Genomic DNA, 57,671 nt, shown 5'->3' on the forward strand with positions numbered 1-57,671 from the left:
CATTTCAGTTCCTTCGTCAAGAATCTTTATCTTAAGGCTGAATCGAATAAGGAAGTGGAGACCTTCGACGTTCTGGAAACGAACCTGAATTTCAATACTGTCCCTGCAGACACCCTTGAAAGTCCATCCCCGAATGATTAGATCCTATCTTGTCCTCCTACTTTTCGCGGTCTTTCTGACACTCCCGCCCGCCCTGCTCGCACAGTCCGGCTCCACATCCGCCACCATGGATCAGATTGTGGCCGTGGTCAACGACCACATCATCCTCAAGTCAGACGTGGACGCCCAGGTCCAGAACATGATGCTCCGTCAGCAACAGCAGAGCGGCCAGCTCCCGCAGTTTGGAGAGGAGCTCTGGTACAGCACGCTGCAGGACATGGTCACACGCTTCGTAATGCTTGACCAGGCGCGCATCGACTCGGTTACCGTTCCCGAATCGAACGTTCAGCAGGCCGTTGACTCCCAGATCCAGTCCTATGTAGAACAGCTTGGCAGCGAGCAGGCCCTGGAGCAGGAGCTCGGTCAAAGCATCATCCAGTTCCGGGCCGAAATGCGGGATAACTATCGCCAGCAGATGATCGTCAACCAGTTCCTTGACGGGCGCATGTCGGATGTTCAGATCACCCGCCCCGAAGTGCGCCAGTTCTTCGAACGCATTCCCGCCGATTCCCTCCCCACCATTCCGGAGCAGGTCTCCATCTCCCAGATCGTCAACCTGCCGCCGGCCCGAACCGACGCCGAGGATGAAGCCCGGCGCCTGGCCGAACAGCTCCGCGATTCGGTGATCAATCACAACCGGCCCCTCGAGGAAATGGCTCGCAGATACAGCGACGGACCCAATGCCTCCAACGGAGGCAAAATCCCCCTCATCAACATCGACGACCTGGTACCGGAGTACTCAGCCGCCGCATCCGCCCTGGAGCCCGGCAGCATCTCCGAGGTGGTCCGCACGTCTTTCGGCTATCACGTCATACGCCTGAATCGCAAGGTGGGCGACCAGATCGATACCAACCAGATTCTCATTACCGTCCCCGAAGAGAGCTACGACACCCAGAGTGCCATTGACCGGCTCACCGCCATCCGCGACAGTATTCTGAACAACGAGGAGATCACCTTTGCCGAGATGGCCCGAAAACATTCCGAAGACCCCAACACCGCCTCGCGGGGGGGGCAGCTGCTCTACAACGAGAATACCCAGGAGCGACTTTTTCCCGTGGAGGAGCTTGACCAGAATCTCTACCGCACGGTGGTCCAGCTGGAAGAGGGCGACATCTCAGAGCCCCGCCCTTTCACCACAGGTTCGGAAAACAACACCCGCCAGGCCTACCGCATCATTAAACTCAACCTCCATATCCCAGAACACACCGCCAGCCTGGAGCAGGACTACGAGCGTGTGCGCAGCTACGCCCTGCAGGAAAAGCGGTTCCGCGTGCGACAGCAGTGGCTGGATGAACTGAAGCAGGACACCTATATCAGCTACAAGATTTCGGTCCCCGAACAGTACCGTTAACTCGTACGATTCCCTCCCACATGAACTCCATTCCCCAGCAGGAAGAAGATGCGGTGGCCTTCTTCCAGGATTCCGTCAGCCGCATCAAGCAGCAGATCGCCAAACGGATCGTCGGGCAGCGCGACATCATCAATCAGCTTCTCATCTGCCTCTTCGCACGGGGACACTGCGTGCTTATCGGTGTGCCTGGCCTGGCCAAGACGCTGCTCATCCGCACCGTGGCCCGGACACTGAATCTGAGTTTCAGCCGCATCCAGTTCACCCCCGACCTTATGCCCGGCGACATCACAGGTACGGAGGTGATCGAGGACGACCGGGAGACCGGCCACAAGTCCTTCAAGTTCGTCAAGGGGCCCATTTTTGCCAACATCGTCCTGGCCGATGAGATCAACCGCACGCCCCCCAAGACACAGGCCGCCCTGCTGGAGGGCATGCAGGAGTTCCACGTGACCACGGCAGGCACCACCTACAACCTCGACCAGCCATTTTTTGTGCTGGCCACCCAGAACCCCATCGAGCAGGAGGGGACCTACCCCCTGCCGGAGGCGCAGCTCGACCGCTTTATGTTTAACCTCTGGCTGGATTACCCCAGCCTGGACGAGGAGATGGACATTGTCAGCCAGACCACCTCGGTGCGGGAGGAGGAAATCGAGCCTGTGCTTGACGCCCGCCAGATCCTGGATCTGCAACAGCTGGTGCGGGAGGTACCCGTGCCGGAAAGCGTACTAAGCTTCGCCGTCACCCTGGTCAACAAAACGAGACCGGGCTCAGACGTGGCGCCTGACTTTGTGGACAAGTACATGAGCTGGGGAGCGGGTCCGCGCGCATCGCAGTACCTTATCCTGGGCGGCAAAACGCGTGCGCTGACCGAGGGCCGCTATAACGTGACCGAAGAGGACATCACCGCCCTGGCCAAGCCGGTGCTGCGCCACCGCATCGTCAACAACTACGCGGCCGAAGCCGAGGGTCTCACCCCCGACAAGTTGATCGAACGCCTCCTGGCCGAAATGTAAGCCCGCTGCCGTGGAATTTATCTTTCAAGGTTTTCAGACGGGCCTGCCCCCCTGGCTTTTCCTATTGCTGGCCGCCGTCTCCGTGGGTCTGGCCTGGTGGTCCTACCGCCACCTTGCGTCTCTTCCCTTTTCCGCCCGCCTGGGCATGGCTTCCCTGAGGGCCGCGGTTTTACTTTTGCTTCTGGTGCTGCTTCTGAATCCCTTCTTCCGCGCGCGTGAAGAGCTGCCGCGAGACCCCGAAATCTTGGTCTTCCTGGACGCCTCGGCCAGCGCCGGCATCACCAAAGGCGACTACCGCGGTATGGAGAGCTACAGGGAGACGGCTGCGGAGCTGGGACTGGAGGGACGTGAAGGGGTGCGATTCAGCTATGTCGCCTTCGACCGCCAGGTGCAAAGCCTCGCCTCCCTCGACAGCCTGCGGACTGAGGGGGGCGAAACCAATCTCTACAACCTGTTTGAGGTGTTGGAGGACCGCCGCTCGGAGGCCACCGCCGCCCTCCTGCTGAGCGACGGAATCTTCACGCAGGGGCGCAGCCCCGCCTTCGAAGCCGCCTCCTCGCCCCTCCCACTTTTTACTGTGGCCCTGGGCGACACCTCGCGGCAACGGGACATAACCGTACAGAATGTAGTCACCAATACCACCGGCTACCTGGACACTCCCCAGCCTGTGGAGGTAACCGTGGGCGCCCACGGTTACGAGGGACGTCCCCTGCAGGTGGAGCTTCGCCGCGGGGAGGAGCTCGTGGAGAGCCGGCAGGTGACCCCCTCCTCTTCCCGGGAAAGTCTCAGCCTGCGTTTTGAGCTGCAGCCCGAAGCTACGGGCCTTCAGCAGTACCAGGTAAGGGTGCCGGCCCTGGAGGACGAGTGGACCGCTGAAAACAATACGCGGCCCTTCGCAGTAGACGTGCTGGACGACCGTCAGCGCATTCTCTCCGTAGCCTTTGAGATCCATCCCGACGTACGCATGATGCGCGGCCTGCTCCAGGGCGAGGAGAACACCCGCCTATCGCGACGCACCTGGCTGGGCTCCTCGCGTTTCCTGGAGGGGCCCTTCCGCTTCGATCCCGACACCCTCGACCTGCTGGTCATGCACGGCTATCCCGCCGGGGGCCTGCCCTCGGAAACGGCCGGGCAGCTGCAGGAAATTATGACCTCCGTTCCGGCCCTCTACCTGCATGCCCCCTCGGCCAGCCTGGTGCGCATGCAGAAGCAGCTTGGAACCTCCCTGCCCGTTCGCGCCGCGGGGGAATCGCCGGCCCGGGAAGTCTCGCCGGTGCCTGCCGTTGAGACTGACGACCACCCGGTGATGGAGCTTCCCGCCGCAACCTACGCCAGCCTGCCCTCCCTGCAGGCCCCCGTGGAGAACCTGGAGGCCGGTGCAGCCTCCATCACCCTCTTCGAGAGTTCCCACCTTGGCAGCCCCACGGGCCAGCCCCTGGTGGCCGTGTCGGAGACCGGCAACCTGCGCCGCTCCGTCCTGACGGGTTACGGCTGGTACCGCATTTCGCAGAGCATCTCGGATGACGACCGCCTTTTCGTGCGCACACTTATGGACAACCTGGTGAGCTGGACCGCCTCGCGGCCCGACAACCGACTGTTGACGGTAGACCCGGCCAGCCAGAGCTTCGGGGGAGGCGAGCCCGTGGTGCTCAACGCCTACCTGCGCAACGAAAGCGGGGATACCGAATCGGAGGCCTCCATACAGGTCACCCTCGAAGGAGATGCCATCGACGAGCGCTTCTACTCCATGCAGAACACCGGGCCCGGCCAGTATGCGCTGAGCGTCCCTGCCCTGCCTGAGGGCCTCTATCGCTTCGAAGCGGAGGCCACCAGGGGCGACCGCACCATCGACACGCGCAGTGGAGAGTTTGGGGTGAGCGGAAGCAACGCCGAGCTGGTGGACACGCGACGCAATGACCAGCTGCTTAGACGCATGGCAGTGGAGTCGGGCGGCGCCTTTCGGGCCTGGGACAGCCTGGATGGTTTCTGGAACAGCCTGGAGCAGCGTGGCCTGCTAGACGCGGAGACGCGGGTACAGGAGACGCTCTTCTACCCCTACCGCTGGTGGCCCTGGTTTGCCCTGGTGATTGTGCTGCTGGCCGGCGAGTGGCTGCTGCGCAAATACTACGCCCTGCCCTGACGCGCCGGTCGCGCTCCTACCCCTCTTCCTCGTGCGCCACGGGACTTTCCAGCAGTTCCAGCGTGCCCGTGCCGGCGTCCAGGCGAGCGCGCACGCCTACGGGGATGGTCAGGCTGTGGTCCACATGACCGAACGGGAGTCCCATGACTGCCGGTATTCCCAGGGGCAGAAGATGCTGCTCCAGCACCTCGCGAAGCCCGTGTGCCCGCGGCGTGCCCCTTTCGCAGGAGGCGCAGCGTCCGAAGGCGAATCCGGCCAGCCCCTTCAGCAGTCCGGTTTGTCCCAGCTGGGTGAGCATGCGGTCGATGCGGTAGTAGTCCTCCCCAACCTCTTCCAGAAAGAGTACGGCGCCTTCAAAATCGGGCAGCCAGCCGGTGCCCGCCATGGCGGTGAGCACACTCAGATTGCCGCCGAGCAGCACGCCCTCGGCCCGGCCTTCCCGAAGGGTACGCACCTCACCTTTGTCCCCTGCGTCCGCCCCGGCAAGAGCGCCCGTTCCCCCCTGCCTCAGCACGCGGTGAAAACAGCCGGTGGTGAAGGGCGTCCACTCCGATCTGCCCACCGGGCCATGGAAGGTGACCATGCCCGTGCGTGCGTATACCGCCATGAGAAGGGAGGTAATGTCGCTGAATCCGATGAGCGCCTTGGGATGGGACACGATAAGGCTGAAGTCCAGCAGGGGCAGGATGCGGGCGGATCCCCACCCCCCGCGGAACGCCATGACGGCGTCTACCTTCGGGTCGCGGAACATCGCGTGCAGGTCGTTCGCGCGTTCGCGGTCGGTGCCCCCGAAGTTACCCCAGGTGTTGCGCGCGTGCGCGCCCTCCCGGACCCGGTAGCCCAGATCGCGCACGCGCTGCAGCACGCGGTCGTATTCCGCCTGTTCGGGCAGGGCGCTGGCAGGGCTTACCAGTCCAATGGTGTCGCCGGGACGCAAGGCGGGGGGGCTGAGAGGCACGGCACCGTCCGCGGCCCGTGTCCTGGAGACCGGGACGGCGAGGGCGCCGCCCAGCAGGGAAAGGTTTCGGAGGAACTGCCTACGGCTGTACATGGTCGTCGGTCTGGTAAAGCTTACGGCTGCGGATGATGGCGAGCACCGGTTCCGGAAGCCAGGGGGAGACGTCCCCGCCTTCGGCCAGGGTCCGGCGTATGTCGGTGGAGGAGACCTCCACGGGCTTATGGGGTACGAAATGTACACGCGTCTTCAGCTCCTCCGGCACCTCGCGTGCCGGCGCGTCGGGCCTTTCGGCCACCAGAATGGCATGATGGCGGACGATCCTGCGCCACTTCTTCCAATGCGTAAAATGGCGGTAGGAGTCTTCGCCGATGCACAGGAGGAACGGACGCTCCGGGTGTTCGTCACGCAGGTGCGCCAGGGTGCGCCAGGTCCACGAGGGACGGGGAAGACGGGTTTCAAGATCGGAAATCCTTACGCGCTCCATGCCGGAAAAGGCGGCCTTCAGCATCTCCAGACGGTCTTCATAGCCGCTGAGGGCCTGCCGCTCCTTGTGCGGGGGATGGGGCGTGAGCAGCACCCAGAGTTCGGTTAAGCGCCCGCTCTCCAGGAAAGAGCGTGCAATCGAGAGGTGTCCCCGGTGGACGGGGTCGAAGGTGCCTCCCATGATCCCGGTGGAACGAGGGGAAGGCACGCTTACGGGGTGGGCCTGTTGTCCGCGCCGACGCTGTCCGCCGCCGGGGCGCCGGGCAGCGAGGAGAGGGCCGACCGGGCGTTATCCACGTACTGTTCGGCCAGGCTGCGGTTCTCCCCGTTGGGAAAAAGCTGAACGTAGGTTTCATAGGCTTCCACAGCTGACTCGTAGCGGGGGCGCTGCATCTCCTCCACGCTGCGCGATGCGTAGATGTTGTAGGCGTTGATCTCATCCACCAGCGCCTGCTCTGCCCAGGGCGTGTCGGGGTAGTTCTCGATGGTCAGGTCGAAGTAGATGATGGCCGCCTCGTACTCGCGCATGCGCATGTAGAGGTCGCCCGCATTGTACTGCTTGCGGGCCAGTTTCGCACGCAGATCGGAGATGTACTGCGCGGCCTCCTGGGTGCGGTCCGAATCCGAAAAGTTGGAGTTGAAAATGCGCAGCTTTTCAATTGCGGTATACGTGTACTCCTGGTCGAGGCGGTAACGCGGACTGAGCTGGTAATAGCAGTAGGCTTCCTTGAACTGAACCTCCTCCCGGCGTTCGGAACGCGGGAACTGCGAGATGAAACGTTCATACTCGGTGGCGGCCAGCAGGTAGCGGCGGTCGTTGTAGTACGACTCCGCCAGGTAATACTGGGCATGGCGCCCGTAATCGGTGCCCAGACCGATCTGGATGACGGTCTCGAAGGCGCGGGCCGCGTCGGCATAGTGCTCGTCTTCATACAGGGCCAGGGCCTTCTCATAGGCGACCTCGAGGGAGTCGCCCTGGCGGATCAGCTCGCGTTTTGTGCAGGAGGCCAGCAGCATGGTCGCCAGAAGACTCAGAAGCAAAGATTTGGTGTAGATGGATTGCATGGGGTGTTGGGGTGAATTAGAATTCCCTTTGGTTCAGGTTGCGAATGAGCAGGGAGATGTCCTCCCGATATTTGGAATCCTCGAAGTGGTCGAGGATATCGAGTGCCCGCGTGTAGCGGCGCTTCACTTCGGCCCTGGTGTCATCGATGACGTCCAGCTCGTGGTAGAGATCGATGACCATATCGATCTCGCCGCTGCTGACCGCTTCCCGGGTGAATACGCGGTCCAGGCGGTGTTTCTGGTCGTCCGTGCTCCTCTGTAACGAGAGGATGGAAAGATATGTTTTCTTCGATTCGGCGATGTCGCCACCCTGTTTCTTGCCGAACTTTTCGGGATCGGCCACGCTGTCAAGCAGGTCGTCCTGAATCTGGAAGGCAAGCCCGATCTCCTCCCCCAGGTCGGCCAGCACCTCCACGTCGCGCCGGCCGGCTCCTGCCACCACGCCGCCCATCTGTAGGGAGGCGCAGATAAGGGCGGCCGTCTTGCCCCCGATCATCGTCATATACTCCTCCATACTCACCTGTTCGCGGCGTTCGAATTCCAGGTCGAAGGCCTGTCCCTCGCAGACGCGGACCACGCACTCCATGAAGATGTCCATGATCCGCGCGTAACATGCGCGGCTGACACCGGGGTCGTCGGCAAAGCGCTGCAGCTGGCGGAAGGCCCAGGCGTACATAGCGTCGCCGGAGAGAATGGCGGTCGAGTCATCCCACTTCACATGAACGCTCTCCTGTCCCCTTCGCGTCTCCGCGCGGTCCATGATGTCGTCGTGCAGCAGGGTAAAGTTGTGCAGCAGTTCGATGGCCAGGGCCGCCGGGAGAGCTTTTTCCATTTCGCCCCCGCAGAGTCCGCAACCCGCCAGGGTGAAATAGGGACGGATGCGCTTGCCCCCCCGAGAGAGGGTGTAGCGGACCGGATCGTATAGGGAGGCGGGCTGGCCGGGCAGATCGAGCCCTTCAAGCTGCCGGTCGATATAGCGGGAGATCTGCTGCTGCAGTTCGGTGGTCTTCACGTAGCTATTCTTACACAATTCGGAAAAGTAAAATATAAGGAAATTAGCCGAAGATGTTATGGGGTCATCCCACGGCGCGCAGGTGGTTGGGTCCCCATTCGGCGGGGGTGCGGCAGCCCGTCAGAAGCAGGATGGTCCGCAAATCCTCCCTCCACCCGAGATAGTGTTTGCGGAGCCCGTCGGCTCCGTCCTCATGGATGGCCCGAATCAGGGGCTGGGCGGCGGCCGCAAAGTCCGCCCCCAGGCAGAAGGCCTTGGCGATGTCGAAGGCGCTGCGCACCCCGCCCGAGGCGATCATCTCGAAGTTGTAGTCCGCGCGCAGCTCCTGAAGCCCGAGGACGCAGGTCACGGTGGGGATGCCCCAGTTGTCGAAATCATGGCGTGCGGAACCGGACTCCTGCCGCAGGTTCTCGATTCGGGCCCAGCTGGTGCCGCCAGCGCCGGAGGTGTCGAGCACCTGCACGCCCAATTCCAGCAGGCTCCTACCGGTGCGGGCAGAGATGCCTGCGCCGGTCTCCTTGACGATCACCGGACAGCCGGCCTGCTCCACCAGGCGGGCGATGCCCTCCTCCACGCCCCGGAAGTTGCGATCGCCCTCGGGCTGCATGAGTTCCTGAAGGGGATTCAGATGTACGATCACCGCATCGGCGGCGATAGATTCGGTCAGCAGTCGCACCTGTTCGTCGGGGAGCCCCCCGACGAGCTGGGCGCCGCCGATGTTGGCGGCGATAAAAGCGCCGGGGGCCCGTTCGCGCACCACCGAAAAAGAGGAGGCGGTCTCCGGTTCCTCGAGCATGATGCGCTGGGACCCCACGCCCATGGGCAGGTTGTATTCTTCGCAAAATTCAGCCAGGATGGCGTTGACGGCCCCAGCCTCGGTGTATCCGCCCGTCATGGAGGAGACGAAGAGAGGAAAGTCGAAGGTGCGTCCCAGCAGCGTGCAGGAGGTATCCACCTCCTCCAGGTCCAGTTCCGGCAGGGCCTCGTGCAGCAGCCGGTAGTCGCCGAAGCCGGTGGCCCGGGTATAGTCCACCTCTCCCGAGACGGAAAGCTCCACGTGATCCCTCTTTCGCCTTCCGATGCTCATGGACTCCCCTCCCCTTTTTCGAAGGCGTCGGAGAGGCGCTGCAGGGGCTCGCCGGTCAGCCGGTAGACCGTCCAGTCGTCCATGGGACGGGCATCAAGGGATTCGTAGAAGCCGATGGCCGGCTCGTTCCAGTTGAGCACCGCCCACTCCAGGCGCCCGCAGCCGCGCTCCACGGCAAGCCTCGCCAGGCATCCCAGCAACGCCCTGCCGTAGCCTCGGCCGCGGCATTCCGGCCGCACATAGAGATCCTCCAGGTAGAGGCCCGGGCGTCCCAGGAAGGTGGAGAAGGTGTGGAAGAAGAGGGCGAAGCCGGCGGGCTCCCCGCCCTCCTCCCCGATCAGCACCTCCGCGCGCGGCTGCTCCCCGAAAAGGTGTGCGTGCAGCATCTGCTCGTCGGCCACCACCTCGTCGAGCAGCTTCTCGTAGGCGGCCAGCTCGCGAATGAAGCGCATCACCAGGGGGGTGTCTCCTTCATCGGCGAAGCGGATGGAGAAATCTTCTATACCGGTGGAAATGGGAGGCTGCATAGTCAGTTCATGTAGGATCCGCCGTTGATGTGGAAGGTGGCACCGGTCATGTGCGGCACCCGGCCGGAGGCCAGGAAGGCCACCAGCTCGCCCACCTCCTCCGGGGAGGTAATCCGGTCAAAGGCCATGCCGCGGGTCAGGTAGTCGCGCCCGTAGGTCTCCACGGCCTCCTCGGCCATGTCGGTGTCGATAAAACCGGGGGCGATGCTGTAGGCGGAGATACCGTGCCGTCCGAAGTCGCGCGCCACACTTTTGGTGAAGGCCACAAGACCTCCCTTGGAGGCGGCGTAGGAGGCGTATTCCTGGGTATCCCCCCGGTAGGCCGCGCGGGAGGAGATGTTAACCAGCAGTCCGCGTACCGGCTGGGCGTCTTCGGAGGAAGCGCTGCGCAGGCTGCCCTCACCGTCTTTCCAGCACGCCAGGGCCCACTTGGAGAGCAGCGCCGGGGACTCCAGGTTGACGTGCATGGTGTGACGCCAGTTATCCAGCCACGAACCGTCGTCCTGGTCCATCGGCGCGGCCTCATTGATGCCGGCGTTGTTGACCAGCACGCGCGGGGGCTCCTTACGCCCGAAAAGCGGCCGAAGACGTTCCTCCATCTGAGCGCGGTCGGCAAGATCTACGTACAGGCCCTCAAAACGCTCATGGGAAACCAGCCCGTCAGGAAAGGCGGAGCTACGGGCGGTGCCGATGACCCGCGCACCGGAGCGAAGGAGAGCCTGAGAGACGCTGAGTCCTATGCCGCGCGAGGCGCCGGTGACCAGCGCGTACACGTGTGCGTTGTCCATGGGAAAAGGCTGTGGTGAGGATTGCGGTCAGCCCCGGTAGACCGGTACGTTGGAGCAGGCCTCCCCGTACATCAGCTTCTTGACAAGGGGTACCAGCCTGGTGGAGGCGTACAGGTAGACGCTTTCGGGCACCGGCTTCTCTTTGGAGCTGCAGCCCTTCAGGATGACAAACTTATCGCGGAAGCGCTCCCAGTCCACCTCCTCCAGCTGCCGGCGGTAAAGTTCGGTGCGGACGTCCCGGGGGCGGCCGGTTAGCACATCCCTGGCGCTGCCGGCCGCGCGGGCGGCCACCAGCATCCACGCCCACTTGGAGATGATGGCGTCGGTGGAGCAGTGTACGGCCAGGTAGGCGCCGCGGTGTTGCTTCCAGTCGTAGTTGTCGATGCACTCGCGGAATACCTCCTCCTTGAGCATCAGACCCTCCACGAGGAAATCCTTCAGATCCAGCCCGTGCACCGGGGTGTCGTCCCAGTACTGCTGCAAGTCAAGCGTGACGAGCTTGTCGGACTGCTTGACCTTGTTTTCGATGGTTCCGTCGGCCGCGGTGCTCATGGCGATGGCGGGTGATTCAGATGGAAAAGGATTCGCCGCAGGAGCAGGTGCGGCTGGCGTTGGGGTTGTGGAAGTGGAAGCCCTCGCCCTCCAGCCCCTCGGTGTAGTCCAGAGAGGTGCCCGACAGGTAGAGGAAGGAGCGCATGTCGACGACCAAACGTATGCCCTTGTCTTCGAATAGCTTCTCCTCGCTCCCGGGATCTGCATCTCCCGTGTCAAAGTCCAGTTCGTAGGTGAGTCCGCTGCAGCCTCCGCTTACCACGCCGACCCTCAGCAGGGCCTCATCAGGTATCTCCTTTTCGCGGCGGATCTCGTTGATGCGCCGCGCAGCTCGTTCGGTAACGGTGATGGACATGGTAATCGCGGTGCTCTTCTGTTCGAAATGGTACGGCTTCAGACGGAAACTACCTGCAGCTCGGGATCGATGCGTTTGACCATGCTTTCGATGGCATAGAGGGTGCCCGAGGTGGCCGTGGGACAGGTACCGCAGGCGCCCTGGTAGTGCACTTTCAGGCGGTTGCCGTCCAGCCCCAGGATTTTGAGTCCCCCTCCGTCGGCCAGCAGGTAGGGGCGCACCTGTTCGTCGAGCATCTTGTTGATCTCGAAAAGGCGCGGATCGTCTGACTCCTGCACCTCCTTGCTGGCGTGCACCTCCTCGTCCTCTACAGCGTCGGTCTGGGGCGTGGCCTCCCGAATGGGCGGGGCCAGTCTGCGGAGCAGCTCCGACCATACGGCCTCGCCGTCCTGTGTGACCGTCACGTACTTGTCCACGTAGTAGACGTTGATCACGTGGTCGATGGCAAAAAGGGCCGAGGCCAGGTCGTCGTTCTCCGCATCAGAGGGCTTTTCGTAGGATTTGGTTACGCCGTTGGTCAGCGGCTCCCCCAGCACGAAGCGCATGGCGTCGGGGTTCGGTGTTCGTTCAATTTCCTTGATCTTGGGCATGGCTGCTGTGCTTTATTTGACACCTTTTGTTGCTTATTTAGAACGAATATACGGTGTTTAAAGTTCACTTTTCAAAAGAATTCCTTGGCCTTGCGCACCCCATCCGCCAGCCGGTCGATGTCTTCGAAGGAGTTGTAGAAAGAGAGGGAGGCACGGACAGTGGCCGGCACGCCGAATCGCCGCATGGTGGGCTGTGCGCAGTGGTGCCCGGTGCGGACGGCCACGCCCTGCTGGTTCAGAATGGTACCCACGTCGGTGGCGTGAATATCCTCCAGCACGAAGGAGATGACGGAGGCTTTCTCGGCGGCGGTACCTACGATGCGCAGTCCAGCAATCTCCTGCAGCTTACCGGTGACATAAGCAAGCAGCTCCTGTTCGCGCTGTTCAATGCGCTCCATGCCTATACTGGAGAGGTAGTCGACAGCGGCACCCAGGCCGATGCCGGCTGCGATGGGCGGGGTGCCCGCCTCAAACTTGTGTGGGATATGGTTCCAGGTGCTCTCCTCGAAGGTGACCTTCTCGATCATATCCCCTCCTCCTCTATAAGGCGGCATCCTTTCCAGGTGCTCCTTCTTTGCGTAGAGGATGCCGAAGCCGGTCGGCCCGCACATCTTGTGGGAGGAGAAGGCGTAGAAGTCGGCGTCCAGCTCCTTCAGGTCCACCGGACTGTGAGGCACGGCCTGCGCCCCGTCCACCAGCACGGGGACGCCGCAGGCGTGGGCCTCGGCGATGAGCTCGCCCACCGGATGTACCGTACCCAGGGCGTTGGAAACGTGTCCCAGCGCCACAAGTGCGGTGCGTTCGCCCAGGCGGTCGGAAAAGGCATCGCGGTCCAGCTCCCCGCGGTCATTGACCGGGGCCACGGTGATGCTTGCCCCGGTTTTGCGGGCGGCCATCTGCCAGGGCACAATGTTGGCGTGATGCTCGATTTCGGTGAGCAGGATCTCGTCGCCCTCTTCCAGGAAATGCTCCGCCCAGGAGGAGGCGACCAGGTTGATGGAGTCGGTGGTGCCTGTGGTGTAGACGATCTCCCCGTCGTCAGGTGCGTTGAGAAAGGTGCGCACCTTCCGCCTGGTGGACTCGTAGGCGTCGGTGGCCTGCTGGCTCAGGGTGTGAATGCCCCGGTGCACGTTGGCGTGCTCGGCCGTGTGGTAGCGGTGTAGGCGTTCGGCCACCTGGCGGGGCATCTGGCTGGAGGCGGCATTGTCGAGATAGACCAGGGAGCGTCCGTTCACCTGCCGGGCGAGTACGGGAAAGTCTTCACGCAGACGGTCGAAGTCGACTGCCCCGTCCTTTTGCTGCCGTGTGATCGTATCCGCCATATCGCTGTGTCAGGCCACCAGTTCGGAATCGAGCTGCCGGTCGGTGTAGGCGTGCACCTCTTCCACCAGCAGTTTCTGCACGGATTCCACCGAAATATTTTCGATGGTTTCCAGGGCGAATGCGTAGGTAAGCAGTTCGCGGGCCTGCTTATCGGTGAGCCCGCGGCTCTTCAGGTAGAATACCTCATCGTCCTCCAGCTGTCCCACGGTGGCGCCGTGCGTACAGACCACGTCGTCGGCGAAAATCTCCAGCTGGGGCTTGGTGTTGACCAGCCCCTTGCGGGAGAGCAGCAGGTTCCGGTTTTCCTGGAAGGAGTCGATCTTCTGGGCGTGCTGACGCACAAAGATCTTGCCGTTGAAGACCGAGTGGGCCTTGTCGTTGATCACGCACTTGTGGAGTTGGTGGCTTTGGGCCGTGGGAAAGCGGTGGTCCATCACCGAATGGGTGTCGGACACCTGCTCCCCGTCGATGAGCACCAGCCCGTCCACGGTAAATTTCACATCCTCCTCAAGCTGCGTGATGCGCGGCTCGTTGCGGGAGAGCCTCGCCCCCAAGGTAACGGTATAGGATTCGTAGTTGGAATGGCTTCGCACGTGCGCAGCGGTGCGGGCGACATGGATGGCCTCGCGGCTTTCGCGCTGCAGCTTGGTATGCCGCACCATGGCGCGGCGCTCCAGGTTGATCTCTACCACCGGGAGGCTGAAGTACTTGTTGCCGGCCAGGCCGATGTGATCTTCCACCAGCGTCAGGTCCGCGTCCTCCTCGGCCACCACCAGGATGCGCGGGGTGGTGAAGTAGGGGCGGTCGGCGTCGGTCTGCACAAAAAGAAGCTGCACGGGCGGACCCGCCTCCACGCCCTCGGCCACATGGATAAAGGCCCCGTCGTCGGCATAGGCGCTGTTGAAGGAGCTGAAGGCGTCGCTCTCGAAGTTGCCGTAGCGGTTCAGGTGCTCCTCCACAGCGGGATGACTGCCGGCCAGTTCGGCCAGGCTCCCCGCAGTCACGTCCCCGGGGAGTGCCTCCACGGACGAGCGTTCCGGTGCATAGCGGCCGTTGACGAAGACCAGACGGGAACCCTCGCACTCGGGCAAGTAGTGCCCGGAGAAGTCGCCGGGTTCCGCCTCCACCTGCGAGGCGTGCACGTACTCATCTCTATAGAGGTCGCGGAGGCTTATAAAACGCCAGTCCTCGTCCTTGGGTTGGGGAAAAGGCGTACTGCGCACGTCTTCGGCCCCCTTGCGGCGCAGGCCGTCCAGCAGGGCTGATCGCCCGTCCAGATCCTGTCGGCCGAGGTGGTTGATCAGGAAGTTGTCTCGTAGGTCTTGCAGGGTCTTGCTCATCTCAGGTTCTCAGTTCGGTTCTCCGTTGACGGATACGGACGCCAGGTCGTCCAGCCAGTCGTAGCCCTTCTCCTCGAGTTTGAGGGCCAGATCCTTGTCGCCCGACTTGACGATCTTGCCGTCCAGCATGACGTGGACGTGATCGGGGACCACGTAATCCAGGATGCGCTGGTAGTGGGTGATCATCACCACAGCATTGTCGTCGCCGGAGAGCTGATTGACGCCGTCGGCTACGATTTTGAGCGCGTCGATGTCCAGGCCCGAGTCGGTCTCGTCCAGGAAGGATAGGCGAGGGCGAAGCACCGCCATCTGGAAAATTTCGTTTCGTTTTTTCTCGCCTCCGCTGAAGCCTGCGTTCACGCTGCGCTCCAGGAATTCCTCCTTCATGTCGACCAGCTCCAGGCGCTCCCTTACGTAGTCGTCGAACTGGATGGGGTCCAGCTCCTCTCGGCCCTGCTTGGGGGCGATGGTGTTGTAGGCCTGCCGCATGAGGGTGGCGTTGGTCACGCCCGGCACCTCCACGGGATACTGGAAGGCGAGGAAAATACCCAGGTGGGCCCGCTCCTCGGGATCCAACTCCAGGACGCTCTCCCCTTCGAAGAGGATGTCGCCCCTGGTCACCTCGTAGGTGGGATGGCCGGAGACCGCCTTGGCGAGCGTACTCTTGCCGCTGCCGTTGGGTCCCATAATGGCGTGAATTTCACCGGGGTTGACGGTCAGGTTGACCCCTTTCAGGATCTCGGTCCCCTCTTCTTCGACTATCACATGTAAATCCTTGATCTCTAACACGTTACACTTGTCTTTTAAGGTTTGCTGTAGGTTGGTTTCTTGGCGATGAAGGACAGGGGTCTCTAGCCCACACTGCCTTCAAGCTTGATGCCGAGCAGCTTGTTGGCCTCCACGGCGAATTCCATGGGAAGCTCCTTGAGGACTTCCTTGCAGAAGCCGTTTACGATGAGGCTGATGGCATCGTCCTCATCCATGCCGCGTTGCTGCAGGTAGAAAATCTGATCCTCGCCCACACGGCTGGTGGTCGCCTCGTGCTCCACCTTGGCGGTAGGGTTTCCGGACTCGATGTAGGGAAAGGTGTGGGCGCCGCAGGTCTGCCCGATAAGCATGGAGTCGCACTGCGAGTAGTTGCGGGCGTTGTCAGCCCGCGGGGATATCTTGACCAGGCCCCGGTAGCTGTTGTTCGACTCGCCGGCGGAGATGCCCTTCGAAATGATGGTGCTTTTGGTGTTTTTGCCGATATGGATCATTTTGGTGCCGGTGTCAGCCTGCTGCCGATTGTCGGTCACGGCCACCGAGAAAAACTCGCCTACCGAGTCGTCGCCCTGCAGAATCACGCTGGGGTACTTCCAGGTAATCGCAGCGCCGGTTTCCACCTGGGTCCATGAAATCTTGGAGCGGTCGCCGCGGCAGTGGCCGCGCTTGGTCACAAAATTGAAGATGCCACCCCGCCCCTTTTCGTCGCCTGAGTACCAGTTCTGAATGGTGGAGTACTTGATTTCGGCGTCCTCGAGGGCCACCAGCTCGACCACGGCGGCGTGAAGCTGGGTTTCCTGAAACATGGGGGCGGTGCATCCCTCCAGATAGCTCACATGACTATTTTCCTCGCAGATGATGAGCGTGCGCTCGAACTGCCCGGACTGCATGTTGTTGATGCGGAAATAGGTGGAGAGCTCCATGGGACAGACCGTGTCTTTCGGCACGTAGCAGAAGGAGCCGTCGGAAAATACGGCGGAGTTGAGGGCAGCAAAGTAATTGTCGCCTTTTGGCACCACCGATCCGAGATACTTCTTGACCAGTTCGGGATGGTCCTGGATCGCCTCGGAGATGGAGCAGAAAATCACGCCCGCTTCAGCCAGTTTCTCCTTGAAGGTGGTGAAGATGGAGACGCTGTCGAAGACCGCGTCCACGGCAACCCCCTGCAGCATCTTCTGTTCTTCGAGCGGGATGCCCAGCTTGTCGTAGGTTTCCTTGATTTCAGGGTCGATGTCGTCCAGACTCTCCGGACGGTCCTTGCCGCTCTTGTTTTTGGGCGCCGAATAGTACTGAATATTATCGAAGTCGGGCTTCTCGTACTCCACGTTGGGCCAGTCGGGCTCCTCCATCTCCTGCCACTTGCGGTAAGCCTCCAGGCGGAACTCGGTCATCCACTCGGGCTCGTCCTTGCGGCGGGATATTTCACGGATGACCTCCTCGCTGATGCCTGAGGGAAAATCCTCGTATTCCACATCCGTAGTAAAGCCGTACTTGTACTCACCGCCAACGTAGGATTCCAGGGCTTCGGTTTCACTCATAAATTCGCTTCAGGTCAACTGGTTATTATTTGCGATCTGGCTTCCTTCCAAAAACAGCACGCAGCCGCGCACCGTTCGGGGCATCATCCCCGATCAGCCCCTCTCAGGGGCCGATTTACCTGTTTCTGCATAGAACAGTAAATATAGTCATTTAGCGTCCCAAGTTAAACTCGAATGCCCCCCTGTCCGCCCTCTTCCCCCTCCCCCATGACGGAGGCCACGCAGGCCGCATTGACAATATCATCGGCCGAACAGCCGCGCGACAGATCCATCATGGAACGCGCAAGACCCTGAAGAATGGGTCCCGTAGCGCGGGCGTCCGCAAGCCGTTCGGTGATTTTATAGGCGATATTGCCGGCATCAAGGTTGGGAAAGACGAATACCGTGGCACGTCCCCCGACCGGCGAACCGGGACACTTCTTTTCGGCCACTTCCGGCAGCAGTGCCGCATCGAACTGCATCTCTCCGTCCACGGCCAGCTCCGGGGCGTCTCGCCGCACCCTTTCGGTAGCGCGTCGCACCAGGTCGGCGCGCTCGTGGCTGGAACTCCCCAGGGTGGAAAAGGAGAGCATGGCCACCCGCGGCTCTCCTCCCGTTAGCATGCGGTGGCTGCGGGCCGATTCCCGCGCGATGCCGGCCAGCTGTTCCTCGTCGGGGTAGGGCACCACCCCGCAGTCGCCGTAGGTTACGGTGCGCCCGTCAGCCAGCTCCATGAGAAAGATGCTGGAGACCAGCGAAATTCCATCTCGCATACCGATGTAGCGCAGCGCTGCGCGTATCACCTGCGACGTGGGATGCGCCGCGCCCGCCACGGCGCCTTCCGCCCCGCCGGAGCCCACCAGGCAAGCGGCGAAGGTGAGAGGGTCGCGCAGCAGGCGGTGCGCCTCTTCCCTTCCGGGGGGCGGATCCTGACCTCTCCTCATTTCCCGTAGGTAGTCTGCCAGCGGCGCGCGGTCGGACTCCCGTTCGGGGTCGAGGACGCGCAGGGCCTCGCCTGCCCTTGCATCGGATCCCAGCAGAATCACCTGGCAGAGTCCCTCGTCGGCCAGGCGGACGGCGGCCGCCCGCACCCGTTCGTCGGAGGCTTCGGGAAGCACCATGCGGGGGCGTCGGGCCCGCGTGCGTTCGTAGAGTCGCTGCATTACGTTCATGGCTTCGGTTTATGGGTTGGAGTGTCGCTTCAAAGCAGCAGTGCCATGGCGAGTATCGCCAATACAATGCCCGCCCACTGCCGGCGGCTTACCCGGTCTTTCCAGACCGCCAGTCCCAGCAGGGTGCCCCCCAGCACAATAAGGGCATTGACCGCCGGAAATGCCACCGCCCCGTCCATGCCGCGCAGGGCACGAATGAGAAAGACGCCTGAATAGAGGTTGGGCAGGCCTATGAGCGCTCCCAGGACCACTTCACGGGGACGGGGCCAAGCCGACCGGCGGATGGCGAGCATGACTAACCCGATAAGGAAAGCGGACAGGAAGATCATGCCCATAAACTGCACCTCCCCGAACACCCCGCCGAACTCCTCCTGATAGACCTTCAGCGCGGAATCGGCCAGCCCGGTTAGCAGAAAGATGCCCGCCAGCATCCACCCCGCGTCCACCCCGCGTATCCAGCTTCGACTTCTCTTCGGCACCAGCAGAAGCAGCGCAAAAAAGACGCCGGCGATGCCCGCGCCCTTCAGCGTCGTCAGGCTCTCCCGGTAAACCGCCAGCGAGAGCAGTACCGGGAAAAAGAGGGAGACGCGCATGGCCGCCACGGTGACCCCTACGCCGTTGAGGTGCACCGACTTGCTGTAGAGGACGAAGTTGAGGATAAAAAAGGCCCCGGTGAGGGCGCAGAAAATAAGTGGAAGCGGCGTGAATAGGGTGTGGAGGACGGACCCTGCGAGGGGATCGAGGGCCAGTGCGATGGCGGCGGCCACGAGGTAGTTTACCGTGAGGGTGGGCAGGGTGCGCATCTGCCGGTGTTCGCAGACTTTCAGCAGGTGGGCGATGAGCAGGGAGCATCCTGCGCTGAGCAGCAGGTAGAGCCAGGCCATCACTGTCCGCCTGCCAGGTTTACCTCGGTATTACCGAAGAAATGAATCTCCTGGGGTCGGTCGTGCAGTCTGCGCGAGGTGTAGGAGACGTTGCGCTGCAGAAACTGCTGGATGGCGCCCGCCAGCGTGTTGCGCTGCTGGATAGCCCGTGCGAAATAGTAGGTAAAGATGTGATGCTTTTTGTCCTCGCCCGACTGATTGAGGTAGAGGGCCGACTGCTGGTCCAGTCCCGAAGCCACGAAGACCGCGGCCTCGTCCGGCCCGTCCAGCAAGGGCTTTGCAAGATTGCGAAGGGGCTGCTCGAGGTCAAGGCGCCGCTCCCCGGGAAGTTCTCCTTCCCCCGTGGACCGGAAACTCAGGTCGAGCACCACCACCTTGCGCTGCGCGCGAATCAGGGAGAGCTCACGGAATAGCTCCTCCAGGGAGATCCCGGGCGCATCTCCGGGGGCGCTTCCTGTAAGACGGTAGGAGACCCTGATGCGATCCTCGCTGAGGTCCACATCCGCGTAACCGGCCAGGTAGACGAAGAGGTTGGTGGCGTTATCCGAGGCCTGTCGCAGCCGCTCCAGGCGGTCCTGCAGCGGAGCCGTCTCCTCCAGGTCCTCCAGCCGCATGACCGAGGAGGAGTAATAGCCGAGGGCGTTTTCCAGGTAGGTCGTGATCAGCCGGCCGTCACGGTGGGTATAGCTGCGCGTGGGCAGCGGTGCGGGGTAGTGCTCGTTGGTCACCACCAGCGCGCGGTTGGAGAGACTGTGCGGCGCCAGGATGGGTATATTACTCTCCACATCCACCTTGCCCCAGGGTATGGTGGGCACCGACACGGCCTGCCCGCCGCTCTCCGACTGGGCCGTGTCCCACACGATACGGGCGTCGGTCTTCAGCAGGTAGTTCTCCGAGAGACCGTAGCGCACGCGGTACCAGCGGCTGGACGGCTGTTCGTCCACGAAGATAAGGCGGCTTCCCTCCACCAGTTCGGCCAGGATGTTGCCGGGTCCCTCCTCGGCCGTGGAGCGCAGCTGGGTGACCGGGGATGTGACGCGTACATAGGGCTTCAGGACCTCTTCGACTCCCATGTCGTAGCGGTAGAGGGAGTCGCGGTAGGATACCTCCACCCTCAGGCTTCCCGGATCGGGTCCGCTGATCCCCTGGTCGGCCAGGCGCTCGCCGAGGGCGATCTCAAGTCTGCCGGATTCGGGAACCCTGTTTTCGCTGTATATTTCGCTCTGCTGATAGAACACGCGAATGCGTGCCGCATGCTCGCTCGGTTCTTCCACCCGGAGGGTGTCCGATTTTACAACGGTGCCTGTGTCGCCAAGCAGGCGTTCCTCCCCCGTGGGCTGCGGATCGCCGGCCGGCTTCATGTTCAGCAGACCCACCAGTGCAGCCAGTCCCCCGGCGGCCTGAAAGGCCACGCGCTGCCCCGCCGAAAAACTTCCCGAGACCGAGGGACTCTGGCCCAGGTAGACGCCCAGCCCGGCGCCGGCCAGTCCCGCAATCACAAAACCGGGACGCAGACGATAGCGCTGGATGGTGCGTTCGTAGCGTATTTTTCGGGCGTATTCGTAGCGGGTGCGGGAGAATAGCTCCAGGCGCAGGACGGGCGTATCAGGGGTGGGCGCTGCCAGGCGCTGCAGGAAGCGTTCCTCCTCGAGCACCTGGAACTCACCGCTGTCCACAGCTCCGCGGTCGCGTTCCACCCATTGGGCGCTTGTGCAGCCTGACGCCAGTGCAGACGCCAGAAGTAGTATGCAGAGAAGGTAACGCATGGTGGTCGGTTCAGGTCCTACAGCGATATCACCGCGCCCAGCCCGATTATATTACGGAATTTGAAAGCCTTCTCCTGGCCCGGCCGGGAGAGCCACAGGGGCAGGTCGTAGCGGATCATGATACCGCGTGGCTTACCCAGGTAGTCGGGTATGTTGAGCGAGAGCATGAAACCGGGTCCCGCGTCGGCCAGCAGGTTGCCGTCCGGGTGCAGGTCGGCCTCCCGGTTCAGGGAGGCGCCTGCATCAAAAAAGAGGTAGGAACGCAGCTCCAGCAACTCGCCGATGATCGGGGTTTCTTTAATGAGTTGGTCGAGGGGATTGGGGAACTGTAGCTCCAGGTTTAGGGAACTGACCGAACGAAAAAGAGGTCCTGGTTCTCCTTCGGAGAAACTCGCCTGGTTGAGCTCACCTATATCCCGCCAGGTGTAGCCCCTCAGGTTGGGGCCGCCGCCCACCTGTATGAAGCCGTCGGTGAGCCAGGCCTGCGGTATGGTGCCCTTGGCGCGGGTGAGCCCTTGGTCCGCCCATCCCGCCGGACTGCGCATGCTTCGGAGAAAGCGGTACTGCGGGGGTACATCTTCGCCCGCGAAGCCCCCAAACAGACGGGCGTGAAGGGCAAAGGGCTCGCCCAGGTCGAGCCGCTGCTGCAGCTCCGCGGTGAAACGGGCAAAGGGATCGCCGTATTCGCGGGCCACGCTCACCTGGAGTCCGCCGTGGACCAGCCAGGGTCCACCTCCGTGGCTACCGCGTGCCTGCAGGGAGGCGCCGGCCAGTCCCATCCATTCCGTGTTCCAAAAATTGCGAAAGGGCTGGTATTCGGTGTCGTAGCGCCGCTCGACGCGCCCGAAGACCGAGAGCTCCCGGTAGGTCATCTCGTCAAAACCGGGCTGCCAGCGTTTGTTGAAGGAGATCCTGTGACGGTGCAAGCCGGTGCGTATGGAGCTCTCCAGCCTTACACTGGCTTCGCTGTTGAAGGCCGAAAGTGAGGGAATGGGCTCAGTGAGGGAGAGGTAATAGGAAAGAGGGTGCTCAGGCCACCAGGTGCCCAGCCAGACACCCAGGTCGAGGCGGTGCGGACCGTCCTGAAAGGTGCCTGGCACCTGTCCGCGCAGGCGGATTCCAAGGCGTATGCCGTCCACGTCGTTGTACCAGAGATCGGGCGCGGGCAGCAGCTCGTATCCCCCTCCATCCTGCCCGCGGGCCTCCTGCGGCACCGCGCCCACAGCCACCGAAATCAAGAGAATCAGGACCGCCGCGCGCATCCCGAGACTATGTGGCCGGAGATGTGCCATGTGGAGTCAAAGCACCTGCTTCTTGAAGTAGTCCAGCGTCTTGAGCAGTCCCTCGCGCCGGGAAACGCTGGGCTGCCAGTCGAGCACCCGGCGCGCCTTGGAGATATCGGGCTGGCGGATCTGTGGGTCGTCCTTGGGCAGCTCCTCGAAGACGACCTCGCTGCCGGAGCCCGTCAGCTCGATGATCTCGCGGGCAAACTCCAGGATGGAGATCTCCTCGGGGTTGCCGATGTTCACCGGCTCGGCCTCCTCGGACATCGACAGCCGCCAGATACCCTCCACCAGGTCGTCTACGTAGGTGAACGATCGCGTCTGGCTTCCGTCTCCGAAGACCGTCAGCGGATTGCCGTTGAGCGCCTGCCGCATGAAGGTGGGCAGGGCGCGCCCGTCGTGCAGCCGCATGCGGGCCCCGTAGGTGTTGAAAATGCGCACGATACGCGTCTCCATGCCGTGGTAGCGGTGGTAGGCCATGGTCATCGCCTCGGCGAATCGCTTGGCCTCGTCGTAGACCCCGCGGTGGCCGATGGGATTTACGTTGCCCCAGTAGTCCTCGCGCTGGGGGTGCACCTGCGGATCCCCGTAGACCTCGCTGGTGGAGGCCAGCAGGAAGCGGGCTCCCTTGGCCTTGGCCAGACCCAGCGCCTTGTGGGTGCCCAGCGAGCCCACCTTCAGGGTCTGTATGGGCATCTCCAGGTAGTCGCGGGGGGAGGCCGGCGAGGCGAAATGCAGAATGAGGTCGAGGGGGCCGTCCACCTCGATATACTCGGTGACGTCGTGTTCGACGAAGGTAAAGCGCGGCTCGTCCTCCAGGTGGGCGATGTTGTCCAGCGAGCCGGTAAGCAGGTTGTCCATGCAGATCACCCGGTACCCCTCGGCCAGGTAGCGGTCGCAGAGGTGCGAACCCAGGAAGCCGGCGCCCCCGGTTATGAGAATGTGTTTGTCAGGCATAGATATGGGGTCTGCCGACGCTGATGTAGGTGATGCCGGCCTTGCGGGCGCGGTCCAGGTCGTAGAGGTTGCGCCCGTCGAAGATAACCGCCTTCTCCATGTGGGAGGCGAAGTTGTCCACCGTCGGGCGGCGGAATTCGTTCCATTCGGTGCATATCACAAGGGCGTCCACCCCATCGATGGCCTTCTTCTGGTCGTCCACGAAACGTATACCCTCCAGGGTCTCCGGGTCGATGGCCTCCCGGAACGTCTCGATGGCCTCCGGGTCGTAGGCCAGCAGCTCCGCCCCGCGGCGTACCAGCTCGCGGGCGATGTAGAGGGCCGGGGCCTCACGGACGTCGTCGGTTTCCGGTTTGAAGGAGAGTCCCCAGAGCCCGAAGGTCTTTCCGCTGAAGTCGTCGGTGCCGTAGTAGTTCTCCATTTTCTTTACGATGGAGACCTTCTGGGACTCGTTCACTTTCATTACGGAGTCGAGAATGCGAAAATCGTAGCCATTCTGACTGGCGGTATAGTGGATGGCCTGCACGTCCTTGGGAAAGCAGCTGCCCCCGTAGCCGATGCCGGCGAAAATAAAGCGCTTGCCGATGCGCGAGTCGGTGCCGATGCCGCGCCGCACGTTGTCCACATTCGCCCCCACCCGCTCACAGATGTTGGCGATCTCGTTCATGAAGGTGATCTTGGTGGCCAGCATGGCGTTGGCGGCGTACTTGGTCAGCTCGGAGCTGCGCTCATCCATCACGATGATGGGGTTGCCGCTGCGTACGAAGGGCTCGTAGAGGGTGGTCATGATTTCGGCGGCCCGCTCGCTGGAGGTGCCGATCACCACGCGCTCGGGTTTCATGAAATCGTCCACCGCCGCTCCCTCGCGCAGAAACTCGGGGTTGGAGACCACGTCAAACTCCTCCTCGGTTCCTTCGGCTATGGCCTTCCGCACCCGTTCGGCGGTCCCCACCGGTACGGTGCTCTTGTTGACGATCACCTTGTAGCCGTTAAGCAGCCCGCCCAGCTGGCCGGCCACCTTCAGCACCGCGCTCAGGTCGGCCTGCCCGTCGGCGCCCGGAGGCGTGGGCAGGCAGAGAAAGACAATTTCGGCCTCGCGGACGGCCGACTCCAGGTCGGTGGTGAAATGCAGCCGACCCTCACGCACCGAGCGGTTGAAGAGGGTCTCCAGGCCCGGCTCATATATGGGAATTTCGCCGTCTCGCAGGCGCTTTACCTTGTTCTCGTCGATATCCACGCAGGTCACGTCGTTGCCCGAATCGGCAAAACAGGTGCCCGATACCAGGCCGACATAGCCCGTCCCTACAATCGCAATCTTCATGAAGTCGTCAGATTATCGTTCGATGTTCTTGATTTCCAGTTTCAGGCTTCCGGCGGGCACATCCACCGTTACCACTTCCCCCACCTCGCAGCCCAGGATAGCCTTGCCGATGGGCGACTCTATGGAGATTTTGTTCTTCTTGAAATTGGCCTCGTCCTTGGAAACGAGCCGATACTTCACCTCGCGCTCCACGGAATGGTTGTAGATGGTGACGGTGGAAAGCAGGTAGGCCTTGTCGGTCTTGATATCCTCCTCGTCGAGGATGCGGGCGTTGGCCAAGGCATTTTCAAGTTCGGCGATGCGTTTTTCCAGCATGCCCTGTGCCTCCTTGGCGGCGTCGTACTCCGCATTCTCGCTAAGGTCGCCCTTGGCCCGGGCCTCGGCAATCTCCTCGGCAATCTCCTTGCGTCCGCGACCTTTCAGATCCTTGAGTTCGGCATCCAGTTTTTCGTATCCTTCGCGGGACAGGTAGTTCTTCTCCACAGCATTGGCCATTTTTTGATGATTTCTTGCGTACTTTTACCACTCCAAAAAAGAATGTCAGCCGCAAAGCTGACATTTTCTCATCAAAGGATCCTAAAATACCATGATAATTCCTCAACTACCAAATGTTAATTGCCCCTGCCGGCACGCTCGCCGGGTCGCCGGCGGCCGCTGCAGCCCCCTTCGCCATGACCGCTGAAAAACTATCCACACGCGAGATTCTACGCCGAAATCTGCAGCGAAAACCACCGGCCGGCATGGGACAGCTGCGGCTTATGCTCCACGACGTGCGCAGTATGCACAACGTAGGAGCGGCCTTCCGCTCGGCAGACGCCTTCGGGGTTCTGGAACTACTGCTGACCGGCTTCACGCCGGTCCCGCCGAGACCGGAGATCACCAAAACCGCCCTGGGTGCCGATGAGCATGTAGACTGGCGCCGTTTTGAGGAGACCGGGGAGGCCGTGACGCTGCTGCGCGAGGAGCAGAGCCTGCTGGTGGCCTTCGAGCAGACCGACCGAAGCGTGGCCATGCCCGAGCTGGAACTGCCCGCCGGTCGGCCGGTCTGCCTGCTCTTCGGCAACGAAGTGGAGGGCATCCCCCCCACGCTGCTGGAAGAGGCCGACCGCCTGGTGGAGATACCACAGTACGGGCACAAGCACTCGCTGAACGTATCGGTGACCGTGGGCATCGCCCTCTACGGGATACTGAGTCTCTGCTGGGAGCATGACTGAGTTGCGGCGCGGTCAAATGCCCGCCCTTTCTTTAATTTCTCACCGGATAGCGCTATTTTCGCGAACTTCCGACCTCCGGACTTCCGGACTTTTGGACTTTACGACTTCCCGACTTTAAGACTTCCCGACTTATTAGACTTATTAGACTTTAATGAAACGAACCCTAGTAACATCCGCCCTCCCCTACGCCAACGGTCCCCTGCACCTGGGACATCTCGCCGGCGCCTACCTGCCGGCCGATCTTTTCGTGCGCTACCGGCGCATGCGGGGCGACGACATCCTCCATATATGCGGCTCCGACGAGCACGGGGTGCCCATCACCCTGGCCGCCGAGAAGGAAGGGGTGGCGCCGCAGGACATCGTGGACCGCTTCCACGAGATGAACAAGAAGTCCTTCGCCGAATTCGGCATCGATTTCGACTACTACGGGCGCACCAGCTCGAAGGTGCACTACGAGACCTCCCGGGCCTTCTTCACCAACCTTCATGAGAAGGGCGTATTCCGCGAGAAAGTGGAGGAACAGCTCTACGATGAGGAGGCGGAGATGTTCCTGCCCGACCGGTACGTGAAGGGCACCTGTCCGAACTGCGGCTACGAGGAGGCCTACGGGGACCAGTGCGAGAAGTGCGGCTCCTCCCTCTCCCCCACCGAACTGATCGACCCGCGCAGCGCACTCACCGGCAAGGTGCCCCAGACACGCACCACCCGCCACTGGTACCTGCCGCTGGGCGATTTCCAGGAGCGTCTGGAGAACTGGCTGGAGAGCCGCACGAACTGGAAGGCCAACGTGCGGGGACAGGTGCAAAGCTGGCTCAATGAGGGCCTGGCCGACCGCGCCGTGACGCGCGACCTCACATGGGGCGTGCCCGTCCCATTGGAGGAGGCCGATGGCAAGGTGCTCTATGTATGGTTCGACGCACCCATCGGCTACATTTCGGCCACCAAGGAGTGGGCCGCCGGCACCGGCGATCCGGAGGCTTGGAAACGCTACTGGCAGGACGAGGAGACCGAACTCCTTCACTTTATCGGCAAGGACAACATCGTCTTCCACTGCATCATGTTTCCCGCCATGCTGATGGCCCACGGCGACTACGTGCTGCCGGAAAACGTGCCGGCCAACGAGTTCCTGAACCTGGAGAGCCGCAAGCTCTCCACCTCCCGCGGCTGGGCGGTCTGGCTGCGCGACTACCTGGAGGATTTCGAGGCCGACCTGCTGCGCTATGTGCTGGGCACCATCCTCCCCGAGTCGAAGGATTCCGATTTTACCTGGGGCGACTTTCAAAACAAGGTGAACAGCGAGCTGGCCGATGTGCTGGGCAACTTTGCCCACCGCACCCTCTCGTTCACCCTCAACTACTTCGACGGGAAGGTACCCCCACTGGAGGAGCCCGCCGAAGCGGACCGGGACATGCTGTCACGGATCGCCGCCCAGCGCGAACGCATCGCCGAATGCTATGAGGCCTTTCGTCTGCGGGAGGCCATCGCAGAGACCATGAAACTGGCCCGCGCGGGGAACAAATATTTTACCGACCGCGAGCCCTGGCATACCCGCAAGAGCGACCGGCAGACCTGCGGCAACACCCTGCACGTATGCCTGCAGGTAACCGCAGCCCTCTCTTCCCTTTTCGACCCTGTCATGCCCGCTAAAATGGGCGAACTTCGCCGCCAGCTGGGCCTCGGCGAGGCGCTGCCCTGGCAGGAGATCGGTCCCGCCATCCTCAGCGCAGGCGAGCCGGTGAGGGAGGGAGAAATCCTGTTCGAAAAAATCGAGGACACGGCCATTGAAGTCCAGCTGGAAAAGCTGCGCGCCCGGTCCGGGGAGGACGGCGACGCAGAAGCGGAGCCGGAGACGGAAGACTACGAGCCCCTCAAAGAGCGCATCTCCTACGACGAATTCGCCAGACTCGACATGAGGGCGGCGCGCATCCTATCCGCCGAGCCCGTGGAAGATGCCGACCGCCTGCTCAAGCTGAGAGTGGACCTCGGATTTGAAGAGCGCACGGTGGTGGCCGGCATCGCCGGGCACTACCGCCCCGACGAACTGGAGGGACGCATGGTCTGCGTGCTCGCCAACCTGGAGCCGCGCACCCTTTTCGGCATCGAAAGCAACGGGATGGTGCTGATGGCCGAGGAGTCCGACGGAGGACTGAAATTCCTGTCCGCCGATGCGCACCCCGGCAGCACCGTAGCCTGAGCATACGGCGGCAAAAATGCATTTGTAAGTGAATACTTGTCGTTACATCTTAACGCAACTCGCTTAACACGAAGAAACAACACATAGGAGGTAGGTAGTGGCTGGGACAGACACGACTGCGCGCGGCACCTGGAATTCCAAACTGGGCTTTATCCTTGCAGCGGCGGGTTCGGCCGTGGGACTGGGCAACATCTGGCGTTTTCCCACTGAGGCGGCCTCCAACGGGGGCGGGGCCTTCCTGCTCATCTACCTGGTCTGCTGTTTCCTCATCGGCTTTCCCGTCATGATGGCCGAGATCAGCATCGGACGCAAAACACGCAAAAATCCGGTGGGGGCCTTCAGGGCCCTTGGCAACAACGCCTTCTACCCGCTGATCGGGCTCTGGGGGGTGCTTTGCGGGGTAATGATTCTCTCCTTCTATACCGTGGTGGCAGGCTGGACCGTCAGCTACGTCTTCGAGGAGGCTCTCTTCTTCATGGGCTACACCGACTGGGCCGCCTGGATCGGTGACACCTCCAACGGTTGGCTCAACGCTCTCTTTGCTGTCGCCTTCATGGGCGCCACCATTTCCATCATACGGGGCGGGGTGAGCGACGGCATCGAACGGGCCACCAAGACCCTCATGCCCCTGCTTTTTATTATCCTTTTTGTGCTCATCGGCTACGTAGTCACCCAGCCGGGCAGCGGCGTAGGGTTGTCCACCTACCTCTATCCCGACTTTTCGGAAATCGACGCGGAGCTCATTTTTGCCGCCATGGGACAGGCTTTCTTCTCACTATCGCTGGGGATGGGTGCTGATCACCCGATGCGAAGCGACCCTCTCCACAAAGAGAATGTGCAGCAGGCGCGGCCCTTATCACCCGGCCTGGGACACCTGGTCGCCTTCCTGGCCGGCCTGCTGATTATTCCCGCCATGTACATGGCCCAGGCGGCGGGCATCACCATTTTTGACGCGGCCGACAACCTGATCGCCGGACCCGCCCTCATCTTCCAGGTACTTCCCTCCCTCTTCCATGAACTGGGCGGCTTCTTCGGCGTCTTCCTCGGGATCACCTTCTTCCTGCTGCTCAGCGTGGCAGCCCTTACCTCAACCATCTCCCTGCTGGAGGTGCCTGTTTCCTACGCCATCGACGAATATAAGATACCCCGCAAACGGGCAGCTCTCTACATCGGGCTCGGCATCCTGGCCGTCTCCATGTTCGTCTCCTTCGACACCAGTCTCATCGGCACCCTCGACTACGTCTTCAGCACCATTGGCCTGCCGCTGGGCGGTATTCTGATCTGCCTCTTCCTGGGCTACACCTGGAAGACCGAAAACGCCCTGGCCGAAATGGACCAGGGCAACCCGGGCTTCAGCGGCTCCGTCATGGGCAAAACCTGGAAGCTCTTCATCATGATCGTCTGCCCCCTTCTCATCCTCTACAACCTACTCAGCAATTTCCTGTGATCTGCCATTTTCGTCTTGTTTTCCCAGGACGCCCATGGTATTTTGGGGCTTGCAATTTTCCCGTAATCCCAAACACGATTTATGGCGAAAGTCTCCACATCTGAATTCCGTTCGGGCATGGTGCTTGACGTCGACGGCGAGCTCTACTCCATCGTGGAATACCACCACGTAAAGCCCGGCAAGGGCGGGGCTTTTCTGAAGACCAAGCTGAAAGGAGTGGTCAACGAAAAGACCATCGAGAAGAGCTTCCGCTCGGGTGAAAGCGTCAACGAGGTGCGCGTGGAGCGCCAGCCCTACCAGTTCATCTATCGCGAGGGCAACCTCTTCTATTTCATGCACCAGGATACCTACGAGCAGCTTCCCGTGGAGGAGAGCAATGTCCGCGGCGCCAACTTCATCACCGAAGGGCAGCAGTGCACACTGGTGGTGGACGTGGATAATGAAAATGTGCTCTACGCCGAACCCCCGGACCACATCACCGCCGAAGTGGTGAAAACCCGGCCCGGCATCAGGGGCGACACGGCCACGGGCGGCTCCAAGCCGGCCACCCTGGAGTCGGGCGCCGAGGTGCAGGTGCCCCTCTTCATCGAGGAAGGTGAGCTCATCAAGGTCGACACCCGCACGTCGGAATATCTGGAACGCGTCAAAACCGAGTAACGACATGGATTTAAAACTAGTCAGGAAAATCCTCGATATGATCGCCGAAAGCGAGGTGGACGAAGTGTCCATCGAGGAGGGCGATTTCAAGATCAGCGTCAAAAAGAAAGCCGAGGTCGATCAGCCTCCCATGCCCGTACAGTACCAGGTGCCGGCAGGGCAGGCGCCCGCGCAGCCGCAGGGAGGCGCCGCAGGCAGCCAAACCCCGTCCGGCGGAGGCGAGGAACCTTCGGGAGGCGCGCAGGGCGGCCCCTCCGAAGACGGGAAGGAGATCGACGGGCAGGTGATCACCTCGCCCATCGTGGGCACCTTTTACCGCTCCCCCTCCCCCGACGCCGACGCCTTCGTAAAGGTGGGCGATTCGGTAGAGAAGGGTGACACCCTCTGCATCGTGGAGGCCATGAAAATCATGAACGAGATCGAATCGGAACACACCGGCGAGATTAAAAAGATCCTGGTCGAAGACGCCGAGCCGGTGGAGTACGAACAGCCGCTTTTCATCATCGGATAACTTTTCTGCTGCATGTTTGACAAGATCCTTATTGCCAACCGGGGCGAAATTGCCCTCCGCATCATCCGCACCTGCAAGGAGATGGGCATCAGGACGGTGGCCGTATACTCCACCGCAGACCAGGACAGCCTCCATGTAAAGTTCGCCGACGAGGCCGTCTGTATCGGTCCCCCATCCAGCAAGGAGAGCTATCTTAAGATTCCCAGCATCCTGGCAGCCGCCGAGATCACCAATGCGGAGGCCATTCATCCCGGCTACGGCTTCCTCTCCGAGAACGCCGATTTTGCCCGTATCTGCGGGGAGCACGACCTTACATTCATCGGCCCCTCCCCCGACAGCATTCAGCGCATGGGCGACAAAGCCAGTGGCCAAGAATACCATGATCAACAGCGGCGTGCCGGTGGTGCCCGGCAGCGACGGGGAGGTCACCGACCCGGAGGAGGCCAAAAAAATCTGTGCCGACATCGGGTATCCCGTTATTATCAAGGCCTCGGCGGGCGGCGGGGGACGCGGCATGCGCATCGTCCATGAAGAAGAAAAGCTGGAACAGGCCTTCGACACCTGCCGCAACGAAGCCGAGACCGCCTTCGGCAATCCCGGCGTCTATATCGAAAAGTTTGTGGTCAACCCGCACCACGTGGAGATACAGGTAATGGGTGACCGGCACGGCAACGCCGTGCACCTGGGCGAACGCGACTGCTCCCTGCAGCGCCGTCACCAGAAAATTCTGGAGGAGGCCCCCTCCCCCCTGCTCACCCCCGAGCTGCGCGAGGAGATGGGACAGGCCGCCGTGGACGCCGCCCTTTCGGTAGACTACGAGGGCGCCGGCACCGTGGAATTCCTGGTGGACGCCGACCACAACTTCTATTTCATGGAGATGAACACCCGCATCCAGGTGGAGCACCCGGTCACCGAGGAGATCACCGACTGCGACCTGGTGGCCGAACAGATCAAGGTGGCCGCCGGCATGGAGCTGAACCTGGGACCCCTGAAAATGCGGGGGCACGCCATCGAATGCCGCATCAACGCCGAGGACCCCGCTCACAACTTCCGCCCCTCTCCCGGCACCATCACCGTATTTCATCTTCCGGGGGGACACAGTGTGAGGATGGACACCCACGCCTACTCCGGATACCGCATACCCCCGCACTACGACTCCATGATCGCCAAGCTCATCGTAAGCGCCTCCACCCGTGAGGAAGCGATCAACCGCATGCGACGTGCCCTTTCTGAATTCGTGGTCGAGGGCGTAAAGACCACCATCCCCTACCACCTGCAACTGATGGACGACGAGAATTTCCGCAGAGGCACCTTCCACACCAAGTACCTCGAAAACGAGTTCACCTACCGCAACCCCGAATCCTAACACCCAGAAGCCAGGAGCCATGAGCAATCCCGAGAAACTGAAATACACCCGCGAACACGAGTGGGTGCGCGACAACGGCGACGGCACCCTGACCGTGGGCATCACAGACTTCGCCCAGGGCGAGCTGGGAGACATCGTTTTCGTGGAACTGGATCCTGAGGGCACCGAGGTAGACCGCGAAGAGGTCTTCGGCACCGTCGAGGCAGTCAAGACCGTATCGGATCTCTTTGCCCCGGTGAGCGGGGAGATTACCGAGGTCAACGCCCGGCTGGAAGACGAGCCCGAGCTGGTCAACGACGATCCTTACGGAGAAGGATGGATGATTACCATAAAACCTGATGATCCTTCGCAGCTCGACGAACTGATGTCAGCCGAAGATTATGAAGATATTATCGCCTGATGCAGCACCGACCCGAAGCGTGGATCCTCATACTCGATTTCGGCTCCCAGTACACCCAGCTTATCGCCCGTCGCATCCGGGAGCAAAACGTCTACTGCGAAATCCATCCCTGCAACCATAACCTGTCCGATTTTGACGGGCAGCCGCCCCACGGGGTCATTCTTTCCGGCGGTCCCAGCAGCGTGAACGACGAGGACGCCCCCGACCTCAACGAGCATATCTTCAGCTGGGAGGTGCCCGTACTGGGCATCTGCTACGGGCTGCAGATACTGTCCCACCGCGCTATTCCGGGCAGTGTGGAGAAGGCTGAAAGGCGGGAATTCGGCCGCTCCGAGCTCATCGTGGACGACGACGCCGACCTGCTGGCCGGTATTCCGCAGGAGTCGGTGGTCTGGATGAGCCATGCCGATCACATTCGCGAGCTGCCGCCCGGCTACGACATCATCGCCCATACCGACAACGCACGCGTGGCCGCCGTCCGTCAGGCCGAGAAGCCCGTATGGGGCGTGCAGTTCCATCCCGAAGTGGTTCATACCGTACACGGCCGGAAGATCCTTGAAAACTACGTCCGCCATATCTGCGGACTGGAGGGCAGCTGGACCCCCGAATCGTTTATAGAATCCACCGTATCGGAGATACGCGAGCGCGTGGGCTCCGACCGCGTACTCTGCGGCCTCTCCGGGGGCGTCGACTCCACCGTGGTGGCCACCATCCTGCACCGCGCCATAGGCGACCAGCTCCAGTGCATCTTCGTGGACAACGGACTGCTGCGCAAGAACGAATTCGAGACGGTGCTTCGGCTCTACCGCGATAAGCTGAACCTGCCGGTGCGCGGTATTGACGCCGGCGACCGTTTCCTGGCCAACCTGGAGGGCGTATTCGACCCCGAATTGAAGCGCAAAATCATTGGAAACACCTTCATTGACGTCTTTGACGAGGAGGTAGCCGACGACTCCTCCTTCCGCTTCCTGGCCCAGGGCACCCTCTATCCCGATGTCATAGAAAGCATCTCCTTCAAGGGGCCCTCCGCCACCATCAAATCGCACCACAACGTGGGCGGACTTCCCGAGGAGATGAACCTGGAGCTGGTGGAACCCGTGCGAGAGCTCTTCAAGGACGAGGTGCGCAAGGTGGGACGCACGCTGGGCATTCCCGAAAACTTCATAGGCCGCCACCCTTTCCCGGGACCCGGCCTGGGCATCCGCATCATCTCCGACATCACCCGCGAAAAGCTGGACATGCTGCGAGAGGCCGACCACATTTTCATCAGCGAATTGCGCGAGGCGGGCCTCTACGACGAGGTCTGGCAGGCCCTTGTTGTACTGCTGCCGGTACAGAGCGTCGGAGTTATGGGCGACGAGCGCACCTACGAGTTCACCGCCGGGCTGCGGGCCGTGACCAGCGTGGACGGCATGACCGCCGACTGGGCGCACCTGCCACACCCTTTCCTGGCCCGCGTCTCCAACCGCATTATCAACGAGGTGCCCGGCATCAACCGGGTGGTCTACGACGTGAGTTCCAAGCCCCCCTCCACCATCGAGTGGGAATAGGACAGAACATTTTCCGGCGTCCAAGGTTTACAACCATGTACACGGCAACCCACGGCAACCAAGCAAGGACCTGAACCATGCGACTTCCCCATTCCCTTCGCCCGCTGGCCCTCCTGCTGCTGGCCCTCCTTCTGGGCGTTCCCCAGCTCCGGGCCCAGGATTTCGACCGGGCGCTCAACCTGTACCAGCAGCAGCAGTACCAGGAGGCCGCCGCTCACTTCGGAGAGCTTCCCGGCGAACGCGCCCGCCTCTTCGCAGGCAAGAGCTGGTTCGCCCTGGGCCGCTACCTTCGCGCCAAGGCCGTACTTGAAGCCGTGGACAGCGCCGAAGCCGACCCTGACGTCTACCGCGAAGCCCGATACACGGCCGGCCTTGCCTACCTTCAACTGGAGGATTTCGCCGGGGCGCTTGAGACCTGGCAGACCCTTGCCCAGGCCTCCAATGCCGAGCTCGCGTCCGACGCCGAGCAACGCTACAGCGAGCTGCTGGGCTATCTCACGGTGAACCAGCGCCGCGAGGCGTTCCGGCGCACCACCAGCCCGCAGGTCCGGTTCGACCTTGTGCGTACCGCCCTGGGAAGGGTGCCCTGGTCCACCGCCCGGGTACTTGCGCAGACCTACGCCGCCTCGGTGCCGGAGGGAGAGGAAGGTGACCGCATCGGACGCCTGCTAGACACGACGGCCGACTCGCTCACCTATCACACCCGTACCTCGGGCACGCCACCCCTACGCGCTCCCGAGGGTATGGTATTCGACATCGGCGTGGCTCTGCCCCTCTTCCCGTCCGACGACAGCGCCTTCGGCGTGTCACAGGGACTTTACTACGGCTACCTGATGGCAGTGGACGACTACAACCGGCAAAATCCCCGCGTGCGAGCCGTCCTGCGTCACCGCAACACCGGCACCCGTGCCAGCGCAGACTCGGTGGACCGCATCATGACCGATTTCGCATGGCAGGTGAACGCCGAGGCCATCCTTGGACCCCTTTTCTCCGAGGCCGCCGCCCCCATGGCAAGCTACGCCGAATCCTACGGCATTCCCCTGCTGGCGCCGCTGGCCAACTCCGACTCCCTCAATTTTGACAATCCCTACGTCTTTCAGTCCAATCCCACCTACGCAACCCATGGACAACAGATGGCGCGATTCGCCCACCAACAGCTGGGCCTTGACACCCTGGCGGTGATGGCCGAAAGTGGCACCAGCGGCGAAAACGCGGCTTACGCTTTCCGTGAAGAGTTCGAAAGGATGGGCGGCAAGGTCAGCTATTTCTTCAGTGAAAACCTGGAGGCAACCGGCTACGAGATTACCGAATACACGCGATATTTCACGGCCGATTCAGCCGTCATTGACTCCCTCCATTTCCATCCCGTCGAAGCCGTCTATGCACCCTTCACCGGTCAGGCATCCGGCACCTTGATGGAGCTTCTGATGATTGATCTGAACGCCATGAACCCTGGCATCCCGGTGCTTGGCTCCCCCGAATGGGGCACCTCGGATCTTCCCGAATCGCGCGTGGGAAATCGCCCGGTCTATTTCACCGAGAGCTTTTACACCGATGCGCAGAGGACCCAGGTGCAGGAGTTCGACCAGCGGTTCCGGGAGCGTTTCGAACGGGATCCCAACCGCTTCGCACGCATCGGTTACGACGCGGCCACCTACCTCCTGCGCACCCTGGGACGGGTTCAGAATCCCGCCCTGCTGAAGGAGGAACTCTCGCTGGGACCGGCCCTGCCCGGGCTGGCCAACACCATTCGTTTCAAGGGAGGGCACGTAAACAGCCACGTCTATTTCATGCGGCTCGGATCCGGCGGGGAGGCGATTACGATGCAGGGATCCGGTTCAGGGGACGCCTCCAACTGAGGTTGGGAAGACCGCCTTCAGCTGTTGATCTCCTGCGAGGAGTCCTGCTGCGCCTTGATGCGGTACTGCTCTTCCAGCCACTCGCGCCACTTGGCGCTCTGCCGCCTGTGCTCTTCAAAGGTCTCCGAGAATACGTGGTAGCCGTCGGGGCTGGCCACCATGTAGAGGTAGTCGTGGTCGGCCGGGTATAGCGCAGCTTCGATGGAGGATCGACTTGGATTGGTGATCGGACCGGGGGGCAGTCCGTCGACCACATAGGTATTGTAAGGATGCTCGTAGCTGTAGTCTTCGTAGAGCAGGCGGCGGCGCTCGCCCAGCGCATAGTTGACCGTAGCGTCAGCCTGCAGGCGCATTCCGCGGTTCAGCCGGTTCCAGTAGAGTCCGCTGATCATCTCCTTCTCGTCTTCGCGCGTGGCCTCCCACTCTACGATGGAGGCCAGCGTGAGCACCTCCTCAAGGTTCAGCTCCACCTCTTCGATGCGCGCACCGTACTCGTCCAGGACCACCCGTTCAAATTCGCTTACCACGCGCCGGAGCACGCTCTCGGGCGGGGAGGTCCAGTAGATGGAGTAGGTTTCGGGCAGCATCTTCCCCATTAGCCCGCGGCTGCCTATGCCCAGTTGCCGCAGCAGCGCCGTATCGGCCAGGGCGGCCTGCACCGAAAGGGAATCGAATTTCAGCTGGCCCGACAGGCTGCGCACCAGCCGCTCCCGGGTGATGCCGGGTAATATAGTCACCGATACGGGGTCCTGTATGCCGCGCGACATTCTCGACAGGAAGACCTCGTAGGAGTAGCCTCCCTCCACCTGGTAATGGCCCTCTGAGAAACTATTCCATCCCAGCAGCCTTCCGGCCCAAACCAGCTCCTCACGACTGTGCACCACACCCGAGTCAGCCAACATGCCGCCCAGGGTCTCCAGGTCTGAGTTCTCCTCCAGGTAGATGGATACGGGCTCCTCGGAATAGATGGCGCGGGCGTTGGTGAGACGAGAGAGGCGGTGTCCGCCCACCAGCGCCAAAGCAAGGGAGAGCAGCGCCAGTCCGCCAGCGAGTTCTTTGCGGGTGCAGGGTATGTAGTCGGTCAGGTTCACGGCGCCATTGGATATTCGGGGTCCACTTCAAGGTACGAAATAGTAGGGGTCCAGTCACCCCCCACCGGCCGGGCAGGACGGCCGCAGCCGATTGTAACATTTCCTCGCTTTGGCCGTAACAGGCTGATGGAAGAGCAATTATTTGGTTGCTACATAAGCACCAAATGCCCTAAAGAAAAGCATCCAGCCTTGACCGGCTGGATGCTTTTTTTATGGCGCAGATCTGCCGCAAGGGGGGGGGCGTCAGAAGGTGGGATTGAAACGGACCCAGAAGACGGGTGCGCGGGAGGTGTTCTCCAGATCCCAGGCAAGCTCGCATCGCACCAGGCTGGAACCCAAGCCCACCCCGGCGTTATGGTAGAGGTCGCCGAAGCGGAAGTCGCTGAAGCCTGCAAAGGGGTCGGTGCCCTCCTCCAGCTCGGAGCTGTAGCTGGTCCACCCGGAATCGAGGAATAGGCTCAGGTAGAGCTCGTCGAAGTCAATCCAGTCGCGGTTTCCAAAGTCGGGTGAACCGAAATGCACCTCGGTGGTGCTCAGAATCATCTGGTTGCCGGGCATCCCGCCGTTGAGCGACTTATAGGGAATGGCCCGCAGGGAGCCGATACCACCCAGTTGGAAGGACTTCATGAAGGGGACCTCTCCGGTTATGCTTCCGATGCGCAGGCGGTGCTTGAACATGCCGCCCCGCTCGAAATTATAAAAGGTGAGCAGCTCGGCCTGGTAGCGCTCATAGGAGTAATCGGAGCGGCCCAGGCCGGGATCGGCAAATTCAGCCTCCAATGCGGCCGAAAAGGTAAAGCGTGGCTCCAGTACCAGCCGCTTGGGGTTGAATGAGACCGAGGCGGTCAGTGCGGAGATATCCACCTGCTCCACGGCAAGCCCGTTCACGTATTCCACGGGGGGATTGGGACGATATCGTCCCCCCGCGCCGAAGAGGGCCCAGCCGGTCTGACGCTCAAGACTGCTGTAACGGTCGCTGTTATAGGCAAGCCCACCCTCAAAAAGGCGTGTACTTCGCAGGAGGGTCCAAGCGCCCCAACCCTGCTGCTTGTAGTAGTCATGGTAGTCGTACCCTCCGAAAAAAGAGGTGAAGCTGGTTTCATTGAGACCCACGCGCCAGTAGTCGTCGGTGGTGGTGCCACTGTGGTACTCCCCGCCGATGAGCACGTGGCGCCTGTCGCCCAGGAAACGCTCCAGCCCAATACTGTACTGCCAGTCGGCCAGGGCAAAGGCATAGCCCAGCATTCCATGTACGTTCATATTGGGGATGCCCAGCAGCCAGTCGTCGTGATACCATTGCATACGCTCCTTTCTAAGTCCCAGAAACAGGCCGTCCACGCGGTTATAGTGTAGCATGGGCATGGTGGGATAGGTGCCGTAAAGCGCGTTTGAGCTGTAGGGACCCGCCTCCAGAGTAGCCTCGTAGTCAAGGCCATATTGATAGAGGTCGCCGAAATAGTGGCGGTCGCCCTCGCTGCTGTCCGAGGGCAGGCGCAGCAGATCGCTCAGCGAGCGCGAAAAGAGCGGGTCTTCCTTGAAGGGATCTTCCTCCTTGTTGCTCTTGGAGCCGGACTGCTGGCCGAAGGCGGCGGAGGCAAAAACCAGGGTTAGGATACAGAGAGCGAGGTAACGGGTGAATGCTGTCATGGCCTTTTCCTACCGTTTATGGATTACATGATACCGTTTATAGATTACATGATTTGGTACGGAACCACCCGGCGGAATGTTGCAGGGCAAGCTACCGCGCCTTCATAACCAGAATGGTAATATCGTCTTCGTGGGAGGCGCGTCCCGACCACTGGTCAATAAGCCGGTTGAGACGCGAGAGAATGTTGTTGGCGGGCGACTCAGCCACCTCCTCGAAGGCCTGGCGTATGCGGTTGAGTCCCAGCAGCTCGCGCTGCTCGTTGAAAAGCTCCATCAGTCCGTCGCTCATCAGCAGCATCACGTCGCCAGGTTGCAGCTGGAGCTCCCGGTTCTCGTAGGGGTAGTCGATGCGGGTGCCCAGGGGCATGCCCTTGATGGTAACGGTTTCCACCTCGGCCGGAGCGCTGCGGTAGACCAGGATCGGAGGCATGCCCGCGGCGGTGATCTCCACGCGATGCCTGCGGCAATTGACCAAGGTCATGCCCATGTAGAGCAGCTTGAGATCCATGTTGCGAATACCCGAGGACATGCGCCGAAGCAAGTCCAGGTTGTCGCGGTCGCCGGCAAGGGTATGGAAATAGCTCTTGGCCGTGGCCACAATGATGCCGGCCTTCATGCCGTGTCCGGTGGCGTCGCCCAGGGCCACAGTCATCTGCCCGTTTTTGTCCAGGCTGAAGTCGTAGTAGTCGCCCCCCACCTCCTGCGCGGTCTCCATGAAGACGGCAATATCCCAGTGGCTGCTCTCCGGCAGGTTCTTCGGCAGCATGGAGAGCTGAAGGGCCCGCGCCTCCTCCAGCTCCCGGGTCTTGCGCTCGTTTTCGGCCTCCAGCAGCTTGCGCTCCAGCTCCTTCTTCTTGTTCATGCGCTCCTGTTCCAGGGATCGCTCCGAGAGATGCTTCACTTCGATTAGCTTGTGCTCCAGGCGACGCTGGGTACGCGCAAAGTCGCGAGAGAGGAAGACCGACATGGTGAATATGAGCAGAATGGCGCCGTAGATCCCCCCGTAGACGGGATCGCCAGCCACCATGTTCAGATTGACCAGGGAGGTGTAAAGCATGCCGCCGGTAAAACAGAACAGTCCGGTTCCGATGATCCAGACGCCCTGACGCTTGTGCCAGAAGGAGACGGCCAGCACACGGCCGATCTCCAGCAGCACCGCCAGCACGAAGAAATCGTGATAGGAGGCGAGTCCCCCCTCCCCGCTCCAGGAGGCGCCCGCCAGCAGGACCCCGGCTGCCAGAAAGCCCCAGAATAACAGTGGTACCTTCTTGTAGAAGAGGCTGTAGGCAAAGCGTAGGGCGAAAACGAGCATCATCAGCCAGGCTACCTCGTGGTAGACCCCGAGGTCCACCACTTCGAGCGGTGAGTGGGTGTGGTCGCCGCGGTAGCGCAGCCAGGTGACCAGGGCCAGCAGTCCGGTGAAGAGGGCGAAGTAGAGGTTTCGCTTCTCGCCGGGATAAAAGGCAAACAACAGAAAGTGGATGCCGGTAAAGGCCAGCAGGAGCCCTCCGAAGAAAAGGGTGAGCCGTGAATGGCGCTCCGTCCAGCCCAAAGCCTGTTTGAGATGAGCCTCCATGTCGCCCAGCTGCAAGCCGAAGCCTGGTGTGTAGCCACGCTCCAGGTAGGTCTGCGCGTCGTGGTTCACGTAACGGACAGCCAGCAGGTGCACGCCGGTGTCGGGCAGGACCACGGGTCTGGGCCGGCGGTCGCGGTAGGGCCGGTAGTCCTCGGCGAAGACCGACACCTCCCCGAGATGGTAGATCAGCTCTCCATCCAGGTATATCTCGGAAGCCCCGTTGTGCGGGGAGAGCACCAGGGCGAGTGGATGGTTGACCAGGGTGGAGTCGACCCTGAGTCTCTTGCGGAACCAGCCTATGCCCTCCCAGTCCAGGAAGGGCAGTTCGGAGGGACCCAGATAGGTGCTCGCCTCCTCCCATCCGGAGGCGTCGTAGGAGGGCGAGGCCCACTGCAGGCTGTCGCCGGCCCGGAAACGCCAGTAGCTGCCCAGGGAAAGCACGCTGTCGGTGGGGTGAAAGTCGTCGGCCGACCAGACGGGCACGCTGTCGGCATCACCGGTCATCGCGGGAAAATCGGCCTGCTGCCACGCCGCGGCGGGGGATGCCTGCAATGCAAAGGCCAGCAGCGCAAGCAGCGCAGCGATACGGCCCGGCAGCCTGTCCCCTTTTCCCCTCTGGAATGGTGTTCGTAGTGCCCTCAATGTTGATGCCCTGATTATTCGGTTTCGACAGAGACCGTGCCTGAAGTGGATCGGAGGATGATGCGCGGACCCCCGCCTTCACGCAGCGAGCCTTCCACCAGGTCACTGCGGCGGATGCCCTCAAAAGAACCGCTGGTGCTGAAACGCACTTCGCTGCCGCGCAGGTCAAATTCAAAAGGCTGCACCGGCAGGCGGACGGCGATGTCCCCCCTTGTGGTCTCCAGACGCATGCCCAGGTTGACGCGGTCGAACTGGGCGCGAATGTCACCCCGGGTGATCTCGGCCACCATGTCGCCGGTAATGCGTTCGGCGTCAATCGCTCCGCCCAATATACGCAGGCGTATCTCACCGCGGAAATTCTCCAGGGAGATATCGCCCCGGTTGGTGTTGCCGCGGATCACCCCGCTGCTGCTGCGCACGGTGATGTCGCCGCTGCTGGTTGACAGGTCCTGCCGCTCCCCGGTGACCCCCTCCACATCGATGTCGCCGTTGGAGGTCTGCAGGCGCAGCGCAACCCCGGGCGGGGTGAGCACGCGGTAGCTGAAACGCACGTGGTCGCCCCCGAAACTTCCTTTGGGTTCCACGGAGGCGAGGATTTCCCGGCCGCGCTGGGCGGTGGTGATACGGTAGTTGTCGAGGTTGCCGCTGCGCGTCCAAACAGAAATACCGCGGTTCACGTACATCTCGATGCGCACCTCCTCCCTGCCCTCCTCGCCGATCACCTCGATATCACCGGTAGGAGTGTGCACCCGAACCACGGGCGTCTCGCCCGCGCGGAAGGTCCGAACTTGGTAGGGATCCTGCTGCGCGGCCAGGGGCCGGGGAGCCAGCATGAGCAGGGCCAGGAAAAGGGCTCCGAGGGAGGTCAGGTATGGCGAATGTGTTCTCATGGCACGGGATGTTGGTGCGGACGTTTGCATCATGTACGGCAAAAACACCGTCGGTGTTGCGCCCCCCCGGGCAGGGTGTCGTAGAGTCGGAATATAATAATCAGTTCCCTGCTTAGTTATTCAGATGCGGGTAGCGTGATGCTGAAAGATCGCGTTTTTTTGCCCCTATTGTTTAATATTAAATAATCCGAACATTAAACTTGATCACGAAGCTATGAAAGCAACGATACGCATGCGATTCCTGCGCCTGACCGGTGCAGCCGTACTCTGCCTGGCCGTTCTGGCGGCCTGCGGGGACAACTCCACCTCGGCTATGGACGATGACGACGGAGGAGGTGGCGGTACGCCCCCTCCAACGGAACGCGAACCTACCTGGACCAACGTAAGTCAGATCCTCAGCACCAGCTGCGGCGGATCCAGCTGTCACCTGAGCGAACCCTTCGAAAGCGGCGTGAATCTCACCAGCTACAGCAATGTGATGAATTCCGTGGGTGAACAGTACGGCAAGGAAATAGTAGAGCCCGGCGACGGCTCGCAGGAAGCCTCCCCCATCGTCGACAAGATCAACGCCAACCCCGAATTCGGTGATCGAATGCCGCTGGAGGGTGGGACCCTTTCACAGGATGACATCGACCTGATCGTCGAATGGATTGACGAAGGCGCCCAAGACAACTAGTGTCATGTCAAATATCTCCGCTATCCTGACAAGGGGGGCCGCCGCCGGACTGCTCCTGACGCTGATATGCGCCTCGACGGCCGGCGCCCAGGCTTTCCGTACCGAATCGGGACACGTGGCTTTCCACTCCTCGGTGCCGCTGCACGCCTTTACAGGCACCTCCGAGACGTTGAACGGCCGCATCAGCCTGGCCGACTCCACGGTGGACTTCTACGTGGACCTGATTACCCTCGAAACGGGTATTGCCAAAAGGGACAAGGACATGCGCCAGACGCTTGAAACCGAGGAACATCCCTTTGCGGAGTTCTACGGCAAGCTCACTACCCCCGTCAACCTGCAGGCCGAAGGCGCGCAGCAGGTGTCCGCGGAAGGCACCTTCACCATTCATGGCATCTCTCGGGAGATTACTGTGGAGGGCACGCTGAACCGCACCCCCGAGGGCCTGGCGGTGGAGGCCTCGTGGACCCTCAATATGACCGACTATGATATCAAGCCGCCCGGCATTCTCTTCTACCGCGTAAGCGAGGAGATCGAGATCGAGCTGCAAGCCACCCTTCAACCTGAAAACAACTGAACCATGCGCATCCAAACCCTGCTTCTTACCACGATCCTTACCCTGCTCTTCCTGCCGGCCCACGCCCAGATGGAAAGGGAGCGGGCGGACATCCGTCCGCCGGTAGAGGAGATCTTCTGGACGCACGGGCTGGTGGCTACCGGAACCGTGCAGCAGGTGCCCGCCGGCAACATGAACGTGACCATTATGCACTCCTTCGGGGTGCTAAGCAACCGCACGCTGCAGAACTTCTTCGGACTGGATTCCCCGCCCAACGTGCGACTGGGACTCGATTTCGGGCTTACCGACCAGTGGTCGCTGGGCATCGGACGGACCACGTTCGAGAAGGTAGTGGATCTGCGCACCCAGCTGGTCCTCCTGCGGCAGGGTTCCGACGGCGCCCCGCCGCTCAGCCTGAGCCTGAAGGGCGACCTGGGCGTGACCACCGTGGAGAACCGTCGTCCGCTGTCGGACGACCTGAGCGGAACAGCCGCGTTGATGGCCGCACGAAGCTTCGGGGATGCCTTCAGCCTGCAGATCTCCCCGATGGTAAGCTGGTTCGCCTCTCCCCTGCCCGGAAATGACGGCACGCTGGCCGGACTCGGCGTGGGAGCGGAATACCGGCTCAGCGATCGCTACGCCTTCTTCGCCGAATGGCTTCCGGTGGTCGGCGACCGATTCGAGGGGGCGCACAACGCCTTTTCGGTGGGACTGGATATTGAGACCGGGGGACACGTTTTCCAGCTCTTTTTCAGCAATACCCAATGGCATACCGAACAGTACGCCATCTCGCACACCAACACCGATTTCTGGGCGGGCGATTTCCGCTTCGGGTTCAACGTAAACCGCATCTTCCAGTTATAGGGCCGTACCGGGCGAATCCGGTTCCGCGCCCCAGGAAGAGGAGGCTAGATCATGCCGGTCACGTCGCGGGCCACATCGCGGTTGTATTCGAAGGCCAGGTTGCGGTAGTTGATCAGGTCGACGATGGTGCCAATCAGGCAGAGCCCGCCGGTGAGCAGATAGAGAATGCCCATGCCCACGTGGCCGATGATAAAGCGGTGGACGCCGGCCACCCCGAAAAAGCCGATGATGGCGGTAAGCAGCACGATCTGGGGATCCTTGCGCCGCGCCCGGTAGACGCTGCTGAAGCGCCGGGCCTGTTCTTCGTCCATATTTTCCATCATTTTGCCTATGTAGGCTGCCTCGTCGCCTTCCAGCTCGGGCAGATAGTCTATCATTCGCGCCATAACAAGTCTCCGTTGTTGGGTTTATGCTGAATATTCAGGTGTACCAGGTAAGATATCCTTCCCCCCATGATACTTACAGCGGGAATGCCCATGAAGTGCATCTGCAGAGAAGCCGCAAGGTCGCCCCGCATGAGCAGGGCTACCGACCGTCCCAGGCCCTCGCCCGGGCACCAGCTCATCCCCGCCCACTCCAGCAGGCAGAATCCCCCCTCCCTCGCAGTGTAGGGGTCGATGGCGGCCATGAGCAGCAGGCCGGCCGCCAGGGCGCACCATTCAAAATGCCGCCGGAAGAACGATTTCCAGGGACTCTCGGGGTGCGATATGCGGGGTGCGGCGTCCATCATGTGTACGGTTCTACGAAAACGAGAGGAATACGATACATAATAATTGGATGTAATTCCAAAAGGGGGCTTCGTGCATGTTAAAAGATGTAGCCGCCGGAATGGGACTTGGCGCGCTCAGGTTGCAATAACGTGCCGGATACGTCTCGCACGGCCAATCGAAAGACAAATCGAAGAAAATGAATAAGACCTGCCTGCTTGCCGCACTGCTCATGCTGCCCGGCCTGCTCTCCGCCCAGGACAGCACCGCCGCCGTCGGCGACACCCTCGCGACCCACCTGAAAGCCATCGAGGTCGTGGGCGTGCGTTCGGTGATCAGCTCTGCCGACGCCCCCCTTGCCCTGGCCATCGCAAACCGTGACAGGGCTTCCCTGAACCACGGTTCCAGCCTCTCTCTTTCGGGCATCGGGCAGCAGCTGCCCGGTCTCTGGGTGAACAACCGCCGCAACTACGCCCTGGGCGAACGCATGACCATACGCGGACTCGGATGGAGGGCCGCCTTCGGGGTGCGAGGCATACAGGTCATCCTTGACGGAGTGCCCCTCACCGTGGCCGACGGACAGTCGATGATCAACATCGTGGACCCCGCCTTCGTGAGGCGCGCCGAACTCATTCGCGGGCCCGCCTCCTCCTTCTGGGGCAATGCCAGCGGCGGGGTGCTCTACCTCTCAACCGATCCCGGCTATTCGGCCGGCGACGGGCTGCATCTGCGCGCGCTCGGCGGCTCCTACGGCATGGCCCGCACCGAAGCGCAGTACCGTCAGGCGGGCGAGCGGCACGCATTCAGCGCATACGGCTCCTTCCTGGACGATCCCGGCTTCCGCAACTACTCCTCGGCACGCCTCTGGCGCGGGGGACTTACCGGACGTGTGGAGATTTCCGGCGGGGGCACACTGGAGTATTCCGGCGCCATGGTGCACATGCCCTTCGCCGAACATCCCAGCGGACTTTCCAGGCAGCAGGCGAAGGAGGAGCCCCGCACAGCGGTCCCCTCCTTCGTGGAGGCAGGGGCCGGCAAGAGCATGACCCAGGGACAGGCCGGCCTGCGCTACCTGGCCGACACCGGGCTGGGCGATCTAACCCTGTCGGCCTACGGCATCCGCCGCGACCTGCGCAATCCCCTCCCCTTCGCCATTATTACCGTGGACCGCCTGTCCGGGGGACTTCGTGCCGGCCTGGAGCGTGAATACGACGAGATTACCTGGAAAGCAGGGGCCGAGGTCAAGCTCCAGCGTGACGACCGCGTGGAATTCGGAAACGATAGCGGAAGCCGCGGAGGCGTACAGATCGACCAGCTGGAAACCGTCTGGAACCAGGCCCTGTTCGCCTCCGCAGCCTGGGGGCCCGGCGACCTGGCCCTGCTGGGCAGCCTCCGCCTGGACCGCCTCGCCTTCGCCAGCGATGCCCGCGCCTCGGGGGCCGAGGGCGAGCGCAGCTTTCAGGCCCTCAGTCCAGGCGTGGGCGTGCGCTGGGATCTCGGCGCGGCCAGCCTCTTCGCCAATCTCGGCACCAGCTTCGAGGCGCCCACCACCACCGAGCTGGTAAACCGTCCCGGCGGCGGGGAGGGCTTTAATCCCGATATCCGTCCCGAACATACCACATCGGTGGACCTCGGTATGCGGGGCGAGCTGGTGAACAGCCCGCTCTCATGGGAGCTGACCCTCTACCAGATGTGGATTCGCGACCTGCTCTTTCCCTACCAGCTGGCCGCCGACGGACCGGTTTTCTACCGCAACCAGGGCGAAACCCGTCACCGGGGCGTGGAGGCCCGCGTGGAGGCCCGGATCCTCCCCTCCCTCACCCTATCGTCCACCTGGAACCTGACCGACGCCGCCTTCGTCGAGGCCGCCACCCTGGATGGTTTCTCTCTGGCCGGAAAATCGGTGCCTGGCGTGGCCCGGCACCGCCTCAACACCACCCTGCGCTGGCAGGCATCGGGATGGCGCGCCTCCCTCTCACACGAAATGGTGAGCCGGCACCCGGTGGATAATCTCAACACCGCCTGGAACGACCGCTACCAGGTTCTGGACGCCCGGCTTAGTTACCGCAGCAATCCGGGCGCCGGGAGCGGCCTCACCCTGCATCCCTTCCTGGAGGTAAACAACGTGCTGGACCACCGCTACAACGGCTCGGTGGTGGTGAATGCCTTTGGGGGGCGCTACTACGAGCCTGCGGCCGGGCGCAACTGGACCTTCGGGCTCTCCCTCGATTTCTAAATTGCAAACCGTCAATCCCTGCTCACCGACCAGGGGAGCCAGGGGCGTGCGGGTCGGTTCAATTTCCTCCCATGCGCTCAGCGGTGATTTCCTGGCCGTTTTGATATAAAGTCAAGGAGTCGGCCGGCTCGGATTTAGCGCCATAAAATTCGATTTCCGCGGGTACGACCCGGTAGAAGAAGCGGGTCTCGGAGTCGGCAAAGACCCGGTGCTCGGGCTGCCCCGGCAGCTGTACCCTGAGCCCTTCTTCATGAAGCCTGACCTTAAAGATCAGTCCCTGGGGTGTACGGTAGGTACCGGCATAAGACCTGAGACGTTCGCGAGGGACTTCCTCTGTGCGGCGGACTTGCCGCAGCTCATTACGCCGGTCCAGCAAATGGAGCCCCAGATCATTAATGTCGCCCGTCCCGTTACTCAGAATCACGGCCCCGGTCCCGTCTTCCTGGTTGAAACCCGCAAAAGCACGGAATCCTCCCGTACCGCCGCCATGCCAGAAAATGGTATCGGCTTCGGTCGAGATAAACCAGGCCAGGCCCATCTCCTGATGGTGAGACCGGTCGGGTGAGAAATAACTTCGGCGGGTCATCTCGGCAGCTTCTTCCAGGGACCCGGGCCCCGACCCTGAAACCGCTGAAAGGTATGCGGCCATGTCCTTAGTGGATGACCTAAGTCCCCCGGCTCCTGCCAAAACCCCCAAATTCCACGCCTTTACAAGGCGCCCGTAGCTGGTAGGACGAGCCTGGAGAGTAGTGTCAGATGGAGACAGGGAAATTCCGGTCTGCTGCATGCCGATTTGCCGGCTGATCATATCGCGAGCAAGCTCTTCATAACTTCTCCCGGCATGGCGCTCCAGAATATGTCCGAGCAGTCCCATTCCCAGGTTGGAGTAGGCATAGGCGTTTCCAGGCGAATGCTGAAGTGTCGCTCCTTCAAGATAGCGATAGAGCTTGCTCACAGTATAATCTGCATAAGGATCGGCAGGATCGCGCGGTGAGAGATTGGAAGGCAGCCTGGACAGCCCAGAGGTATGGGTGGCCAGATGCTCCAGCCTAATCGGCTGGTCCTGAGTGCCGGGCAGGTCCAGGCTGTCCGGAAGAAACGCTGAAATGGGATCATGCAGGTTCAGTTCTCCCTGGCGGTCCATCTGTGCAAGCAGCAAGGCTGTGAAGGTTTTGGTGACGGACCCAATTTCGTACACGGTGCGCTCGTCAACAGGTTGTTGCTTGGATGGTCCGCGGTGTCCCATGGAATAAAATGTGACCTCTCCCGAACGGTCGAGGTAGGCCATGCTGATGCCAGTGAAATACCCCTCCTGCAGGCGAAGTTCGAGGGTGTCTTCCAGTCCGCTGAAAGGAGCCGGTTGCGAGGCGGCTACCACAGGCAGCAGCAATATCATTATGATGATAGGACATCTGATCAGGCGAGTGAAATTCATGGTCGACTTCTTTTTATAGCTTGATAATTTTCACTAGTATTGCCTTCGAAGTACACGAATTCGAGCTCTTATTGTTATTCTATGGCCTCAGGATCCAAAAAAGTCATCTACGCCGCCCTGGTCGGCAACGGACTCATCGCCATCACCAAATTCACGGCCTCCTTCCTTACCGGGAGCTCGGCCATGCTCACCGAAGGCATCCACTCGGTCGTGGACACCGGCAACCAGGTACTCCTGCTGCTGGGACTCAAGCGGGCTAAAAAGCCGGCCGACGCCACCCACCCCTTCGGCCACGGCAAGGAGATCTACTTCTGGAGCTTTGTGGTGGCCATCACCATTTTTGCCGTGGGGGCCGGCATCTCGATCTACGAGGGGATACACAGCATCATGGATCCCCACATCATTACCAATCCCATGCCCAACTACATCGTGCTGGGACTGGCCATGGTCTTCGAGGCCTTCGCCTGGTTCTTTGCCTGGCGGGAATTCGAGAAACAGCGTCGCGGACGAGGCTACGTGGAGACCATCCGCAAGGAGAAGGATCCGGTCACCTTCGTGGTGCTTTTCGAAGACTCCGCCGCCATGCTGGGCCTGATCGTGGCTTTCCTGGGCATCGCGGCGGCGCAGTGGACCGGTAATCCCGTCTACGACGGAGTGGCCTCGGTGTTCATCGGCGGCATCCTGGCCATCACCGCGGGCTGGCTGGCCTGGGAAACCAAGGGACTGCTTATAGGCGAGAGCGCCGACCCGCGCATCGTGGAAGGCATTCGCGGCATTGCGGGTGAACACAGGGAGGTAAAGACCGTCAACGAAACCCTCACCATGCATATGGGTCCCCAGTTCATCCTGGTTAACCTGAGCCTTGATTTCCACGGGGACCTCGGCGCGGGGGCCATAGAGCAGGCCATCGCAGCCATCACCCGTGAGATCCGTGAACGCTTCCCCCGTGTAAAGCGCGTCTTTATAGAGGCCGAAGATTACAAATCCAAACCCGACTGACATGAAAAGCACCCTCTTCTGTCTGTTGTTGCTCCTGGCCGGTGCGGCGCTCTGCCCCGCCCAGCATAACCTCCGCTCCCACGGAGTGGCCATTGGCGTCATGGAGACCGGCCCGCGCAACGCCATTACCGACGTGCCCGGCGTACGCGTGGGTCACCGAACCCTCGTCCGCGGAGGAGACGTGCGCACCGGCGTTACCGCCATCCTTCCCCATGAGGGCAACCTCTTCCAGCAGAAAGTTCCCGCCGCCATCTATGTGGGCAACGGCTTCGGCAAACTGGCGGGTGTCACACAGGTGCGCGAGCTGGGCACCCTTGAAACACCCGTTGTGCTTACCAATACCCTGAGTGTACCCACGGCGGCTGACGCACTGCTGGATTATACGCTCGGTCTGCCGGGCAACGAAAACGTAGGCTCGGTCAACCCGGTGGTGGGCGAGACCAACGACAGCTACCTTAACGACATCCGCGGCCGCCATGTGGCGAAGGAGGATGTGCTGGAGGCCATTCGCTCGGCCTCCGGCGGGGCCGTCCCGCAGGGTAACGTGGGCGCGGGCACAGGCACCAGCGCCTTTGGATTCAAGGGCGGCATAGGCACCGCTTCGCGCAGGCTGCCCGCCGACCTGGGCGGATGGTCCGTCGGCGTGCTGGTGCAGACCAACTTCGGGGGCGTGCTCTCGGTGGACGGGGTGCCCGTGGGTGAGGAGCTGGGCGAGTACTACCTCAGCGGACGCCTGCAGGACTCCCCGGACGGCTCGTGCATGATCGTGGTCGCCACCGACGCCCCCCTGGGCTCCCGCAACCTGGAGCGGCTGGCCAAACGCGCCATGCTGGGACTGGCGCGCAGCGGGGGCATCGCTTCCAACGGCAGCGGGGACTACGTCATCGCCTTCTCCACAGCCGAATCGGTGCGGGTCCCCTACCGCGGCGAGGGACGCACGCAGCAGGTGGAACGGGTGCGCAACAGCGCCATGTCTCCCCTCTTCATGGCCGTCAACGAGTCCACCGAAGAAGCCATTATCAACTCCCTGTTCCACGCCGAAACCATGGAAGGACGTGACGGGCATACCGTGGAGGCCCTGCCGGTGGTCCGGGTGCTGGAGATCCTTCGCCGTCACGGCCGCCAGGTAGACGACCAGCCGGGGAACCGGCCGTGAGGCTGGCCTCCATACCCCCCGCAGCGTACACCGCGACGGCCTTGCTGTTGATCCTGCTGCCGGCCCTCGCCTCGCTCCTCCAAGCCCAGCACGGGGATGCCGTAATGGCCATGGAGAGCGAAAAAGACGCCGCAGAACCAACGGCGGACCGCGAGCGCGCTCCCGGCCTGCGATGGATACGCGGCGAGCCCCACATGCATGAATTTTCCATCTGGGGCGGCTACGCCTACGACTCGCACAGTCTCATCGGGGAGACCGACGATGTGACGCTGGGCGTGGGCGGGGGACGCTACAACCTCCGCCTGCTTCGATGGCGCCGCCACCTGGTGGAGTACTCCGCCGAGGTGAGCCTGTTCACCCGCTACCGATGGCCCGACGACGGCCGGCAGCGCCAGCTGGGCGGCGTGGGTATCTCCCCCCTCGGCCTGCAGTTAAATTTCATCAGCGACCGCGCGCTGCAACCCTATCTGCGTTCGACCGCCGGACTGATGTTTCTCGAAGCCCCCTTTCCCGACGACCGCGGCACCAGGGTCAACTTCACATTCGGGGTTGGTGGCGGTGCGGAACTCTACCTCTCCGACTTCAGCTCCCTCTCGGTAGGCTACTATTTTTTTCATCTCTCCAACGGTGAGACAGGTTCGGTCAACCCGGGCATCGACTCCAGCCTGTTCATGGGTACGCTTACCCTCTTCTAAAAAAACAGCGCACTCCCACACCTCCGAATGGTTGCGCCTTGTGAACTGTTGCTTGAGAGAAACCCTGACCAAAGCCATCCCGCCATGAAAACCTTCTGGACCATTCTCGTCACCCTAATCGTGCTGGCCGGGGGCTGGCTGCTGTTGGGCATCACCGGCTTCCTGCAGCAGGGCCCCGCCGATATGACCCTGGCCGCCTCGCAGGCGGAGGCCGCCCCCGCCGATTCCATCACCTTCCAGAAACTGGAGCTCTCCGAGGAGGCCTGGAGGGAGAAGCTCACCGACAAGCAATACCGCATCCTCCGCCAGAAAGGCACGGAAACGCCTTTCATAAATGAATACTTCGATACCACAGAGGAGGGTGTCTACCACTGCGCGGCCTGCGGGCTTCCCCTCTACAGCTCCGCACACAAATACAAATCGGGCACAGGCTGGCCCAGCTTCTGGAAACCCATCCAGGCCAACGTCGTGGAGGAACGCGTGGACAACTCCTTTTTCATGACGCGCACCGAGATCGTCTGCGCCCGGTGCGAATCGCACATCGGTCACGTCTTCAGCGACGGCCCCGAGCCCACGGGACTGCGCTACTGCATGAATTCGGCGGCGCTGACCTTCACGGCCTCCGACGAATCCACCGCCGCGGAAGGACGCTGACCGTAAACGGTATCACGCCTCAAATCTTCTTCTCGATGCGCCCCAGCGTATCGCGTATGTCGCGCAGCAGGGCGGCCGTCTCTCCCTGTTCCACACTGTCGGAGTTCGCGGCGGACAGGGAGTTGTCGGTCACCACATCGCGCTGCTCAAGTACCATCTGGCGGAAGGCGGCCGCATCCACGATGCCGATGAGCGTCAGGTCGCTGGTCCCCTGGCCGGTGTTGCCCGCCGTCTCCACCTTCAGGATGCTCAGGCCAAAGGCGCGCAGCAGAGGCCCCTCCTTGAAGGTAAGATCCTGAATTTTGTCCAGCGGTATGGTTCGTTCGATGTGAAATATAAATCCTTTTTCGAAACGCAGGGCGCGCGTGGTCAGCTCGCAGCTCAGGCGGTCAAAGTATTTGCGGATAAGGATGGGGGCGATCACCAGAATGAAAGGGATGAGCAAGATACCCGCAATGGTGGCTGTGCTGACCAGGATACTGAATACGAGCAGGTATTTTTTGATATCCGGGTTGAATTCGGCGGTGGCGAGGATTCGCGCTTGGTTGGTCATGGCGTCAGTCGGTAGGTTCCAATGGAGGCGGGCCATACTCTGGCCGCGCCCTTCGTGTACGCAGCGCGGCCGCGCAGGTTATTCGCCCGCGGAAAACTCCTCGCGGGTCTTGCCGGCCAGGCGGCGGTTATAGAAATAGAGCAGTCCCATGGCCACCCCCCACTGCAGCAACACCGTCGCCAGCGAGAAAGGGCTGAGGGGATTGAACCAGGCGTCGGTGGCTGCGCTCTGGTAGATCCACCAGGCCAGCAGGGTCACGACCTCTACAGGCACCACGTACTTGATGACTATTTCCCACCAGGGACCCAGCGTATGGTTGCTCTCCTCGATGTTCACGATCTCGCTGCGGAACTTCGAGGGACCGTATCTGATGATGGCAAAGGACATGAATGCGCCCGAGATAAGCAGGCCTACGCCCCAGACGAAGTCCTGGTTGGCCAGGAAATCGGTGGAGAGGGCCGAGGGCATGCCCAGCAGAAAGCCGGCGACGCATATTCCAGCCACGGCCTTGGTCCGGGTAACTCCCATGTCGACGAAAACGCGGCTGGCGAGTTCAATCATGGAGATCAGCGAGCTGAAGGCGGCAAAGGTGAGTCCCAGGAAAAAGAGAATGGCGAATATGGGTCCCCCGGGCATCTCGGCGAAGAGCTGGGGCATCCACATAAAGGTGAGTCCCGTACCGGCGGGGCCGGAATCCTGCATGATACCCAGCACCTCGGAGCTGCTCATGCCGCTGCCCAGGATGCCGAAGACGGTGGAGAAGATGGTCACGGCAGCCAGCAGGGAGACGATGTTGTTGCCTATGCCGGTCTGGAAGGCGCTGATGGTCACGTCATCCTTTGAGCGCATGTAGGCCGCGTAGGTCAGGATCAGTCCCCACGCCGCGCCGGTGTCCCAGGCGTTCTGGGTGAGAGCCTCGATCCAGATGGTGGGCTGGGATAGGGTGGACCAGTCGGGCGTAAACAGGTAGGCGATTCCCTCGTAGCTGCCCGGCAGGGTGACTGCGCGCACCAGGGAGATTACCACCACCAGCAGCAGGGAGGGTATGAGCACCTTGTTGATACGCTCGATGGAGGAGATGCCCTTGACTACGATGAAGCCGCCGGCGCCCATCATCAGGGCGTGGAAGACCGAAGGCAGGGCCGAACCCTGAAAGCCGTACCACACCGATTCGGCCTGCGCGACGCTGGAGGGGAGATCGGCGGCCACCGACTGGATCAGGTAATAGAGGCACCAGCCGGCGATGACGCTGTAGTAGAACATGATGGCTGTGGCCACGAAGCCGATGAAAGCGCCCATCCAGGCGAATTTCTCACCCACCAGCTTCACGAAGGAGCCGATCACCCCCTTGCGCCCGTGGCGGCCGATGCCGTATTCGGCGATGATGAGCGGGATGGAGAAAAGGAAAAGGCAGCAGATCCAGGCCAGCAGGAAGGCCCCGGCACCCTCCTGTCCCCCGTTCTGGGCTACGATGCGCGGGAAGCGCCAGATGTTGCCCGTGCCTACGGCGATGCCCAGCACACTCAGGATGAGTCCCAGTTTGGAGGAAAAAAACTGTCCGGAAGAGGAGTTGGAGGTGGATGCCATTCGTTTCCCGTGCCGATTTTTTGGAGTTAGCGCATCAAAGGTATTAAAACGTACAGCCGCTGCGGACGGCCAGCCTTTTTTTAACTATTTTTTTCATGAGAGGCAAACGGAACTGTCGGAAATATCACGTCGGACTTACCGTTAGACTTTTTCGACACTGGATGACGGGTGCCTAATTTTGATTCCACACCGCCCATGCGTATTATTGCATGCCTGACTGAAAAGCCCCTTTTTCATCGATTTAATCAACCCGCACGGAATGTTCAAGGACCACAGAACGACCAATAAATGGCTGGCCCTTTTCGTTTTTTTCGCCTCCCTCCTGCTCTACTTCTTCACCATGGCTCCCACCGCCTCGTTCTGGGACGCCGGTGAGTTTATTGCCGTGGCCCACGGACTGCAGGTGAACCACCCGCCGGGCGCCCCCTTTTACTCCCTGCTCGGGCGCCTTTTCTCCATGTTCATGCCCTCCGGCTACGTGGCCATGAGCATCAACTTTGTCAGCGCCCTCACTTCCGCACTCACCGTCATGCTGCTCTACCTTATCGTGGTGCGGCTGGTGCGCGAGTGGAAGCCGGAGGTGGACGCCATGGAGGCCATTGACAAGATGGGCATGTACGGCGGGGCCCTGCTCGGTGCCTTCACCTTTGCGGTAACTGACACCTTCTGGTTCAACGCCGCGGAGGCCGAGGTCTACGCCATTTCCATGTTCTTCACTGCCGCAGTGGTCTGGATGGCCCTCAAGTGGTCCGAACATCACCGCGAGGCCCACAACGAGCGCTGGCTCATCCTCATCGCCTACATGTTTGGACTGGCCCTCGGCGTGCACCTGCTCAACCTGCTCGCCTTTTTCTTCGTGGTGCTCATTGTCTACTTCAAGAAGCGCGAGTTTCAGTTTATGACCTTTCTGGGTGCGGGCCTGCTCTCGGTACTCTCCTTCGGCGTAATCTATCCCTTCACCATCCAGACCATCCCCTCCATCATGGACGGCATCGACCAGGCGACCTACGGCCTGATCGGACCCATTGCCTTCATGGTGCTGGTGGCCGCCCTGGTGGGCTGGGCCCTCTGGTACACGCATACGCGGAACCACCGCCTGGCCAACCTGGTGGTGCTGGCCTATACCATGATCCTCATAGGCTACTCCTCCTATGCGCTCATCTTTATCCGCTCGGTGGCCGATCCGCCCATTGACGAGAACGACCCGGAGACCATGGAGGCCTTCATCAGCTACCTTGAGCGCGAGCAGTACGGGCAGACGCCCCTGTTGACCGGCTACACCTACGACAACAGCCAGGGACGTGTGAACACCGAGGAGGAGACCTTCCTGCCCCGCCGCTACTCCCAGAATCCCCAGCACATGCAGGCCTACGCCAACTACGCCAGCGACTGGGACTATTTCTGGAGTTACCAGGTTAACCACATGTACATCCGCTATTTCAACTGGAACTTTATCGGCCGGGAGTCCGACATCCAGGACACCGGCTGGCAGGCCGGCTTCACCGAGAGTCCCTATGAGGACAATCCCGCGCATAATTCCTACTTCTACCTGCCCTTCCTGATTGGGCTCTTCGGGATGATATTCCACTTCCAGAAAGACTGGAAACGGGCGCTCTCGGTCATGGTGCTCTTTATCATGACGGGACTGGCCGTCATCGTCTTCCTCAACCAGACCCCCGACCAGCCGCGCGAGCGGGACTATGCCTATGTGGGATCCTACTTCGCATTCGCCATATGGGTGGGCATGGGAGGGGTCGGCCTTATCCAGATGGTCAAGGAGTACCTGGGACGAAATCTAGCAGCCGCTGGCGGAGTGCTGGGCCTCTGCATGCTGGCACTACCGCTCTGGATGGGCTACCAAAACTTCCATGACCACGACCGCAGCGAGCGCTATATCGCCTCGGACTACGCCTACAACCTGCTCAATTCGGTAGCCCCCAACGGTATACTTTTCACCAACGGCGACAACGACACCTTTCCCCTCTGGTACCTTCAGGAGGTAGAGGGTGTGCGCACCGACGTGCGCATCGTCTGTCTGAGCCTGCTCAATACCGATTGGTACATCAAACAGCTGCGTGACCAGTGGTCCCACGAATCCGCCCCGCTGCCCATCGACCTGACCAACGAGGAAATCGAGCAGATGACCAGCGGCTATACCCGCTACCAGCCCGACACCCTCAGCATTCCGGTTGACAAGCAGCTGCTGCGAACCGCCTTTTCCGGAGATAGAAGTTTCAAGGAAACCATCGGGGTAAAGCCTGACACCAGCCTTAGCCTCTACCGTGAAGGCGTGGACTTCGGCATACCGGTGGATTCTCTCGACAACGAGGTAAGCTGGTACCTGCAAGGTCGGCCCGCCGGAACCGACCAGCAGGGCAACGAGATCCGCTACCTTCAGATCCAGGATGAGATGATTCTGCACATCCTGCGGCAGAACCAGTGGCTGCGGCCCGTCTACTTCTCCAACACCGTCTCTTCGGGCAGCCAGCTCAACCTGCAGGACTACTTCCGTTTCGAAGGCAAGGCCTTCCGGGTGGTGCCACAGCAGCGCGAAGGTTCCAACTACGGCTGGATCGACCCGGAGTTTCACGCCAAGAGGCTCAACGACTTCCGTTTCCGCGGCTGGGACAACCCCGACATGTACCTTGATGAGAACATCCGGCGCATGCTGGGCAACTACCGCTTCAGCATCACCGAGCTGGCCGATCGCTACCGGCGCCTCGGCAACAACGAGAGCGCGGTGAAATGGCTGGACTGGGGACGAGAAAAAGTCCCCTTCCTGGAATCCAACACCGGCGATTTCGGCACGCTGGCCCTCTACGCCTACAGCTACGCACAGGCCGGAGATACCGAAGCGGCCCTGGAGCTGGTCAACAAGGGGCAGCCTGAAGCTCTGGATGAGCTCTCGCAGGTGATCAGCCGCTACGACGGCGTACAGTCTGAATACGGCGCCCTGCAGGAAAAGATCAACAACGCCCGCATGAACGCCAACATGGAGCGTCAGCGCCGGCTGAAACAGCAGATTCAGGATCTGCAGTCGCGTTTTAACAACGTGCAGCGCGACATCTCCCGCAACCTGAGTCACCTGATGCTTATGCAGCGTATCTACTACCTGGACGGAGACACGACCCTCGCCTCCCAGCTGGCCGACACCGTTAACGATATGACCACCAGCCGGGTACCCTTCCCCACCACGGAGGCGGAGAACCTGGAATACCTCGGTCAGTTCGGCCTCGATTAGGGGCCGGGCATTTCTTTTTCCGGGATTGTAATGGTATATTTGCCCGTCGGCTGCAGCCACGGGCAGAGACGGCACACAGGCTAACCAACCGCACCATCCATGGTACACCAGTTCACCAAGGAAAACATCGACGCCATCGCTAAGATTCTGGGCTCCGAAGCGAAGCCCCTGGGCGACGATGTCTTCCGGCTGGAGGTGCAGAACCCCGAGGAGGGTCGCAAGCTGGCCCTGGAAATCCACCTGGGACTGGAGGTTAACGGCGAGCCCCTCAATATGGTTTCGGTCTACGCCTCCAACACCTTCCTGCAGCTGCACAACTGCACGGCCTTCATCGCCAGCGACATGCTCAAGCAGGTCACCTTTTTCGGCCGCCAGCACGAACGCACCTCAGGCCTGATCGTTGAGCGCGGCGCCGGCTGCAGTCTCTACTCCAACGTGAGCGAGCTCATCCTCAACAGCGATTTCACCAAGCTTCCCGAGGACCTGATGATGTGCGCCATCGCCCTTTCCCTCACCGAATCGGTGGACCTGGACGACTTCTCCTTCGACGAATAGCCCCATGTCCGGCGAGTATCCGCTGCAACTGTTCAACCGAAGCGGGACCGGCGTGCCGCTGACTCCGGCCTGTGCCCGCGAGGCTGCCCGTCTCGTTGAGAAAGGCGAAAACTGCCGCTTCTCCCTTCTGGAAATTGTGTACGTGGACGAGGAGGCCATCCGTGAGATCAACCGGGAGTACCTTGACCGGACCTATGTGACCGACATCATCACCTTCCGCTACGATACGGGGGAGGAAGCCTCCCCCGCTGCCGAAACCAAGTCGGGAATTGAAGCCACTCTCTACTGCTGCGCATCCCGCATCGCCG

General features: G+C 61.6%; 54 protein-coding genes and 1 pseudogene (2 of these 55 running past the window's edge). 25 read left to right on the forward strand and 30 right to left on the reverse strand.

Annotation, left to right across the window (positions count from 1 at the left end; translation table 11 throughout):
* The 4 genes in view from U5K31_14640 to U5K31_14655 are tightly spaced (at most 20 nt apart) and all read left to right on the forward strand, a layout consistent with a single transcriptional unit that may run on beyond the window.
* Positions 1–141: the final stretch of a hypothetical protein gene (locus U5K31_14640; GenBank protein MDZ7773959.1), read on the forward strand. Its footprint begins 798 nt before the window's first position; 141 of the gene's 939 nt are visible here — the last part of the coding sequence; its start codon lies beyond the left edge, outside the window; the stop codon is at positions 139–141.
* A complete protein-coding gene (locus tag U5K31_14645; protein MDZ7773960.1) occupies positions 134–1,510 on the forward strand; it encodes a peptidylprolyl isomerase in 1,377 nt (458 codons plus the stop codon). The genes U5K31_14640 and U5K31_14645 overlap by 8 nt, the downstream gene beginning before the upstream one ends.
* A 20-nt stretch (positions 1,511–1,530) precedes the next feature.
* On the forward strand, positions 1,531–2,523 hold the full coding sequence (locus U5K31_14650) for a MoxR family ATPase (protein ID MDZ7773961.1): 993 nt from the start codon (positions 1,531–1,533) through the stop codon (positions 2,521–2,523).
* Positions 2,524–2,533: 10 nt separating this feature from the next.
* On the forward strand, positions 2,534–4,663 hold the full coding sequence (locus U5K31_14655; GenBank protein ID MDZ7773962.1) for a hypothetical protein: 2,130 nt from the start codon (positions 2,534–2,536) through the stop codon (positions 4,661–4,663).
* 16 nt (positions 4,664–4,679) lie between these two features.
* Here U5K31_14655 and U5K31_14660 read toward each other — a convergent pair whose 3' ends face one another.
* The 21 genes from U5K31_14660 to greA form a co-directional block, all read right to left on the reverse strand.
* Positions 4,680–5,714 (reverse strand): LD-carboxypeptidase, encoded by a 1,035-nt coding sequence (locus U5K31_14660; GenBank protein MDZ7773963.1) that lies wholly within the window; start codon positions 5,712–5,714, stop codon positions 4,680–4,682.
* Positions 5,701–6,312, reverse strand: a complete 612-nt coding sequence (gene nadD, locus U5K31_14665) for a nicotinate (nicotinamide) nucleotide adenylyltransferase (GenBank protein ID MDZ7773964.1) — start codon at positions 6,310–6,312, stop codon at positions 5,701–5,703. Before nadD ends, U5K31_14660 begins: the two co-directional genes overlap by 14 nt.
* Positions 6,313–6,314: 2 nt before the next feature.
* Positions 6,315–7,169 carry an outer membrane protein assembly factor BamD gene (bamD, locus tag U5K31_14670; protein ID MDZ7773965.1) on the reverse strand — a complete coding sequence of 285 codons (855 nt, stop codon included), beginning with the start codon at positions 7,167–7,169 and terminating at the stop codon, positions 6,315–6,317.
* Positions 7,170–7,185: 16 nt separating this feature from the next.
* Entirely contained in the window at positions 7,186–8,181 is a 996-nt protein-coding gene (locus U5K31_14675; protein ID MDZ7773966.1) for a polyprenyl synthetase family protein, read from the reverse strand.
* A gap of 64 nt (positions 8,182–8,245) precedes the next feature.
* Positions 8,246–9,268: a type 2 isopentenyl-diphosphate Delta-isomerase gene (gene fni, locus U5K31_14680; protein ID MDZ7773967.1), complete on the reverse strand. Its 1,023-nt coding sequence runs from the start codon at positions 9,266–9,268 to the stop codon at positions 8,246–8,248.
* The gene (locus tag U5K31_14685; protein MDZ7773968.1) at positions 9,265–9,795 is read right to left on the reverse strand and encodes a GNAT family N-acetyltransferase; all 531 of its coding nucleotides are present in this window, start codon (positions 9,793–9,795) and stop codon (positions 9,265–9,267) included. Before U5K31_14685 ends, fni begins: the two co-directional genes overlap by 4 nt.
* Before the next feature lie 2 nt (positions 9,796–9,797).
* On the reverse strand, positions 9,798–10,583 hold the full coding sequence (locus tag U5K31_14690; GenBank protein MDZ7773969.1) for an SDR family oxidoreductase: 786 nt from the start codon (positions 10,581–10,583) through the stop codon (positions 9,798–9,800).
* Between the two features lie 27 nt (positions 10,584–10,610).
* Positions 10,611–11,135: a DUF2480 family protein gene (locus U5K31_14695; protein MDZ7773970.1), complete on the reverse strand. Its 525-nt coding sequence runs from the start codon at positions 11,133–11,135 to the stop codon at positions 10,611–10,613.
* Positions 11,136–11,151: 16 nt separating this feature from the next.
* Entirely contained in the window at positions 11,152–11,490 is a 339-nt protein-coding gene (locus U5K31_14700; GenBank protein MDZ7773971.1) for an iron-sulfur cluster assembly accessory protein, read from the reverse strand.
* Between the two features lie 38 nt (positions 11,491–11,528).
* Positions 11,529–12,080, reverse strand: coding sequence for a NifU family protein (locus U5K31_14705; GenBank protein MDZ7773972.1), 552 nt, complete (start codon positions 12,078–12,080; stop codon positions 11,529–11,531).
* Between the two features lie 71 nt (positions 12,081–12,151).
* Positions 12,152–13,402, reverse strand: coding sequence for a cysteine desulfurase (locus U5K31_14710; protein ID MDZ7773973.1), 1,251 nt, complete (start codon positions 13,400–13,402; stop codon positions 12,152–12,154).
* 9 nt (positions 13,403–13,411) lie between these two features.
* Entirely contained in the window at positions 13,412–14,743 is a 1,332-nt protein-coding gene (gene sufD / locus U5K31_14715) for a Fe-S cluster assembly protein SufD (protein MDZ7773974.1), read from the reverse strand.
* Between the two features lie 9 nt (positions 14,744–14,752).
* Positions 14,753–15,532, reverse strand: a complete 780-nt coding sequence (gene sufC / locus U5K31_14720; protein ID MDZ7773975.1) for a Fe-S cluster assembly ATPase SufC — start codon at positions 15,530–15,532, stop codon at positions 14,753–14,755.
* Positions 15,533–15,594: 62 nt separating this feature from the next.
* Positions 15,595–17,046, reverse strand: a complete 1,452-nt coding sequence (gene sufB, locus U5K31_14725) for a Fe-S cluster assembly protein SufB (GenBank protein MDZ7773976.1) — start codon at positions 17,044–17,046, stop codon at positions 15,595–15,597.
* A 164-nt stretch (positions 17,047–17,210) separates the two neighbouring features.
* The gene (locus tag U5K31_14730; protein ID MDZ7773977.1) at positions 17,211–18,197 is read right to left on the reverse strand and encodes a phosphate acyltransferase; all 987 of its coding nucleotides are present in this window, start codon (positions 18,195–18,197) and stop codon (positions 17,211–17,213) included.
* Between the two features lie 29 nt (positions 18,198–18,226).
* Positions 18,227–19,081: a hypothetical protein gene (locus U5K31_14735; GenBank protein MDZ7773978.1), complete on the reverse strand. Its 855-nt coding sequence runs from the start codon at positions 19,079–19,081 to the stop codon at positions 18,227–18,229.
* Positions 19,081–20,847, reverse strand: a complete 1,767-nt coding sequence (locus U5K31_14740) for a caspase family protein (GenBank protein MDZ7773979.1) — start codon at positions 20,845–20,847, stop codon at positions 19,081–19,083. The genes U5K31_14735 and U5K31_14740 overlap by 1 nt, the downstream gene beginning before the upstream one ends.
* 17 nt (positions 20,848–20,864) lie before the next feature.
* On the reverse strand, positions 20,865–22,109 hold the full coding sequence (locus tag U5K31_14745) for a hypothetical protein (protein ID MDZ7773980.1): 1,245 nt from the start codon (positions 22,107–22,109) through the stop codon (positions 20,865–20,867).
* A 36-nt stretch (positions 22,110–22,145) separates the two neighbouring features.
* Positions 22,146–23,087, reverse strand: a complete 942-nt coding sequence (locus U5K31_14750; GenBank protein ID MDZ7773981.1) for a UDP-glucuronic acid decarboxylase family protein — start codon at positions 23,085–23,087, stop codon at positions 22,146–22,148.
* A complete protein-coding gene (locus tag U5K31_14755; GenBank protein MDZ7773982.1) occupies positions 23,080–24,408 on the reverse strand; it encodes a UDP-glucose/GDP-mannose dehydrogenase family protein in 1,329 nt (442 codons plus the stop codon). Before U5K31_14755 ends, U5K31_14750 begins: the two co-directional genes overlap by 8 nt.
* Positions 24,409–24,420: 12 nt before the next feature.
* Positions 24,421–24,903 carry a transcription elongation factor GreA gene (gene greA, locus U5K31_14760; protein MDZ7773983.1) on the reverse strand — a complete coding sequence of 161 codons (483 nt, stop codon included), beginning with the start codon at positions 24,901–24,903 and terminating at the stop codon, positions 24,421–24,423.
* A gap of 113 nt (positions 24,904–25,016) precedes the next feature.
* On the opposite strand from greA, the gene U5K31_14765 reads away from it, so the two are divergent.
* From U5K31_14765 to U5K31_14810, 10 genes and pseudogenes are all read left to right on the forward strand, one after another.
* Complete coding sequence (locus U5K31_14765; GenBank protein ID MDZ7773984.1) at positions 25,017–25,622, forward strand: TrmH family RNA methyltransferase; 606 nt, start codon at positions 25,017–25,019, stop codon at positions 25,620–25,622.
* Positions 25,623–25,773: 151 nt separating this feature from the next.
* Positions 25,774–27,816, forward strand: a complete 2,043-nt coding sequence (metG, locus tag U5K31_14770) for a methionine--tRNA ligase (GenBank protein MDZ7773985.1) — start codon at positions 25,774–25,776, stop codon at positions 27,814–27,816.
* A gap of 97 nt (positions 27,817–27,913) precedes the next feature.
* The gene (locus tag U5K31_14775; protein MDZ7773986.1) at positions 27,914–29,263 is read left to right on the forward strand and encodes a sodium-dependent transporter; all 1,350 of its coding nucleotides are present in this window, start codon (positions 27,914–27,916) and stop codon (positions 29,261–29,263) included.
* An 81-nt stretch (positions 29,264–29,344) separates the two neighbouring features.
* Entirely contained in the window at positions 29,345–29,920 is a 576-nt protein-coding gene (efp, locus tag U5K31_14780) for an elongation factor P (protein ID MDZ7773987.1), read from the forward strand.
* Between the two features lie 4 nt (positions 29,921–29,924).
* Positions 29,925–30,431, forward strand: a complete 507-nt coding sequence (accB, locus tag U5K31_14785) for an acetyl-CoA carboxylase biotin carboxyl carrier protein (protein ID MDZ7773988.1) — start codon at positions 29,925–29,927, stop codon at positions 30,429–30,431.
* A 12-nt stretch (positions 30,432–30,443) separates the two neighbouring features.
* Positions 30,444–30,713: pseudogene (locus tag U5K31_14790) on the forward strand (biotin carboxylase N-terminal domain-containing protein).
* A gap of 97 nt (positions 30,714–30,810) precedes the next feature.
* On the forward strand, positions 30,811–31,797 hold the full coding sequence (locus U5K31_14795; protein ID MDZ7773989.1) for an ATP-grasp domain-containing protein: 987 nt from the start codon (positions 30,811–30,813) through the stop codon (positions 31,795–31,797).
* A gap of 19 nt (positions 31,798–31,816) precedes the next feature.
* Positions 31,817–32,197, forward strand: a complete 381-nt coding sequence (gene gcvH, locus U5K31_14800) for a glycine cleavage system protein GcvH (GenBank protein MDZ7773990.1) — start codon at positions 31,817–31,819, stop codon at positions 32,195–32,197.
* Positions 32,197–33,747: a glutamine-hydrolyzing GMP synthase gene (gene guaA / locus U5K31_14805; GenBank protein MDZ7773991.1), complete on the forward strand. Its 1,551-nt coding sequence runs from the start codon at positions 32,197–32,199 to the stop codon at positions 33,745–33,747. Before gcvH ends, guaA begins: the two co-directional genes overlap by 1 nt.
* A 77-nt stretch (positions 33,748–33,824) precedes the next feature.
* Entirely contained in the window at positions 33,825–35,606 is a 1,782-nt protein-coding gene (locus U5K31_14810) for an ABC transporter substrate-binding protein (GenBank protein ID MDZ7773992.1), read from the forward strand.
* Between the two features lie 17 nt (positions 35,607–35,623).
* Here the strand turns inward: U5K31_14810 and mltG are convergent, their stop codons facing one another.
* The 4 genes from mltG to U5K31_14830 all read right to left on the reverse strand — a co-directional run bounded on the left by mltG (position 35,624) and on the right by U5K31_14830 (position 41,452).
* The gene (gene mltG, locus U5K31_14815; GenBank protein ID MDZ7773993.1) at positions 35,624–36,697 is read right to left on the reverse strand and encodes an endolytic transglycosylase MltG; all 1,074 of its coding nucleotides are present in this window, start codon (positions 36,695–36,697) and stop codon (positions 35,624–35,626) included.
* A gap of 243 nt (positions 36,698–36,940) precedes the next feature.
* Positions 36,941–38,344 carry a hypothetical protein gene (locus U5K31_14820; GenBank protein ID MDZ7773994.1) on the reverse strand — a complete coding sequence of 468 codons (1,404 nt, stop codon included), beginning with the start codon at positions 38,342–38,344 and terminating at the stop codon, positions 36,941–36,943.
* Positions 38,345–38,435: 91 nt separating this feature from the next.
* Complete coding sequence (locus U5K31_14825) at positions 38,436–40,562, reverse strand: SpoIIE family protein phosphatase (protein MDZ7773995.1); 2,127 nt, start codon at positions 40,560–40,562, stop codon at positions 38,436–38,438.
* Between the two features lie 14 nt (positions 40,563–40,576).
* Positions 40,577–41,452 carry a DUF4097 family beta strand repeat-containing protein gene (locus U5K31_14830; protein MDZ7773996.1) on the reverse strand — a complete coding sequence of 292 codons (876 nt, stop codon included), beginning with the start codon at positions 41,450–41,452 and terminating at the stop codon, positions 40,577–40,579.
* A gap of 214 nt (positions 41,453–41,666) precedes the next feature.
* Between U5K31_14830 and U5K31_14835 the strand changes: the two genes are divergently transcribed.
* From U5K31_14835 to U5K31_14845, 3 genes are read left to right on the forward strand one after another with little or no spacing between them, the layout of a single operon-like run.
* Positions 41,667–42,128 (forward strand): hypothetical protein, encoded by a 462-nt coding sequence (locus U5K31_14835; protein MDZ7773997.1) that lies wholly within the window; start codon positions 41,667–41,669, stop codon positions 42,126–42,128.
* 4 nt (positions 42,129–42,132) lie between these two features.
* Complete coding sequence (locus U5K31_14840) at positions 42,133–42,702, forward strand: YceI family protein (GenBank protein ID MDZ7773998.1); 570 nt, start codon at positions 42,133–42,135, stop codon at positions 42,700–42,702.
* A 3-nt stretch (positions 42,703–42,705) separates the two neighbouring features.
* The gene (locus U5K31_14845; protein MDZ7773999.1) at positions 42,706–43,545 is read left to right on the forward strand and encodes a DUF5777 family beta-barrel protein; all 840 of its coding nucleotides are present in this window, start codon (positions 42,706–42,708) and stop codon (positions 43,543–43,545) included.
* A 44-nt stretch (positions 43,546–43,589) separates the two neighbouring features.
* On the opposite strand, the gene U5K31_14850 is transcribed toward U5K31_14845, so the two are convergent.
* A complete protein-coding gene (locus tag U5K31_14850; protein ID MDZ7774000.1) occupies positions 43,590–43,931 on the reverse strand; it encodes a TM2 domain-containing protein in 342 nt (113 codons plus the stop codon).
* On the reverse strand, positions 43,919–44,275 hold the full coding sequence (locus U5K31_14855; protein ID MDZ7774001.1) for a DUF2752 domain-containing protein: 357 nt from the start codon (positions 44,273–44,275) through the stop codon (positions 43,919–43,921). Before U5K31_14855 ends, U5K31_14850 begins: the two co-directional genes overlap by 13 nt.
* A 176-nt stretch (positions 44,276–44,451) precedes the next feature.
* Between U5K31_14855 and U5K31_14860 the strand changes: the two genes are divergently transcribed.
* Positions 44,452–46,488 (forward strand): TonB-dependent receptor, encoded by a 2,037-nt coding sequence (locus tag U5K31_14860; protein ID MDZ7774002.1) that lies wholly within the window; start codon positions 44,452–44,454, stop codon positions 46,486–46,488.
* A 58-nt stretch (positions 46,489–46,546) separates the two neighbouring features.
* Here U5K31_14860 and U5K31_14865 read toward each other — a convergent pair whose 3' ends face one another.
* Entirely contained in the window at positions 46,547–47,923 is a 1,377-nt protein-coding gene (locus tag U5K31_14865) for a serine hydrolase (GenBank protein ID MDZ7774003.1), read from the reverse strand.
* Between the two features lie 81 nt (positions 47,924–48,004).
* Here U5K31_14865 and U5K31_14870 point away from each other — a divergent pair, with 81 nt between their 5' ends.
* From U5K31_14870 to msrB, 4 genes are all read left to right on the forward strand, one after another.
* The gene (locus U5K31_14870) at positions 48,005–48,922 is read left to right on the forward strand and encodes a cation diffusion facilitator family transporter (GenBank protein MDZ7774004.1); all 918 of its coding nucleotides are present in this window, start codon (positions 48,005–48,007) and stop codon (positions 48,920–48,922) included.
* A 1-nt stretch (position 48,923) separates the two neighbouring features.
* Positions 48,924–50,078, forward strand: coding sequence for a P1 family peptidase (locus U5K31_14875; GenBank protein ID MDZ7774005.1), 1,155 nt, complete (start codon positions 48,924–48,926; stop codon positions 50,076–50,078).
* Positions 50,075–50,773 carry an acyloxyacyl hydrolase gene (locus U5K31_14880; GenBank protein MDZ7774006.1) on the forward strand — a complete coding sequence of 233 codons (699 nt, stop codon included), beginning with the start codon at positions 50,075–50,077 and terminating at the stop codon, positions 50,771–50,773. Before U5K31_14875 ends, U5K31_14880 begins: the two co-directional genes overlap by 4 nt.
* 84 nt (positions 50,774–50,857) lie before the next feature.
* Entirely contained in the window at positions 50,858–51,427 is a 570-nt protein-coding gene (msrB, locus tag U5K31_14885; GenBank protein MDZ7774007.1) for a peptide-methionine (R)-S-oxide reductase MsrB, read from the forward strand.
* Between the two features lie 19 nt (positions 51,428–51,446).
* On the opposite strand, the gene U5K31_14890 is transcribed toward msrB, so the two are convergent.
* Together U5K31_14890 and U5K31_14895 are read right to left on the reverse strand one after the other, a co-directional pair.
* Positions 51,447–51,980 (reverse strand): PH domain-containing protein, encoded by a 534-nt coding sequence (locus tag U5K31_14890; GenBank protein ID MDZ7774008.1) that lies wholly within the window; start codon positions 51,978–51,980, stop codon positions 51,447–51,449.
* 78 nt (positions 51,981–52,058) lie between these two features.
* Positions 52,059–53,567 carry a sodium-dependent transporter gene (locus U5K31_14895; GenBank protein ID MDZ7774009.1) on the reverse strand — a complete coding sequence of 503 codons (1,509 nt, stop codon included), beginning with the start codon at positions 53,565–53,567 and terminating at the stop codon, positions 52,059–52,061.
* Positions 53,568–53,826: 259 nt separating this feature from the next.
* Between U5K31_14895 and U5K31_14900 the strand changes: the two genes are divergently transcribed.
* The 3 genes from U5K31_14900 to ybeY all read left to right on the forward strand — a co-directional run.
* Entirely contained in the window at positions 53,827–56,808 is a 2,982-nt protein-coding gene (locus tag U5K31_14900) for a DUF2723 domain-containing protein (protein ID MDZ7774010.1), read from the forward strand.
* 99 nt (positions 56,809–56,907) lie between these two features.
* A complete protein-coding gene (locus U5K31_14905) occupies positions 56,908–57,363 on the forward strand; it encodes a hypothetical protein (protein MDZ7774011.1) in 456 nt (151 codons plus the stop codon).
* Positions 57,364–57,367: 4 nt separating this feature from the next.
* Positions 57,368–57,671, forward strand: partial view of an rRNA maturation RNase YbeY gene (gene ybeY, locus U5K31_14910; protein ID MDZ7774012.1) — the 5' portion only. 161 nt of this gene lie beyond the right edge of the window; only the first 304 of its 465 coding nucleotides appear in the window; its start codon is at positions 57,368–57,370; its stop codon lies beyond the right edge, outside the window.

This window comes from Balneolaceae bacterium (assembly GCA_034521445.1).
Taxonomy (GTDB): Bacteria; Bacteroidota; Rhodothermia; order Balneolales; family Balneolaceae; genus JAXHMM01.

Coding starts and splice junctions, on each gene's coding strand:
- U5K31_14645 (MDZ7773960.1), top strand. CDS start 134: ATGATTAGATCCTATCTTGTCCTCCTACTTTTCGCGGTCTTTCTGACA.
- U5K31_14650 (MDZ7773961.1), top strand. CDS start 1,531: ATGAACTCCATTCCCCAGCAGGAAGAAGATGCGGTGGCCTTCTTCCAG.
- U5K31_14660 (MDZ7773963.1), bottom strand. CDS start 5,714: ATGTACAGCCGTAGGCAGTTCCTCCGAAACCTTTCCCTGCTGGGCGGC.
- bamD (MDZ7773965.1), bottom strand. CDS start 7,169: ATGCAATCCATCTACACCAAATCTTTGCTTCTGAGTCTTCTGGCGACC.
- fni (MDZ7773967.1), bottom strand. CDS start 9,268: ATGAGCATCGGAAGGCGAAAGAGGGATCACGTGGAGCTTTCCGTCTCG.
- U5K31_14685 (MDZ7773968.1), bottom strand. CDS start 9,795: ATGCAGCCTCCCATTTCCACCGGTATAGAAGATTTCTCCATCCGCTTC.
- U5K31_14690 (MDZ7773969.1), bottom strand. CDS start 10,583: ATGGACAACGCACACGTGTACGCGCTGGTCACCGGCGCCTCGCGCGGC.
- U5K31_14695 (MDZ7773970.1), bottom strand. CDS start 11,135: ATGAGCACCGCGGCCGACGGAACCATCGAAAACAAGGTCAAGCAGTCC.
- U5K31_14700 (MDZ7773971.1), bottom strand. CDS start 11,490: ATGTCCATCACCGTTACCGAACGAGCTGCGCGGCGCATCAACGAGATC.
- U5K31_14705 (MDZ7773972.1), bottom strand. CDS start 12,080: ATGCCCAAGATCAAGGAAATTGAACGAACACCGAACCCCGACGCCATG.
- U5K31_14710 (MDZ7773973.1), bottom strand. CDS start 13,402: ATGGCGGATACGATCACACGGCAGCAAAAGGACGGGGCAGTCGACTTC.
- sufD (MDZ7773974.1), bottom strand. CDS start 14,743: ATGAGCAAGACCCTGCAAGACCTACGAGACAACTTCCTGATCAACCAC.
- sufB (MDZ7773976.1), bottom strand. CDS start 17,046: ATGAGTGAAACCGAAGCCCTGGAATCCTACGTTGGCGGTGAGTACAAG.
- U5K31_14730 (MDZ7773977.1), bottom strand. CDS start 18,197: ATGAACGTAATGCAGCGACTCTACGAACGCACGCGGGCCCGACGCCCC.
- U5K31_14735 (MDZ7773978.1), bottom strand. CDS start 19,081: ATGGCCTGGCTCTACCTGCTGCTCAGCGCAGGATGCTCCCTGCTCATC.
- U5K31_14740 (MDZ7773979.1), bottom strand. CDS start 20,847: ATGCGTTACCTTCTCTGCATACTACTTCTGGCGTCTGCACTGGCGTCA.
- U5K31_14745 (MDZ7773980.1), bottom strand. CDS start 22,109: ATGCGCGCGGCGGTCCTGATTCTCTTGATTTCGGTGGCTGTGGGCGCG.
- U5K31_14750 (MDZ7773981.1), bottom strand. CDS start 23,087: ATGCCTGACAAACACATTCTCATAACCGGGGGCGCCGGCTTCCTGGGT.
- U5K31_14755 (MDZ7773982.1), bottom strand. CDS start 24,408: ATGAAGATTGCGATTGTAGGGACGGGCTATGTCGGCCTGGTATCGGGC.
- greA (MDZ7773983.1), bottom strand. CDS start 24,903: ATGGCCAATGCTGTGGAGAAGAACTACCTGTCCCGCGAAGGATACGAA.
- U5K31_14765 (MDZ7773984.1), top strand. CDS start 25,017: ATGTTAATTGCCCCTGCCGGCACGCTCGCCGGGTCGCCGGCGGCCGCT.
- metG (MDZ7773985.1), top strand. CDS start 25,774: ATGAAACGAACCCTAGTAACATCCGCCCTCCCCTACGCCAACGGTCCC.
- efp (MDZ7773987.1), top strand. CDS start 29,345: ATGGCGAAAGTCTCCACATCTGAATTCCGTTCGGGCATGGTGCTTGAC.
- accB (MDZ7773988.1), top strand. CDS start 29,925: ATGGATTTAAAACTAGTCAGGAAAATCCTCGATATGATCGCCGAAAGC.
- U5K31_14795 (MDZ7773989.1), top strand. CDS start 30,811: ATGATCAACAGCGGCGTGCCGGTGGTGCCCGGCAGCGACGGGGAGGTC.
- gcvH (MDZ7773990.1), top strand. CDS start 31,817: ATGAGCAATCCCGAGAAACTGAAATACACCCGCGAACACGAGTGGGTG.
- guaA (MDZ7773991.1), top strand. CDS start 32,197: ATGCAGCACCGACCCGAAGCGTGGATCCTCATACTCGATTTCGGCTCC.
- U5K31_14810 (MDZ7773992.1), top strand. CDS start 33,825: ATGCGACTTCCCCATTCCCTTCGCCCGCTGGCCCTCCTGCTGCTGGCC.
- U5K31_14820 (MDZ7773994.1), bottom strand. CDS start 38,344: ATGACAGCATTCACCCGTTACCTCGCTCTCTGTATCCTAACCCTGGTT.
- U5K31_14830 (MDZ7773996.1), bottom strand. CDS start 41,452: ATGAGAACACATTCGCCATACCTGACCTCCCTCGGAGCCCTTTTCCTG.
- U5K31_14835 (MDZ7773997.1), top strand. CDS start 41,667: ATGAAAGCAACGATACGCATGCGATTCCTGCGCCTGACCGGTGCAGCC.
- U5K31_14840 (MDZ7773998.1), top strand. CDS start 42,133: ATGTCAAATATCTCCGCTATCCTGACAAGGGGGGCCGCCGCCGGACTG.
- U5K31_14845 (MDZ7773999.1), top strand. CDS start 42,706: ATGCGCATCCAAACCCTGCTTCTTACCACGATCCTTACCCTGCTCTTC.
- U5K31_14850 (MDZ7774000.1), bottom strand. CDS start 43,931: ATGGCGCGAATGATAGACTATCTGCCCGAGCTGGAAGGCGACGAGGCA.
- U5K31_14855 (MDZ7774001.1), bottom strand. CDS start 44,275: ATGATGGACGCCGCACCCCGCATATCGCACCCCGAGAGTCCCTGGAAA.
- U5K31_14860 (MDZ7774002.1), top strand. CDS start 44,452: ATGAATAAGACCTGCCTGCTTGCCGCACTGCTCATGCTGCCCGGCCTG.
- U5K31_14865 (MDZ7774003.1), bottom strand. CDS start 47,923: ATGAATTTCACTCGCCTGATCAGATGTCCTATCATCATAATGATATTG.
- U5K31_14870 (MDZ7774004.1), top strand. CDS start 48,005: ATGGCCTCAGGATCCAAAAAAGTCATCTACGCCGCCCTGGTCGGCAAC.
- U5K31_14875 (MDZ7774005.1), top strand. CDS start 48,924: ATGAAAAGCACCCTCTTCTGTCTGTTGTTGCTCCTGGCCGGTGCGGCG.
- msrB (MDZ7774007.1), top strand. CDS start 50,858: ATGAAAACCTTCTGGACCATTCTCGTCACCCTAATCGTGCTGGCCGGG.
- U5K31_14890 (MDZ7774008.1), bottom strand. CDS start 51,980: ATGACCAACCAAGCGCGAATCCTCGCCACCGCCGAATTCAACCCGGAT.
- U5K31_14895 (MDZ7774009.1), bottom strand. CDS start 53,567: ATGGCATCCACCTCCAACTCCTCTTCCGGACAGTTTTTTTCCTCCAAA.
- U5K31_14900 (MDZ7774010.1), top strand. CDS start 53,827: ATGTTCAAGGACCACAGAACGACCAATAAATGGCTGGCCCTTTTCGTT.
- U5K31_14905 (MDZ7774011.1), top strand. CDS start 56,908: ATGGTACACCAGTTCACCAAGGAAAACATCGACGCCATCGCTAAGATT.